This is a genomic window from Pseudomonas sp. CCNWLW23 (genome assembly GCF_037095675.1).
GTDB classification, from domain to species: domain Bacteria; phylum Pseudomonadota; class Gammaproteobacteria; order Pseudomonadales; family Pseudomonadaceae; genus Aquipseudomonas; species Aquipseudomonas atacamensis.
The window spans coordinates 1-57671 of the sequence record NZ_JBAWKM010000011.1; the positions used below are offsets into that span (position 1 = coordinate 1).

The following is a 57671-nucleotide window of genomic DNA, read 5'->3' on the forward strand; positions in this document are numbered from 1 at the left end:
GGCGCGCCTCGGCGACCCAGTCATGGGCTGCCAAGGCCTGCTCAAGCATCGGCAGCGAGATGCGTTTTTCTTCCAGTTTGACGATGCGGTCCAGTCGCCCCAGCAGTTCGAAGCGACCATCGGCGGCAATGCGCGCGGCATCGGCGCTGTGTTCGACATGGCCGGCGGGCAGGTAAGGCGAGGCGATCAGCAGGGCGCCGTCGCTGTCCTCGCTCAGTTCGACGCCGGCAAACGGTTGCCACAACGACTCGCCCTGACGCCAGGCGATGCCGCCGGTTTCCGAGCTGCCGAGGATTTCCGTCGGCCATTGCTGTAAGCGCTGTTGCAGGCTTTGCGCCGCTTCCGGCGGTAACGCGCCCCCGGAGGAAAACACCCGGCGCACCGCGCTCAGGGCCGGCCAGTCGAGGTTGTCGCCCATGCGCTTGAGCAGCGCCGGGCTGGCGACCCAGGCGAAGGCCGGGTATTCGCGGCTGGCGCGTTGCAAGTCTTCGGAAAAGGCCAGTTGCCGGCGCACGAACGGACGCCCGGCGCACAATGGCCACAACACGCGAAACAGCAGGCCATAGATGTGTTGCGTGGCGACACTGCCGATGATGCAGGCTTCGCCGAGGTCTGCGCCCCATAGCTGTTCCAGCGCTTCGACCTCGTTGGCCAATTGGCGCAGGGTCTTGTCGATGCGCTTGGGTTCGCCGCTGGAGCCGGAAGTGCACAGGCTCAGTCGGCATTGATCGAGATCCAGTTGTGCTCCGGGCAGTTCGGGCTGAGTGAAGTCGTCCAAGTGGGCGTCGCCGGATTGATCGGTCAGCCATAGATCGACTTCCTGCGACCAGCGCTGACGCGTCTGCGCTTGCAGATCCGCCGGCAGCAACACGCTGACGCCGGCACGCCACGCGCCGAACAGGGCGATGGCGAGGTCGGCGGCATCCTCCAGATGCACGGCCAGCCTTTTCACGCCTCGGCTTTGCAGACCCGCGGCGACGCTCAAGGCCTGCGCTCGCAGTTGCGTGTGATCGAGTGCCGGCGCCTGGCAGATCGCGCGTGCCGGCAGTGCCTTGAGCAACAGCTGCTCAAGTTTTATCCAATTCATGTACGGCCTCTTACCCGTTGTCGTATCAGCCATTCAATGGCAAACATCAGGCCGATCAATCCATAGGAGATCAGGCCGGTGTACAACATCCACCAATCCAGCGGCGCCCACAGGGTGAGGAGGGCGGCGCACAAACCGTTGCAGAAGAAGAACACGCTCCAGGCCAGCGTGACCTTGCGTGTGTAGCGAATGGCAACCTCCGGCAGTTCCGGCTCGCGCAAGCGCGCCAGACGCTCGACCATTGGCGGGCCGTATTTCAGGCTGGCGCCGAACAGCACCAGCATGAATGCGCTGATCAGCACCGGGTACCAGCGCAGCAGCTGCGGGCTGTCGAACACCGCCAGCAGCAGGCAGAACACCATCGCCACGCACGCCATCCACAGGCTGCCGGGCTTGCGTTCGCCGGTCAGAGCGCGCGCCAGCCACAGGCTGCCCAGCAGCAGTGCAAATTGCCACGGGGCGAAATGCTCCATGCCGAAATACACCGCAAAGGGGTACAGCAGACCGGCCAGCAGCAGGCCCAGGCCGATCAGTCGGCTCATGCGGCCGGTTGAACCAGACGGAACACCGCCTCGACCACGTCACCGACGGTGCGCACCGATTTGAATTCTTCGGCGGCGATTTTCTTGCCGGTCTGGCGTTTGATGTGATCGATCAGGTCAACCGCATCGATGCTGTCGATTTCAAGATCCTGATACAGATTGGCGTCCATGCTTACGCGGGCCGGATCCAGCTCGAACAGCTCGACCAGGGCATCGCGCAGGGTGTTGAAGATATCGTCACGAGTTTGCATGGTCCGGTCTCAAGCTGCCTGTTTTGCCGTGACGAATGCCGCAAGGCTGGCCACGTTGGTGAAATGGTTGCGGGTGTCTTTGGCATCGGCGTCGATCTTGATGCCGTATTTTTTCTGGATCGCCAGGCCCAGTTCCAGCGCGTCCACGGAGTCCAGGCCGAGGCCTTCGCCGAACAATGTCTGCTCGTCGCCGATGTCCTCGGGGCTGATGTCTTCGAGGCCCAAGGCGTCGATGATCAGCAGTTTGATGTCACGCACCAGGCTAGCGGTGTTCTGATCGCTCATCTGCGGCGAGCTCCTTAATAAAATAGTCATGCAAATAATCGTTGAGCTTGCGCGAGGCCTGCGGTGCGGGGCCTTGCGCGGCGAAGGTCTGTGGGTCTATATCGGCCCCCACGCGAAAACTGAAGTGCACGCGGCGATGGGGGATGCGATACCACGGCTCGGCTTTGGTCAGGGTGGTCGGGCTGACCTTGATGATCACCGGGGTAACGATTTTCGCACCGCGCAGGGCAATTGCCGCCGCGCCCCGATGAAAGGCCGGCGCCTGCCCCGGCTGAGTGCGGGTGCCTTCGGGGAAGATGATCAGAGTCTGGCCGTCCTGCAACGACTGCGCGGCTGCGTCGAGCATGTCCATGCTGCCGTCGTTGCTGATGTACTCGGTGCGGCGCAGCGGCCCACGAGTGAACGGGTTTTCCCAAAGGGTTTTCTTCACTACGCAATTGGCGTGGCGCACCAGACCGATGAGAAACACCACATCGATCAGCGACGGGTGGTTGGCGATGATCATCTGCCCCGGTCGGCCGAGGCGCTCGGCACCCTCGATGTTGTAAGTGAGCACGCCGGTGCGGGCCATGAAACGCACGAAAAACCAGAACAAGCGACTGACCGTACGCCGCGCGCGCAGGCGATGGACCAGCGCGTCACCGGGCAGGCAGCCGAGCAGCGGAAATACCAGCAGGCGCAGACACAGCCCGCCGAGCCCGAACAAGGCGAAGCTCGCAGCAGTGGCCAGCAGCCGCCAGTAGTAGGCGTCGCGGTGTTTGGCCGTCACGGGTTGCGATGCCAGGTCCATACACGATTTTTCCACGCATGTTGGCAGTCAGGTTGCTGGCCGAGCAGGGTTCGCAGCAGGTTGAGCGCGTGCGGCCAGTGCGCCTTGGACCGGGTTTCGGTGCTGCTGTTCAGGGTCAGCCGCCAGTCGGTACCGGGCGTGAGCAATAAACCCAGCGCGTAAGGGAATGGCACGTCATCGACCCACTGCGAATACGCCTCGGGCGGTTGCTCTTCGGTGATCACCAGCAGCACGGCCGGGGCGCCTTCTTCGAGCAGTGCGGCTGCTTCAAGCATGCCGTGTTCAAGGCCATCGCCAGCCGCCGCGAGGGCGGTCATTTCGCTGGTTTCACCGCGCATGATCGACCACAAACCGATGATCGCGTTATGCACTGAAAGGCTGAATTGGGTCGGCGACAAGGGCTGTTCGGTGGCCAGATCGCGGAGGATTTCAAACGTGCGTGGGGTTTCGCCGTGCCGCGAGACGAACACCAGCGGCAGATGGTCCCGGCCTTCGGCCAGCGGCCAGCCAACGCTGAAGGCCATCCGCGCCAGGCGGCTGAGGCGACGGCGTTGCATGGCCGGCAGAAACGACACATCGGGCGCGGCATCACTGCTCTGCAGCACGACCGGTTGTCGGCTCCAGGCCTGCCAGGCGTCCACGCTGTCGAGCCCCGGGGCCCACGCGCGCCATTGGGCGATGTTGAAGTTGATCACGGACATTCATCCCGCCCCTGCGGGCTTTCGTTGACGCGTTGAGTCGCCAGCGCCGCAGCAGGCTTGGCTTGGCGCAGGGCGCCGGGTGGCGCGCATTATCCCGGTGCGACGGGTGTGTAGCAAATGTTGGTTACATTTTGCCCAACAAAATGTACCGAGCGGTTCGCTGCATGGCTATCACTTGGCCATTATCCAGATTTGACGCGGCGTGTCTGTCAGGTGTCTCTGCGATGGCTGGCGGTTTTTTCCATGCCTGGGCGTCGGTTTTTACACCTGACGACGTAGTCCATGTCCGTGAAGGTAGCGAAGCGCGGTCACCGCCAACTACACTCGGTCATTCTTTGATACACGGAGGTTTGGTCATGCGGCGCGTGGTGTTCAATCAGAAAGGTGGCGTGGGCAAATCCAGCATCGCCTGCAATCTGGCGGCGGTCAGCGCCAGCGAGGGTTATCGCACGTTGTTGGTAGACCTCGATGCCCAGGCCAATTCCACTCAGTATCTGACCGGTCTCACCGGCGACGATATCCCGATGGGTATCGCTGACTTCTTCAAACAGACGCTGTCCTCCGGGCCGTTCTCGAAAAAGAATCAGGCGGACATCTATGAAACGCCGTTCGACAACCTGCACATCATTACCGCCACCGCCGAACTGGCCGACCTGCAGCCCAAGCTCGAGGCGAAACACAAGATCAACAAGCTGCGCAAGTTGCTGGACGAATTGTCCGAGGACTACGACCGAATCTATCTCGACACCCCGCCAGCACTGAATTTCTACGCGGTATCGGCGCTGATTGCCGCGGATCGAGTATTGATCCCCTTCGACTGCGACAGCTTTTCACGTCAGGCCCTGTACGGACTGATCGCCGAGATCGAAGAGTTGAAGGATGACCACAACGAAGGGTTGGAAGTCGAAGGCATCGTGGTCAATCAGTTCCAGGCGCGGGCCAGCCTGCCGCAGCAGATGCTCGATGAGTTGATCGCCGAAGGCTTGCCGGTATTACCGGTGTATCTGAGCAGTTCGGTGCGCATGCGCGAGTCGCACCAAGCGAGCATGCCGCTGATCCACCTCGATCCACGGCACAAGCTGACCCAGCAGTTTGTGGAACTGCACAATCTGCTGGAAGACCACTGATTCCCCGACTCACACGCAAATCTCCTGTGGGAGCGAGCCTGCTCGCGAAGAGGCCGGCACATTCAACATCGGCGCTGAATGATCGACCGCCTTCGCGAGCAGGCTCGCTCCCACAGGGTGGTCTGTGTTGGGTCAGATGCCTTGGCTACGCAGCCACGCCATCAACTGCGGCAATGGAAACGCACCGCTCTGCCGCGCCACTTCCTTGCCGTTTTTAAACAGAATCAGACTCGGAATCGAGCGAATCCCCAACTGCGCCGACAACTGCTGATTCGCTTCGCTGTCGAGCTTGGCCAGCCGACACTTGCCCGCCAGCTGCGCCGCAGCCTGTTCGAACACCGGCGCAAACGACTTGCACGGCCCGCACCAGTCCGCCCAGACATCCACCAGTAACGGCAGATCGCCCTTGATCTGACTGGCGTAATCGCCTTGCTTGAGTTCGAAAGGCTTGCTCAACAGCACCGCAGATTTGCAGCGTCCGCACTTGGGTTGATCGGCGAGACGCTCGGCTGGAATGCGGTTGACGCCGTTGCAGGAGGGGCAGGGGATGAGGAGTGGGGTGGTCATGATTGGTTCTCTGATAGGCAGTCTATAGAACTGATTTGGAGTCGATCTGCCAACTTATCAATGTCGCAACTGCTCACATTTTTCTCAAAACCGTTCCGGGATCGATGGCTGGTCTGAAGACCAATTCGGCGTTTTACGCTTGTCGTGAGGAGATCGCTTTGTCTTTATCTGCGTGCTACTTTTGTTGCACTAATCCAGGAATCGATGATTCCTATGCATCAAATCGGAGCGACATAATGTCCGTAACTTCCAAGATACGCCGCCAAGGCGGCGCTGCCGTCATTACGATTCCGCCCACGCTTTTAAAGTTGTTGCATCTGGAGATTGGCGCACAGCTAGAGCTGAATGTGGTCGATGGCGAACTGATTGCTCGTCCAGCCGTAGCCGCTACGCGTAAGCGTTATAGTTTGTCAGAGCTACTCGAAGGCGCAGAAGAATTGCAGAAACTTAACGCCCAGACTAGCGAGACCCTTGAAGGTGATTCTGTCGGCCGGGAGCTGGGTTGATGGTGCGCCGACAGCCCCCTCAGCGGGGTGACGTTTACTGGATTGATCCAAACCCAGTGGCGGGGCGGGAGATGATGAACAGACATCGCTTTGTGGTGATCACGCCCAGAGAGATCAACGCATTGGGCGTGAGCATGACGGTGCCTGTTACTAGCGGTGGGAATTTCAGCCGGAATATGGGTTTGGCGGTCGCCATTACTGGCCACGAAACCAATGGTGTAGCGGTGTGTAATCAGGTTCGCAGTTTTGACATAGAACAACGGGTACGAGACGGCACGGCCAAATTCATCGAGCGACTGGATGACGTGACAATGTCTGACATCGTCGACCGTGTAATCAGTGCAATCGACCCGCTAAGCTGAAGCGCCTACGAAGAACAACTGATCTCCAAATGCTTTCCCCACTCCGGTGGCCGCTCGGCGTAACCCTCCATCCCCGGCTGCTCCTCAAACGGTTTGCTCAGCACCGCATGCAGCCGGCGCACCTCGTAATAATCGCCTTGCTCAGCCGCATCAATCGCTTTTTGCGCAAGGTAATTGCGCAGGATGTACAGCGGATTGACCGCATGCATCCGTGCGCGGCGTTGTGCCTGATCGGCATTGCCGTCGCGGCCGACCCGGGCGACGTAGCGTTCGCCCCAGGCATCGAAACCTTTGATATCGACAAAATCGTCGCGCAGGCGGGCGATGGCCTGTTCGGCTGACTCTTCACCGAGGCGGCGGAAGAACAGCGTGTAGTCGACGCCGCTGTTCTGCATCAGTTGCAGCAGGTTTTCCAGCAGTTGCTGATCGTCGTCCTCGGCGGTGGTGAAGCCGAAGCGGCGGCGCATCAGGTCGAGGTAGTGCGCCTGGAACAGCGGCAGGTACAAGCCGAGGGTTTCGCGCAGGGCCTCGACGCTGATGAACGGCGTCAGTGCCTGGGCGAGCGCGCTGAGGTTCCACTGGCCCACCGGCACCTGATTGCTGAACGAGTAGCGGCCCTGATCATCGGAGTGATTGCAGATGAAATTTGCGTCGAAATCGTCGAGGAAGGCGAACGGGCCGAAGTCGAAGGTGATGCCGAGGATCGACATGTTGTCGGTATTCATTACGCCGTGGCAGAAGCCATAAGCCTGCCACTTGGCGATCAGCTCGGCGTTGCGTTCGACGATTTCGCGAAACATCGCCAGATACGGTTCCGGTTGCTCCAGGCATTCGGGGAAGTGCATCGCCAGCACATGCTCGCCAAGCTGTTTCTGCTGCTCGGGGCGCTTGGTGTAGTAGAAGTATTCGAAATGGCCGAAGCGGATATGGCTCGGCGCCAGACGCAGCACCATCGCCGCGCGTTCCTGCTTTTCCCGCCAGACCGGCGTGTCGGAGCCAATCACGCAGGCGGCCCGCGAAGATGGAATGTTCAGCGCGTACAGCGCTTCGGAAGCGAGAAACTCGCGAATCGATGAGCGCAGCACCGCGCGACCATCGCCCATGCGCGAAAACGGCGTTTGCCCGGCGCCCTTGAGGTGCAGGTCCCAGTGTTCACCGGCGTTGTTGTACACCTCGCCCAGCAGCAGACCGCGCCCGTCACCCAGTTGCGGGGTATAACCGCCGAACTGATGGCCGGAATACACCATCGCCCGTGGCTCGGCGTCGGCCCACAGCTTGTGGCCGCCAAACAGTTGCGCGAATTCTTCGGTTTCGGCGCTGGCCGCATCGAGATCGAGCAAGGCCAGAGCGGCCGGGCTGGCGACCACCAGACGCGGATTGTCGATCGGTTCGGGCAGCACGTGCGCGGAGAACGCGTCGCCCAGGCGGGCAAAGCGGTTGTCGAAAGTCAGTTCGTCGAGGGCTTTCACGGGCCGGCTCCAGCAGAATGTCCAAGCATTCTGCTGGGACCATGTCGGTTAGTCGAGTTTGCTCGGTGGCGGTTCCGGCAACGGTTTCTGCCCGTCGACGATCGGCACGATGGTTTTGTTCTCGGGTTCCACAGGCACCATCTTGTATTCCTGGCCGTGCAGGTTCTTCAGATAAACCTCCATCTGCCGGAACGAGATGTTGATGTGCTGCTTCTTGAACTCGCGATTGATGAAGCGGTTGACCTCATCCAGCACCGGGTTGCGGTCACCGAGATCGCGCACATGCATGCGCAGTTCGTGGTCGAGGGTGCTTTCGCCGAAGTTGAGGAAGTACACGTGTGGCTCAGGTTCTTTGAGCACACGCGGGTTCTCCCGGGCCGCTTTGAGCAGCAGTTCCTTGACCAGGTCCAGATCCGAACCGTAATCGACGCCGAGTTTCAGCGTGACGCGGGTGATGGTGTCGGTCAGCGACCAGTTGATCAGTTGCCCGGTGATGAACGTCTTGTTCGGGACAATGATGTCCTTGCGGTCGAAGTCGGTGATGGTCGTGGCGCGGATGCGGATCTTGCTCACCGTGCCCGAGAGGTTGCCGATGGTGATGGTGTCGCCGATTCGCACCGGGCGTTCGAAGAGGATCATGATGCCGGAGATGAAGTTGGCGAAGATCTCCTGCATACCGAAACCGAGGCCTACCGACAGCGCCGCCACCAGCCATTGCAACTTGTCCCAACTGACGCCGAGGGTCGACAGGGTGGTGACAAAACCAACGCCGGCAATCACGTAGGACAGCAGCGTCGTTGTTGCATAAGCGCTGCCCTGGGCCAGGTTGAGCTTGGACAGTACGAACACTTCGAGTAGACCTGGCAAGTTGCGCGCCAGCGCGAAGGTGATGCCGATGATGATCAGCGCGCCGAGCATGTCGCCGATGCTGATCGGCACCATGCTCATGTTGGCGCCAGTGCCGCTGGTGTATTCGTAGAGGGTGATGTTGTCCAGATACGAGAACACCGAAATCAGGTCCGACCAGACCCAGTACAGCGCCGCGATGAAACCGCCGAGCAGGGCCAGACGGATCAGGCGCAGGGACTGTTCGTTGACCTTTTCGATGTCCAGGGTCGGCTCTTCGATCACCGCTTCGCCGTCGCCGGCCTCTTTTGCCGCCTGCCGTTTGGCCAGCGCGCGCTGGTAAGCCAGACGCCGCGCGGCAACGCTCAGACCACGCACGAAGGTGGCCTCGATCACCAGCCAGAACATCAGCAGGTACAGGGTATTGATCAAGCGGTCGCTGAGTTTCAGCGCGGTGTAGTAGTAGCCGAAGCACACCGCGACAAACAGGGCGATCGGCAGCAGGGTGAACATCACTCCGACGGCTTTGCGGAACAGCGAAGCGTTCTGGTGCGTCGGGCTGCTGATCAGCAGGCGACTGAGCAGCCACGCCATCAAGGCGTAGCAGGTCAGCACCACCGGCATGCCGAGCACGTCATCAGCCAGCGCCGCTGGTTGCAACTCGGCGACGGCCACCACGGCCACCAGCGCCATGACCACAAGGCCCAATCGACGCACCCAGCCCTGAAGGAACTCGACCTGCGGTTTTTCCCAGCGGAAGTGCAATTCCGCCACGCCACCCGGCGCAAGAATCCGGTACGCGGTGTAGAACACCAGCCAGGCCTGGCCCATCTGCAACAGCGCCGCGCCCATGTTGGCGTTCTGCCCGCGCGCGTCGATCTGCAGGGCCAGACCGCACAGCGCCAGACCCAGCGCCACCGGCATTGCCAACAGAATGTTGATCAGAATCGCCTGCGGCGTGTGCCACTGGCTGTCGCGCTTGAAGTGGCCGATGTCCTGGTGAACCTTGTTGAGTCTTCCGTATAGGGCCTTGCGTCGCCACAACAGGGCGCCGATCAGCAGCGCCAATGGCAGGAACAGCAATGGCCGCTGGGTCAGGCCGTCAGCCAGTTCGCTCAGGCTCGACGCCCAGGGCAGGGTGTTGACCTGCCGCTCCAGGCGCTCGGGCACGCCGCGCATCCATTCCACATCCAGCGGTTTGTTGCTGGGGATCCAGAACATCTGTTCGTCGAGGGTCGCGCGCAGGCTTTGCGCGGTGCTCAGCAATTGTTTCTGGTTGAGCTGCAGGGTGATCGATTCGTTGAGCATCGCGCTCAACTCGCGGTTCAGCCGCTCGAGCAGATCAGCGCGGGTGTTGGCCAGATCGAGCAGGCTTTTGCGCAGTTGCGGGGTGACCTGCTCCGGCGGCTGCGTGGCCAGCAAGTTGTCGACGTAGGTCGCCGGGTTGCTCAGCAGCTCCCGCTGCTGGCTGACATCGAACTGATACAGGCGAATATCGGCAATCTGGTCGGCAAGGTCGCGGTCAACTTTCAGGTGCGGCAGCGCCTGTTTCTGTTTATAGAGAATTTTCGACAGCAGCAGGCTGCCCTTGAGCACGTTGATTTGCTCGTCCAGCGCCGAATCGCTTTGGGTCAGGGTGTCGAGTTGCTGTTTGGTCTGCAGGTTCTGCTGCGTGACTTCGTTGAGACGGTCGGTGCTCTTGAGCAAATAGTCGGAAAGCTTGAGGTTGGTCGCGCTCTCGCTTGCCAGCAGGCTGCTGCCGCCTGCCTTCTGCGCCTCGATCGATTGCTGGGTAACGGTTTCCTGCGACTGCGCCAGACGCTTCTGGTTGATCAGGGTTTGCAGTTCCTGGATCTCGCGGTCGAGGCGGTCGGATTTCTCCGAAAGCAAGTCGTGCTGGGCATTGCCCAGATCCTGCAACTGGGTGTTGCCGGCCAGTTCCTGGCGGCGCAGCGGAATCAGCGCATTGAGTGCGGCCAGTTCGGCGTTCAACTGGTCGCGCTGTTCGGCGGTGACCGTTTTGCCGGTGTCCTTGCCGGATTTGAGGATGGTGTTGATCTGCTGGATGCGCGTCTGGCTGGCGGAAATCTCCGCCTGAGCGCGCTCGGGGCGAGTCTGCGCGGTGATGATCAGGCTGTTGGCTTCGGCCAGGGCTTTTTGCAGATCGCTCTGCTGGGTCGAGCGATCGGTAAGGATCTGCTCCAGTTGCTGAATCGACTCCTTCGGAAAACGCTGCGCGACCGGCACCGGTGCGGTGGCCTTGAGGCGGCTGAGTTCGCGGGTATTTTCAATCGTCTGCTTCGGCGCGTTGGCCAGCTGACGCTTGAGATCGATCAGTTTCTGCTCGTAATCACGCTGGTTGTTCAGCTGATTGAGGGTGTTCTGCAGCACGGTCTGCAGGGTCTTCTTGTCGGCGTCCGGCAGTTTACTGTCGGCCAGCTTGTCGAGGCTGGCCTGCACGGCATCGCTGGACGGTGGTTCGGCAGCATGCAGCGGGCCGACGACGAGACTGAGGCCCAGCAGGGCCGCGGCGAAAAAGGAGCGCAGGGTAGGCATAGAGACCGGTCAAGCAAGTGAGAGTGGGAGCAGTTTAGAGGAAGAGTCCGGGGCCCGGGCGACTTCCTTCGGGGAATCTGACGCCCACTTTGCCGATCTTGTTCCCGTCCATGACCGCCACCGTCCAGTGGGTGTTGTTCCACTCCACCTGGTCGCCGACGATGGGAGCACCCCCGACTTTTTGCGCAATGAACCCGCCCAGGGTCATGTCCGGATCGATGCCTTCGGCCGGCAAGCCATACAGCGCTGCAACCGCTTTAAGCTGGGCGTCTCCTTCGAGCACGAAGTCGCCGAAGAAACGCAGATCGAGGCCGCGTTGCGGTGCCTGGCTGAACAGTTTGCCGAGGGCCGGCAAGTTGTGTTCATGGCCAATAACACACAGCAAATCATCGACTTCCAGCACCGTACTACCCGACGGATGGAGCAGTTGCTGGCCACGAAACAGCGCCGCGATGCGTGTGCCTTCGGGCATTTTCAGCTCACGCAGGGGCGAGCCGATGCACCATTTCTCCGCGCCGAGCTTGTAAACGAACAGTTCCCACTCGCTGGTGACGTGCACTTCCAGTGCCGCCCGGGAAATCGGCGCGGGTTCCGGCGGCACCGTCACCTTGAGCAGCTTGGCCACCCACGGCAGGCTCGTGCCCTGCACCAGCAGCGACACCAACACGATGAAGAACGCCAGATTGAAATACAACTGCGCTTGCGGCAGCCCGGCCATCAGCGGGAATACCGCGAGAATGATCGGCACCGCGCCGCGCAGGCCGACCCAGGAAATAAAGGCTTTTTCGCGACCGTGGAAGGCCTTGAACGGCAGCAGGCCGACCATCACCGACAGCGGCCGCGCGAAGAGAATCATCCACAGCGCCAGACCGAGGGCGGGCAGAGCGATCGGCAGCAGATCGTGGGGCGTGACCAGCAGGCCCAGCACCAGGAACATGCCGATCTGCGCCAGCCAGGCCATGCCGTCGAGCATATGCAGAATGCCGTGGCGGCTGCGCACCGGGCGGTTGCCGATCACCAGACCGCACAGATAGACGGCGAGGAAGCCGCTGCCATGCAAGGCGTTGGTCAGCGCGAACACCACCAGACCGCCAGCAATGATGAGGATCGGATAGAGTCCAGCGGCGAGATTGATGCGATTGACCAGTTGCAGCATCACCCAGCCGCCGCCCAGACCGATCACGCCACCGATGCCGAACTCGCGGATCAGGTGGGTCAGCAGGCTCCAGTGCAGGCCGGTCTGGCCGCTGGCGAGCATGTCGATCAGGGTGACGGTGAGAAACACCGCCATCGGGTCGTTGCTGCCGGATTCGATTTCCAGACTGGCGCTGACCCGTTCGTTGAGGCCTTTACCGCCGAGCAGCGAGAACACCGCAGCGGCGTCGGTCGAGCCGACGATGGCGCCGATCAGCAGGCCCTGAATCAGATTGAGGTCGAACAGCCACGCAGCGGCCATGCCGGTCAGCCCGGTGGTAATCAACACCCCGACCGTGGCCAGCGACAGCGCCGGCCACAAGGCCACGCGGAAACTCGACACCCGCGTACGCAAGCCGCCGTCGAGCAGGATCACTGCCAGGGCGAGGTTGCCGACCAGATAGGCCGTCGGGTAGTTATCGAAAATGATCCCGCCACCATCGACTCCGGCCGCCATGCCGACCGCGAGAATGATGACCAGAATCGGAATGCCGAGACGTGAAGAAAGAGAACTGACAAGAATGCTTGCGCCTACCAGCAACGCGCCGATCAAGAACAGGCTGTTGATGGTCGTCGCATTCAAAGGCAGTACTCCAGAAGCGTAAAGACGAGGCACAAACTGACCATGCAGTCTGCGTGCCAGCGATTCTAACCTGTTGAAATGTGATGCTGTCAAAAAGCTTTTTTGCAAAATCACCCTGGAAATGCGGCGAATGATGACTGTGGCGAGGGGATTCATCCCCGTTCGGCGGCGCAGCCGTCGTAAAACCGCTGTACGCGGATCCTTAAAGGGAACCGCATACGCTGCTTTTGGGGCGGCTTCGCCACCCAACGGGGATAAATCCCCTCACCACAGGGGAAGCTCCAGCGAGGTGTGTTACAGGCTGAACCGCCCAACCATGTTGTTCAGATCCAGCGCCAAGCGCGACAGCTCATTGCTCGCTGCGCTGGTCTGATTCGCGCCGGTCGCGGACTGCACCGACAGATCGCGGATGTTGACCAGATTGCGATCTACTTCCCGCGCCACCTGCGCCTGCTCTTCGGCTGCGCTGGCGATGACCAGGTTGCGCTCGTTGATTTCGACGATGGCGCTGTTGATCGTGTCCAGCGACATCCCGGCGCCACGGGCGATATTCAAGGTCGATTCGGCGCGCTCGGTGCTGTTGCGCATCGAATCCACGGCGTGTTCGGTGCCGCTCTGGATGCTGCCGATCATCCGCTCGATTTCGCTGGTCGACTGCTGGGTGCGATGGGCCAGGGCGCGCACTTCGTCCGCCACCACGGCAAAACCACGACCGGCCTCACCGGCACGGGCTGCTTCGATCGCTGCGTTCAATGCCAGCAGGTTGGTCTGGTCGGCGAGGCCACGAATCACGTCAAGCACCTTGCCGATGTCGCGGGATTCATTGGCCAGGTCGCCGATCAGCGACGCGGTGCTCTGCACATCGGCGCTCATGCGTTCGATGGCGCTGACGGTTTCCTGCACCAGATCACGGCCGTCGCCCGCCGAGGTGGTGGCGTTTTTCGAGGCTTCCGAAGTGCTGACCGCGTTGCGCGCGACCTCTTCGACAGCGCTGGTCATCTCATTGACCGCAGTGGCGGCCTGCTCGATTTCGTTGTTCTGCTGGGTCAGGCCGCGAGCACTTTCATCGGTGACGCTGTTCAGCTCTTCCGCAGCGGACGCAAGCTGTGTGGCCGAGCCGGAGATGCGCTGCAGTGTATCGCGCAGCTTCGACTGCATCTTCGCCATCGCCGCCAGCAGGCGCCCGGCTTCATCTTCGCCATCGACATGGATCGGCTGGGTGAGGTTGCCTTCGGCGATGGTTTCCGCCGCCTCGAGTGCCTTGGAAATCGGCTTGGTAATGCTCACGGTCAGCAGCCAGGCGAACAGCAGGGTCAGGCCGCTGGCGATCACCAGCAAGGTCACCACCAGATTGAACGACAGCGAGTACTGATCCTTCGCGCCCTGATCAGTCTCGGCGATCTGCTGGGTGTTGATCTCCAGCAAGCGCGCCAGCGCGGTGTTCACCGCTTCCGAATTGCTCAGCAAATCGCTGTTAAGCATCTGTTGCAACTCGGCGATCTGGTTGTTGCGCGACAGGGTTTTCATGCGTTCTTCAAGCTGACGGTACTGCGCCAGCAACTGCACGTACTGATCGTACGCCGAGCGCTCCTCCGGGCTGGAGATCAGCGGCTCATAGGCGCGTTGCGCATCGGCGATCTGGCGGTTGCGCATGTCGAACAGTTCGATGGTTTTCTGCTGCACGTCGGGTTCGCGATTGATCAGCAAACGATAGGACAGCACGCGCAGGCGCAGGGTCAGTTGGGTGAATTCGTCGAGGGCCTTGATCGATGGCACGCTGGCGGTAGCGATGTCTTCGCCGGCCGCGCGGATCTTGCTCATCTGGTTCAGCGCAAACACGCCGAGGATCAACATCAGGCCGCCGATCAGGGCGAAGCCGGTGAACGCCCGTGGGGCGATATTCATATTGCGAAGGGACATGGGCGGATACCGAAAAGGGCCGCATCCATGCGGGCTGAGACTGCTGTATGGGTGACTTATCGGTCATACGACTAAAGTCTTGAGGTGGTGTGCGTATTTGTCGCAGACAGGCTTGAGCGACGAAGTGCAGGAACCAGATCGACCAATCACAGTCTTTTAAACTCGCGAGAACGCTTGCCCGCCAGGAAAATCAAGGCCTTGCGCCGGTTTAACCCTGGCATCCGTGGTGACTTTTCTTTATCGTACGCGCCCTTTGAAAAACGCTTGGAAGATCAAAATGTTGGAAGCATCCCTCAGCCAATTGGAACAGCTCGTCAGCGACCTGGTGCAACAGAACCAGACCCTGCTGCAGACCAACCAGACCCTGTCCACGGAACTGGCCCAGGCCAAGGATGAAAACGAAAACCTGCAACTGAACCTGATGGAGCAGGAAGAAAAACACGGCGCCACCGCCGCGCGCATTCAGGCGCTGGTTGATCGCGTCAATGCCGGTCCTGTCAGCGCATGAACCACGGCACAGCAGGGGTAAAAGTCATCTCCATTCTCGGCGAGGACTATTCGATCAAGGCACCGGCCGGGGAAGAACAGACCCTGCTGGACGCGGCGATGATGCTCAAGGCAGCGCTGGAAGACACCAAGCGCAAATACCCGACGCTGATCGGCGACCGTTTGCTGGTGCTGGCGGCGATGAATCTGTGCTCGCAGCAGATCGAAATGAAAAAGCAGCACAAAGAAGAACTCGAGCGTTATCAAGAGCAAGTCAGCGCCACGGTCGAGACGATTGCCAAGACCATCAATCAGGTTTGACGGGTCGCCAGAATCTCGTCGCCCCTCAACGGAGCGCTCTGTTCAGGGGCGCTTCAGGCGATGACCAGTTCGCAGCGATATCGACCGCCAGACTCGAAAATGTTTTTTGCAGTTATGGTGCGTTTGCGTCCGTTGAAATCAAACGTTTCGTCCTTGCTGGCAGCCCAAAGCATAACGTCATGGGAGATAGGTTGCTCAGACACCAGCGTTTCATCTTTCAAAGACACTTCAATTTTGTAGTCGGGATCGCTGGCGGCGAAGTGTTTTGCGGTCACTACCGCGTCGTTTTGACCTCGTCGTAGCGTATCGCCGATTTTTATGTGCAACAGCATGAGGTCAAGAGATTCGCTTTCTGTCGACTTTAGCTCGTCCATATCCGTATCCGTTGTGTGGTTTACCATATGAAGGTTCAAGGATACGCGGCCATTGCTTCGGCGGAACCTGTCAGGTTTTACAGGTGACAGGACAAGCGTTTTGTGGGTGTGCAGCAAAGCAACTGGATATGATCAGGCTGAACTGATGCGTGATCAGGTCCCTGCGCAGGCAAGCCACTCGCACCGGGATCACGCCCAGAGACCCTGTGGGAACGGACTTGCCTGCGAAGAGGGAATAAGCCGCTACGCACGATCGAGATCAGAACCACTCCTCCCGCATCCCCAGACACGTATCATCCCGCGCCTCCAGCAAGTCCAGCTCATGCTGGCAACCCGGCACTTCCCATGTCAGGAAATACCGTGCCGCCTGCAACTTGCCCTTATAGAAGTCGACATCCGCCGAATTGCCTTTGGCCAGGCCTTCCTCGGCGCGGATCGCCTGCTCCAGCCAGCGCCAGCCGATCACTGCGTGACCGAACACTTTCAGGTACAGCGCCGAGTTCGCCAGGCCGCTGTTGATCTTGCCTTGGGCCAGATCGGTGAGCAGGCCGATGGTCACGGTTTGCAAGCGGGCCACGAGTTTTTCCAGCGGTTCGCGCAGGGTGGTCAACGAATCGTATGCAGTGGCACGTTCGGCCGTGTTGGCGATCAATCGAATCAGCTGCTTGAGACCGGCGCCACCGTTCTGCGCCAGCTTGCGCCCGAGCAGATCCAGCGACTGGATGCCGTGGGTGCCTTCGTGGATCGGATTCAAGCGGTTGTCACGGTAGTACTGCTCCACCGGGTACTCACGGGTGTAGCCGTGGCCGCCAAGAATCTGGATCGCCAGTTCGTTGGCTTTGAGGCAGAACTCCGAAGGCCAGGATTTGACGATTGGCGTCAGCAGGTCCAACAGCTCATGAGCCTGTTTGCGTTCGGCTTCGGTTTCCAGCGTGGTGGTGTCATCGAACAAACGCGCGGCATACAGGCCGAGGTCAAACGCACCTTCGACGTAGGATTTCTGCGTCAGCAGCATGCGTCTGACGTCCGCGTGCTGAATGATCGGCACCGGCGCCGTGGTCGGATCCTTGCTGTCCGGCACCCGGCCCTGCGGCCGCTCACGCGCATATTCCAGCGAATACAGGTAACCGGCATAGCCGAGCATCACCGCGCCCATGCCGACGCCGATCCGCGCTTCGTTCATCATCTGGAACATGTAGCTCAAGCCATGGTGTGGCTTGCCTACCAGATAGCCGACGCACTCGCCGTTATCGCCGAAGTTCAGCGCCGTCGATGTGGTGCCGCGCCAGCCCATCTTGTGGAACAAACCGGCGAGCAGCACGTCGTTGCGCTGGCCGAGGCTGCCGTCGTCGTTGACCAGAAACTTCGGCACGATAAACAGCGAAATACCTTTCACCCCCGGTGGGGCGTCGGGCAGTTTGGCCAGAACCATGTGCACGATGTTTTCCGACAGCGGATGGTCGCCACCGGAAATGAAAATCTTGTTGCCCTTCAGGCGATAGGTGCCGTCGGATGCAGGCTCGGCGCGGGTACGAATGTCCGACAGTGACGAACCGGCATGGGGCTCGGTCAGGGCCATGGTGCCGAAGAAACGTCCGTCGATCATCGGTTGCAGGAAGCGCTGTTTCTGCTCTTCGCTGCCGAAGCTCTCGATCAGGTTGGCCGCGCCCATGGTCAGGAACGGGTATGAGGTCGACGCTGCGTTGGCAGACTGAAAGTGCGCGAAGCAGGCTTGCGACAGCAGGGTCGGCAATTGCATGCCGCCGGCCTCGAAGCTGCGTGCGGCGTTGAGGAAGCCGGCCTCGAGAAAGGCATCCACCGCCGGTTTCACTTCGGGAATCAGAATGGCCTGGCCATCTTCATAGCGCGGCTCGTTTTCATCGCCCTTGCGGTTGTGCGGGGCGAAATACTTTTCGGCGATGTTGCGCGCGGTGCCGATGGCGGCGTCGAAGGTCTCGCGATTGTGCTCGGCAAAGCGCTCGCGCCGGGTCAGGCCCTCGGCATCGAGGACTTCGTACAGCTCGAAAGCCAGATTGCGGGAACTGAGCAGCGTCTCGGACATGGCGGCCTACCTGGAAATTGGGGTTGGGCCGAGTCTAGGCGTGCTGATAAAGACTGAACAGGATGATTGATAAGCGTGATGTTGGAGCCGCGCGCGGACTTAACAGGCGCCGAAAACAACTGTGGGAGCGAGCCTGCTCGCGAAAGCGGAGGGTCAGGCAACATTGATGTCGACTGAAACGCCGTTTTCGCGAGCAGGCTCGCTCCCACAGAGTATTGCGTACCAGGCGACCATTGCGGTCGCCTGGATTTACAGCGGTTTAACCGATCGTCATCAAGCTGGCATTACCCCCCGCCGCAGCGGTGTTGACGCTCAATGCCCGCTCGATCACCAGACGCTCCAGGGCAATGTTGGTCTCGCCCTGGGACAGGCCCTGAACGCCAACGATTGCACCGCCACGCTGGGCGATCTGCTGGCAGACGCCGCGCAACTGGTCGGAGTGGCCGTGATGCAGCACGGCATCGAACACCACTTCGTCCTTGTTCCAGTCGGCAACGCGCTTGATCCGCGCCTGCACTTCCTTCGGCAGGCGGGCGAATAGCGCCTTGGTCAGTTCGGTTTCCGGCCACACCGCCGAACCGCCCACCGCCAGCACCGCCGCCAGTTGCGTCAGCAGATCACCTTCAACTTCCGCCAGGCACAGCACGTGTTCGCGCGGCAGGATCGCGTAGCTGTTTTTCTCGCCGGTCGGGCCAGCCAGCACCCGGGTGATGCCGCTCTGCGATTGCGCAGCGTATTGCACGCACAGGGTGCTCAGATCGGCAAACTTGTTGTTGTCGGCCCAGGCTTTCAGCGCGTTCAACGATTGGCTCATGGCATCGCGCAAGCGCACGTCCGGGGCGACGATGGCATCACCGCGGGCGAAGGATTGTTCGATGGCGTCGGCAGGACGCGTCGACAGCAGGCGGTACAGATACAGCGGGCCGCCGGCTTTCGGGCCAGTACCCGACAGGCCTTCGCCGCCGAATGGCTGCACGCCGACCACGGCACCGACGATGTTGCGGTTGACGTAGACGTTACCGGCGTTGACGTTGTCGATCACCTTGGCGATGGTCTCGTCGATGCGCGTGTGCACGCCCAGCGTCAGGCCGTAACCGGAGGCGTTGATCTGGCCGATCAGTTGGTCCAGCTCCTTGCGCTTGTAGCGCACCACGTGCAGTACCGGGCCGAAGATTTCGCGTTGCAGTTCGTCGAAGCTTTCCAGCTCGATCAGGGTCGGCATGACGAAGGTGCCGCGCTTGACCTCTTCACTGACGGCAATCGCAACCTGGTAAACATTGCGACCTTTGTCGCGCATGCCTTGGATGTGTTTGTCGATGCCGGCCTTGGCTTCGGCATCGATCACCGGGCCGATGTCCACGGACAGACGCTCGGGGTTGCCGAGACGGCTTTCGGCCATGGCACCTTTGAGCATTTCGATGACGCGATCGGCGGAATCTTCCTGCAGGCACAGCACGCGCAGTGCCGAGCAGCGCTGACCGGCGCTGTCGAAGGCCGACGACACTACGTCGATCACCACTTGTTCGGTCAGTGCCGAGGAATCGACGATCATCGCGTTCTGGCCACCGGTTTCGGCGATCAGCGGAATCGGGCGGCCCTGGCTGTCGAGACGGCCGGCGATGTTGCGTTGCAGCAAGCGCGCGACTTCGGTGGAGCCGGTGAACATCACGCCTTTGACGCGTTCGTCACCGACCAGACCGGCGCCGACGGTTTCACCACGGCCCGGCAGCAGTTGCAGCACGCCTTCCGGGATGCCGGCTTCGAGCATCAGGCGCACAGCCTGAGCCGCTACCAGCGGAGTCTGCTCAGCCGGTTTGGCCAGTACCGGGTTACCGGCGGCCAATGCCGCAGCGACCTGGCCGCTGAAGATTGCCAGCGGGAAGTTCCACGGGCTGATGCACACCACCGGACCGAGTGGGCGGTGGGCGTCGTTGCTGAAATCGTTGCGCGCCTGCACTGCGTAGTAACGCAGGAAGTCGACGGCTTCGCGGACTTCGGCGATGGCGTTGGTGTAGGTCTTGCCGGCTTCGCGAGCCAGCAGGCCCATCAGCGGCTGGATCTCGCCTTCCATCAAGTCAGCGGCACGTTCCAGAATTGCCGCACGTTCGGCCGGCGGGGTGGCCTGCCAGATCGGCGCGGCGTTCAGCGCGCATTGAATGGCGTTGTCGACGTCTTCGACGGTAGCTTCTTGAACGTGACCGACCACATCGCGGTGATCGGACGGGTTCAGCACCGCGACCGGCGTTTCGTTGCTGGAGGCGCAACCGAGCATCGGCGCGGCTTTCCAGTCGTTGTGTGCAGTGGCGAGCAGGGCGCAGGACAGCGAGGCCAGACGATGTTCGTTAGCCATGTCGATGCCGCTGGAGTTGGCGCGCTCGGCACCGTACAGGTCACGCGGCAGCGGAATGCGCGGGTGCGGCAGGCCAAAACCGCCTTCCACGGTGGCCATCTGCTCGATCTGTGCCACCGGATCGGCCACCAGTTCCTGAATCGAAATCGACTGGTCGGCGATGCGGTTGACGAACGAAGTGTTCGCGCCGTTTTCCAGCAAGCGACGTACGAGGTAAGCCAGCAGGGTTTCGTGGGTGCCGACCGGTGCGTACACGCGGCACGGACGGTTCAGCTTGCCCTCGGAAACCTTGCCTACAACCTGTTCGTAGAGCGGTTCGCCCATGCCGTGCAGGCACTGGAACTCGTACTGGCCCGGGTAATAGTTCTGACCGGCGATGTGGTAGATCGCCGACAGGGTGTGGGCGTTGTGCGTGGCGAATTGCGGGTAGATGACTTCCGGCACCGACAGCAGTTTGCGTGCGCAAGCAATGTAGGAAACGTCGGTGTACACCTTGCGGGTGTAGACCGGATAGCCTTCCAGACCCTCGACCTGGGCGCGTTTGATTTCGCTGTCCCAGTACGCGCCTTTCACCAGACGGATCATCAGGCGATGACGGCTGCGGCGGGCCAGATCGATCACGTAATCGATCACGTACGGGCAACGCTTCTGGTAAGCCTGGATAACGAAACCGATACCGTTCCAGCCAGTCAGCTGCGGCTCAAAGCACAGGCGCTCAAGCAGGTCCAGCGACAGCTCGAGGCGGTCGGCTTCTTCGGCGTCGATGTTCAGGCCGATGTCGTATTGCTTGGCCAGCAGGGTCAGCGACAGCAGGCGCGGGTACAGCTCGTCCATCACCCGCTCGTACTGCGCACGGCTGTAGCGCGGGTGCAGTGCCGAGAGCTTGATGGAAATGCCCGGGCCTTCATAAATCCCACGGCCGTGTGACGCTTTGCCGATCGAGTGGATCGCTTGTTCGTACGACGCCAGGTATTTCTGCGCGTCGACTTCGGTGAGTGCCGCTTCACCGAGCATGTCGTAGGAGTAACGGAAGCCCTTGGCTTCGAACTTGCTCGCATTGGCCAGCGCTTCGGCGATGGTTTCGCCGGTCACGAACTGCTCGCCCATCAGGCGCATGGCCATGTCGACGCCCTTGCGGATCATCGGCTCGCCGCTCTTGCCGATGATGCGGCTCAGCGACGAGGTCAGGCCGGCTTCGTTGTGGGTGGAGACCAGTTTGCCAGTCAGCAGCAGGCCCCAGGTCGCAGCGTTGACGAACAGCGAAGGGCTGTTGCCCAGGTGCGGATGCCAGTTGCCGGTGCTGATCTTGTCGCGGATCAGCGCATCGCGGGTGCCTTTGTCCGGGATGCGCAGCAGCGCTTCGGCCAGGCACATCAGCGCCACGCCTTCCTGGGACGACAGGGAGAATTCCTGCAACAGACCCTGAACAATGCCCGCACGACCGCCGGCACTTTTCTGGTTACGCAGTTTTTCGGCGATGGTCGCGGCGAGTTTGTTGGTGGCTTCGGCCATTGGGGCTGGCAGGCGCGCCTGCTCGATCAGCATCGGCACCACTTCCGGCTCAGGGCGGCGGTAGGCTGCGGTGATCGAAGCACGCAGAACCGATTGCGGCAGGATGCTTTCAGCGAATTCGAGGAAGCATTGGTGAGCGTGATCGGTCTGCACTTCGCCTGCGTCATCGGCGTCTTTGGCGGTCAAACCGTTCAACTCGGTCAGGGTTGCACCACCCTCGAGTTTTTCCAGGTAATTGAAAATTGCCTGCTTGATCAGCCAGTGCGGCGTGCGATCAATCGAGGTTGCGGCAGCCTTCAGGCGCTCGCGGGTCGGGTCATCGAGTTTGACCCCAAGGGTGGTGGTAGCCATATTTTTATCCTCATGGTTGCCACAGTTGCGTGGCATCAGCTGGCCGCAAGATTAGCCGTGCGTTGAATGAGGTGCAACCGGGTGCAACCCTTTTTTTGCCGGAATAATACGCAGCTCGTCAGGAAATAATTTCTGGTACGAAAGTGCTGCTCCTGCTTGGTGCTTTTGCTTCTAGCAAAGAGCCATGACTGCCACAAAAGGGAGCAAAAACGGGGCGATCGTCGATTAATCCGACTGGGTGCAACTAATTCTCGCGAAACTGGTTGCACCTTATTTGCTTTGTTGCATAGCATTCGCCGCCAAGGTGCAACCGGGAATAACCCGGTGCATCGGCTGATGGCTTTCCTGGGGAAACATCAGTCTTAAATGCGCGGGATCCCGGATCGTCTGCCAAACGTCGTCGTTTGCGAGCGGTTCACCACCGCCGCTACATAAAAACAAAGCCAGGGCGTAACTCAATGAGCGTAAGCAATCCAACCCTGATCACGTTCGTGATCTACATCGCAGCAATGGTGCTGATCGGCTTGATGGCCTATCGCTCCACCAACAACCTTTCCGACTATATTCTCGGTGGTCGCAGCCTCGGCAGCGTCGTCACCGCGCTGTCTGCCGGTGCCTCCGACATGAGCGGCTGGTTGCTGATGGGCCTGCCGGGCGCCATCTACATGTCCGGTCTGTCCGAAAGCTGGATCGCCATCGGCCTGATCGTCGGTGCCTACCTGAACTGGCTGTTTGTCGCCGGCCGTCTGCGTGTGCAGACCGAGCACAACGGCGATGCCCTGACTCTGCCGGATTACTTTTCCAGCCGTTTCGAAGATAAAAGCGGCTTGCTGCGGATTATCTCGGCGATCGTGATTCTGGTGTTCTTTACCATCTACTGCGCTTCCGGCATCGTCGCCGGTGCCCGCCTGTTCGAAAGCACGTTCGGCATGACCTACGAAACGGCGCTGTGGGCCGGTGCTGCGGCGACGATTGCCTACACCTTCATCGGCGGTTTCCTCGCGGTGAGCTGGACCGACACCGTCCAAGCCACGCTGATGATCTTCGCGCTGATCCTTACGCCGATCATCGTCCTGCTGGCCACTGGCGGCGTTGACACCACGTTCCTCGCCATCGAAGCGCAAGATCCTAGCAACTTCGACATGCTCAAAGGCACCACCTTCATCGGCATCATCTCGCTGATGGGTTGGGGTCTGGGCTACTTCGGCCAGCCGCACATCCTCGCGCGTTTCATGGCGGCGGATTCGGTGAAGTCGATCGCCAAGGCACGTCGCATTTCCATGGCCTGGATGATCCTGTGCCTGGGCGGCACCGTTGCGGTGGGCTTCTTCGGTATCGCTTACTTCTCGGCGCACCCGGAAGTCGCCGGTCCTGTGACCGAGAACCCGGAGCGCGTGTTCATCGAACTGGCGAAAATCCTCTTCAACCCATGGGTTGCCGGTGTACTGCTGTCGGCCATTCTGGCTGCGGTGATGAGCACCCTGAGCTGCCAGTTGCTGGTGTGCTCGAGCGCCCTGACCGAAGACTTCTATAAAGCCTTCCTGCGCAAATCCGCTTCGCAACTGGAGCTGGTCTGGGTCGGTCGTGCCATGGTGCTGCTGGTAGCCCTGATTGCTATCGCGCTGGCTGCCAACCCGGAAAACCGCGTACTGGGCCTGGTGTCCTACGCCTGGGCCGGTTTCGGTGCTGCATTCGGTCCGGTGGTGCTGATTTCGGTGGTCTGGAAAGACATGACCCGCAACGGCGCACTGGCCGGTATTCTGGTCGGCGCGATCACCGTGGTGGTCTGGAAGCATTTCGAACTGCTGGGTCTGTACGAAATCATTCCGGGCTTCATCTTCGCCAGCCTGGCCATCTACTTTGTCAGCAAGGCGGGTGAGCCGACTCGCGGCATGGTTGAGCGTTTCGAGGCAGCGGAAAAAGACTTCCATCTGAACAAGTGATGGACTGAGCTTCGGCTCACCTGAAAACGGCCCGTTTCCTACAGGAAGCGGGCCGTTTTTTTGTGCCTGTGATTTCTCGAATCCTGTGGAAATCCATTGTGGGAGCGAGCCTGCTCGCGAATGCGATTGATCATTCAATGAATGTGTCGACTGACATGCCGCTTTCGCGAGCAGGCTCGCTCCCACAGGGTGGGTGGCAGGTTTGATTGAATTGTCTGTAGTCGAACGGCCGAATTAACAAGGTCCTTTCAGCAACCCACGTAGGGCAAATCTGAATTTCCCGTCACCTGCTCGGCACCCCTTGCCCCTCATGCAGAATCGCCCGCCCTCACACTGCAGAGAGACATCGGATGTTCGCGCCTGCCAATCAACCGCGTTTCACGTTGACCCTCGAAGGCGCCCGGCATGACCTCAAAGTCCTTGAGTTCACGGGCAGGGAAGCCATCAGCCAACCCTATCGCTTCGAGCTGGAACTGGTCAGCGAGCGGCCGGACCTGGATCTGGAAAGCCTGCTGCATGGTCAGGCGTTTCTGAGTTTCGATGCTCAGGGTTGCGGTATTCATGGTCAGATTTATCAGATCGGGCAGGGCGATTCCGGGAAACGTCTGACACGCTATCACCTCAGCCTTGTCCCGCGTCTGACGTATCTGGGGCATCGCGTCAACCAGCGTGTTTTTCAGCATCAGAGCGTGCCGCAAATTGTCACGCAGATCCTCAAAGACCATTCGATCCTGCGCGATGCCTTTGAATTTCGCCTGGGCAGCGAATATCCGGAGCGCGAATACTGCGTGCAATACGCCGAAAGCGATCTGGCCTTTATCCAGCGCCTGTGTGCCGAAGTCGGCATTCATTACCATTTTCAACACAGCCCCGAAGGCCATCTGCTGGTATTCGGCGACGACCAGACCGTGTTCCCCAAGCTGCCCGAGCCGACGCTGTATTTGCCGGGCAGCGGCATGTCGGCGGGGGCGCCGGCGATTCAACGTTTCAATGTGCGCGTGGAAACCCGCACCAGCGTCGTCACTCGGCGCGACTACAACTTCGAAAAACCACGGCTGTCTCTGGAAAGTCGCAGTGACGGCGAGCAGCGTCCGGTGCTGGAGGACTATCTCTTCCCCGGCCAATTCAGTGATCGTGAAACCGGCAAACAGCTGACTCGGCGAGCGCTGGAACGGCACGTCGCCGATTACCGTCAGGCCGAAGGCAGCAGCGACGAGTCTTCATTGGTCTGCGGCCATTTCCTGCAACTCACCGAGCATCCGCGCAGCGACTGGAATGATCTGTGGTTGCTCACCTGTGTCGAGCATCGCGGCCGTCAGCCGCAGGTGCTTGAGGAGTCGGTGACCAGCGATGGCGAATCCTTCCAGGGCTACCGCAATACTTTCGTCGCCACGCCGTGGGACGTGGTCTTTCGTCCGGCACTGTGCCCGGAAAAACCGCGCATGTCGGGTTACCAACCTGCCGTGGTCACCGGCCCGAAAGACCTGGAAATCCATTGCGATGAATATGGCCGGGTCAAAGTGCAACTGGCCTGGGACCGCGATGGCGAATTGAACGAGCACTCCAGTTGCTGGCTGCGCGTCGCGACCGGTTGGGCTCACGATCACTACGGTAGCGTATTGATTCCGCGAGTCGGCATGGAAGTGCTGGTCGGCTTCATTGATGGCGATGCCGACAAGCCGCTGGTCATGGGGTGTCTGCCCAATGCGGCGACCCCGGTGCCGCTGGATCTGCCGGCAGACAAGACCCGAAGCGTGTTCCGCAGCCAGAGCAGCCCCGGAGGTGGCGGTTATAACGAACTGCGCATCGAGGATAAAAAAGGCGCCGAGGAAATCTACCTGCGTGCCCAGCGCAACTGGACCCAGCATGTGCTCAACGACCAGCAGCTGCAGGTCGATAATCAGCGCAGTGTGGTGGTCACCGGCACCGCCCGGCATGAACTCAAGGCCGACGAACAGCGCATCACCCACGGCCAGCGCCAGACCGAAGTCAGGCAGGATGATCATTTGTCCGTGCTCGGCGACCGGCAGGTGCGGGTGAACAGCCAGGCCACCAGCGCCTCGGCGCAGATCCATATCAGCGCAGGCCAGCAAGTGGTCATTGATGGCGGCGCGAGCGCGACGATTCAGGCCGGCGGACAGTGGATCAACATCGGCCCCGGCGGAATTTTCAGCAGTGTGCCGATTGTTGTGGGTGGCGCGCCAATGGCGGCAACGAGTGCGGCACCGGTGGTGCCGGGCTTGCCAGAGAAACTGGCCGCTGCGCCGGCGGCGGTTCTCACCGCCGCACAGATCATGAGTCTCAAAGGTGATGCGCCTTTCTGCGAAGAGTGTGAGCGGTGCAAGGACGGTGTCTGTGCAGCCTGAACAATTGACGCCCGAACAATGGCTGGCGCGGCAACCGCTGCATGCGTCGGAACAACTGTTCGCCATTTTCAGCCGCGCCAGCGATGCCGATGCTTTCAAAGCCTGGCAGGGCACGGCGAATCCGGTCTGGGCCAGGACGATTTATGCCGAGTGGGACGCGGTGATGCCCTATGTGGGAATTGTCGCTGCGGACAGTGAGTTTTTACGTTGGGTGGCGGAAACAGAATCCCGGGATTGGGGATGGTTGGCGGTGTCTTCGGCAGATCTGGATGTGCTGGTCGAACATTTCCGCAGCCTGACTCAAGTGCTGATGCCGGACAGTAAAGCGGTGTTTTTTCGCTTTTGGGATGGTCGGTTTCTGCTGCCTCTTTTGCACTCTGACGAGCTCAATTCCGCGCAATTACTGCCAGTCGTTTCGCGAGCCTTGATCAATGGCCAAGCCATTGAAACCGGGGGCCGTGCGCTGGTTTCGGGGCGGGTCTTTCCGTGGTGGAGCGTGCCGCAATCGCTGTTGGCGCAGACTGATGCAAGCGTACGCATCGCCAATGCTTTGCAATGGCTGAGCGAGGAGCAACCGGCCGTGTTCGAGGCGTTTCCCGAGGCTGTTTCGCGCTGCAAGGTCGGGCAGTTTTTCAAATTATCGATGTCGGAAGATTCGTCACGATCGGCGCTTCTGGAGTTTTTGCTGGCAGAGGCAGAGTGAAATTTCGGGGCAAACGCTTCGGATGTTTCCTTCGAATCGCGGCGGCTTTCATGAACTGGTGCGTGGTGGGTTGCAGGGATAGTCTTTTCGTTGTCACTGCGAGAGTGGTGGCAGGGTGAAGGATTCCCGCATTCATGACGTTACAGTTCGTTGGCTTTTTGCGGCACTTGGTTCAAGTCCGTAAGATCGTTCGCGGCGGCTGTGCGTGGGGCACGCTTCGGCGTGGCCGAGGTCCATGATTGCTCGGTTCCTACTCCCGCGCACAGCTGCCACCCTAACCCGTAGGAAGGTGTGATGGCGGCTCACGTTTATCAATCATGGGACCCGGAAAATGACCAATATGCATACTGATTCACCCTACGAAAAAATCACCCCTCACCCCGACAACCGCTTCATGGCCCTTACCGGCAATTGCAGCGACATGCCCAGCCTGTTCGTCGACACCCATGTGCCCCTCGACATCCTCATGGACGCCGCCAACTATCGCATCCGCGCCGTGGTCCAGGTCCTGGAAAACATGTGCATGCGCGGCTCGATCGAATGCGACTCCGTGATCCTCAGCGACTTCGCCTTGCTGTGCGCCATCCCATTGCGCGATGGCTGTGATGTGCTCGATGTCATCGGCAAGCGCCTGCGCAGCTTGCCCGCCTGAAGATCAGAAGATCGCAGCCTCCGGCAGAGTGAGCGCCTATCCCATGTAGGAGCCGCCGAAGGCTGCGATCTTTTGATTGATTGAAATCGGGGGGGCAGTCAGAGATGTAGGCATCTTGGGTTTTGATAAAGCGGTTGAACGCTTCGGAGTTGTAGATCTTCAGGCACGCAAGGAACACCACTTTTTCATTTGAGTGTTTGCTGCGTGAAGGTGTCTGCTGGTAAGCCGCCGATATGTAGCTCAGTGTTTCTTTATAGGGATCGTGCAGCACTTGCAGCGTTCTTCATCTTGCAGGATGGAATGTAGGCCGTTGCCCATGACTGAATAGGCATTGGCGGACAGCGCAATGTCTTTTTCCAGCGCTGAGCGTTCGTTGAATGGCTTCAGAATGCAGTGGCTCAGCCCGTAGTTCTTTAGTGTCTGGCGTGCCTGTTCAATGTGAGTTTCGTCGGCAAGGGCGAGGTATGGACTTAGAAGGCTGAGTGAACAGATGATGAGATACCGCATGAGTTTTTGACTTCCTGTCGTTCATGGTTAGCCAGTTTAACGCCATAAAAGCAAAGCCCCTCACCCTAGCCCTCTCCCAGAGGGAGAGGGGACTGACCGAGTTGTCTGGGTGATGTACGCCGACCTGCGACTTCAGTGGTGAACTTCGCTTGGCCAAGCCTGGATGGTGGTGTTCTTTTTGGGGACTGGTCGTGTGACGACTTGCGACTTGGGCGCTTATCTACGCTTGGCCAAGCCTGAGATCACGTCGATCATTCAGGTCGATGTAACTCGCAAGATCACCACCATCAGTCCCCTCTCCCTCCGGGAGAGGGCTAGAGTGAGGGCAGGCTTTGGTCCACTCGGCTGCGAACCCCTGACTTGCCGCCCGGTAAAAGGTAAACTTTGCGGCCCTCGCAGGAGCAGCCATGAATTATCGTCACGCCTTCCATGCCGGCAATCACGCCGATGTGTTCAAACACCTGACCTTGACCCGCCTCATAGCCCTGATGTCGCGCAAGGAGCAGCCGTTTGCCTATCTCGACACGCACGCCGGCATCGGTCTGTATGACTTGCAGGGCGATCAGGCCAATCGCACCGGCGAGTACCTGGAAGGCATTGCGCGGTTGTGGGATCAGCCGGACCTGCCGGCGCTGACCGCTGATTACATGAAGGTGCTGCACGAGATGAACCCGGATGGCCAGTTGCGCTATTACCCAGGTTCGCCGGAGCTGGCACGGCGTCTGACGCGGCCGCAGGATCGGGTGATGCTCAACGAGAAGCACCCGGAAGACGGTGTGTTGCTCAAGGACAACATGGCCGGCGATCGTCGGGTAAAAGTGCATCTGGGCGAGGGTTGGCATGTGGCGCGGGCGATGTTGCCGGTGCAGGAAAAGCGCGCGGTGATGCTGATCGATCCGCCGTTCGAGCAACTCGACGAGATGCAGCGTTGCGCGGCGTCGATGAAAGAAGCCATCGGCCGCATGCGCCAGACCGTGGCAGCGATCTGGTATCCGGTGAAGGATCAGCGTGCGTTGCGGCGTTTCTATCAGGACTTGGCAGGCACCGGTGCGCCGAAGTTGCTGCGTGTGGAGCTGCTGGTGCATCCGCTGGATACGCCGAACAGCCTGAACGGTTCCGGGCTGGCGATCGCCAATCCGCCGTGGGGGCTGGAGGAAGAACTGCGGGAGCTGCTGCCGTGGTTGTCGAAGAAGCTTGGGCAGACCCAGGGTGGCTGGCAGATGGATTGGTTGATTGCCGAGAGTTGATCGCCGAGCGATCGTTCCCACGCTCCGCGTGGGAATGCCTCAATGGACGCTCTGCGTCCGCTGTCAGGACGCGGAGCGTCCCGGGCTGCATTCCCACGCAGAGCGTGGGAACGATCAGTCGGGCTAGTTGCCCGCAAGGCTCGCAGGCATGCACACGCCGGTGCCGCCAATCCCGCAGTAACCTTCAGGGTTTTTCGCCAGATACTGCTGGTGATAGGCCTCTGCAAAGTACACGGGCGGGGCTTGGTCGATCTCGGTGCTGATTTCACCCAGACCGGCCTTGGCCAGTTCCGCCTGATACACGTCTTTGCTTTTCAGTGCCGCATCCAGTTGCTCCGGGGTGGTCGCGTAGATCACCGAGCGGTACTGAGTGCCGATGTCGTTGCCCTGACGCATGCCCTGAGTCGGGTTGTGCAGTTCCCAGAACATCGCCAGCAGTTCCTCGTAACTGACCTGGGCCTTGTCATACACCACCAATACCACTTCGGCGTGGCCGGTCAGGCCCGAGCAGACTTCTTCGTACGTCGGATTCGGCGTGAAGCCGCCGGCGTAACCGACGACTGTGCTGACCACGCCTTCGCGCTGCCAGAAACGTCGTTCCGCGCCCCAGAAGCAACCCAGACCGAAAATCGCGAAGTCGACGTCCTGAAAGAATGGACCGAGCAGCGGGGTGTCTTCGAAGACGAAGTGTTTTTCCGGCAGGGTCATCGGGGTTTCGCGGCCGGGCAGGGCTTGTTCTTTGGTTGGAAGCACGTTTTTGTTCACCAGAATTTCCGAGCGCAGAACCATGAGCGTTCCTCTCAGTCAGGTTGGAGGTAAAAAGTCAGACCGCCAGTGTGCCGAATGATGCCGGAATTCGCACTATCAAAACTGTGGGAGCGAGCCTGCTCGCGAAAGCGGGGTGTCAGGCGACGAAGATGTCGACGGTTTTATCGCCTTCGCGAGCAGGCTCGCTCCCACAAGGGATCTTCATAGAAGCCGGCGTTAGAGACAGAGCGGCCCACGCGGATAGCGCTTGAGCGCTTTGGTCAGTTCATCACCCGGAATCGGTCGGTCGAACAGATAACCCTGACCGACGTCGCAACGATGCCGGCGCAGGAACGCCAGTTGCTCGGCGGTTTCGATGCCTTCGGCGACAACTTTGAGTTTCAGGTTGTGGGCCATGGCGATCACGGCGGAGGTGATTTCCATGTCGTCCTGGTTGTCGGGGATTTCATGGATGAAGCTGCGATCGATCTTGATGATGTCGATCGGGAATTTCTTCAGATAGCTCAGCGACGAGTACCCGGTGCCGAAGTCATCCATGGCCAGGGTCAGCCCCAGGCGTTTGAGCTGGTCGAGCTGCAAATGCGTGTCTTCGGTGGCTTCCAGCAGCAGGCCTTCGGTCAGCTCCAGTTCGAGCAGATTGGCCGGCAGCGCTTCTTCCCTGAGGATGTTGGCGATCGAGGCGACCAGATCCGGATCGGAGAACTGTTTCGGTGACAGATTGATTGCCACTTGCAGGTTGCCAAGGCCCGCAGCGGTCAAGGATTTGCTCATGCGGCAGGCCTGACGCGCGATCCATTTGCCGATCGGAATGATCAGGCCGGTTTCCTCGGCGACGCTGATGAACTGGTCCGGGCGAATCATGCCGCGTTCCGGATGGTTCCAGCGCAACAGCGCTTCCATGCCCAGCAGACGACCGCTGCGCAGGCACAGCTTGGGCTGGTAGAACACGTCCAGTTCGTTCTGCGTGAGGGCGCGGCGCAGGTTGTTCTCGACGAACAGTTTGTAACTGGCTTCGGCGTTCAGCGCTTCAGTGAACACCTGCAATTGGTGTTTACCGTTGGCCTTGGCCTTGTGCAGCGCCAGGCCGGCGTTGCGCATCAGGGTCTGCGGGTCGCGCCCGTGCAGCGGCGCGCAAGCGAGGCCGACGGAGCCGGTGACGCTGATCAACTGATTGTCGACGAACATCGGCTTGTCGAGGGTCATCAGCAACTGACTGGCGATCTGCTGCCCGGCTTCAAGGTCGGTGTCGTCGAGCAACACGGCGAATTCGTTACTGGCAAAACGCGCCAGGCTGCCACTCGGGCTGAGGCTGTTGCGCAGGCGCCGGGCGAGGCTGATCAACAGTTTGTCGCCGGTCTGGTGGCCGAGGCTGTCGTTGATCCGCTTGAAGTTGTCGATGTCCACCAGCAACAGGCTGATCGGCGTATCGCTGTCGCGGGCGAAGCGCTCATCGAGATTGCGGATGAATGCCGGACGGTTGCCGAGGTTGGTCAGGTTGTCGGTGTAGGCCAGGCGCTCGATACGTTGCTGCGCGAGTTTGGTCTGGGTGATGTCTTCGTAGATGCCGATGTAATGCGTCAGCTCACGGTTATCGCCATAGACCTTGGAAATCGACAGCTGGCCCCAGTACGGTTCGAGGTTCTTGCGGCGGCTTTTGAATTCGCCCTGCCAGCTGTTGCTCTGGGCCAGCGCCGAGGGCGCGTCGAACAGCAGTTCGCTGAGGTTTTCCAGCGCCGGCAATTCCGACAGGCGCTGACCGTGGACTTCCTCGGTGGTGTACTGGGTGATCGCAGTGAAGCTCGGGTTGACGTACTCGACCACGCCGTCACAGTTGACCAGCAAGAAGGCGTTGGCGCTTTGCTCGACCGCGCGCTGAAACAGGTGCAGGGCGCTGGTGGCGGTGCGCCGGTTGTGATTGTTGATTACTTGTGCGAACTGGTCGGCCAGCTCACCGGCAAAGGCGATTTCGTCGGACTGCCAGGCGCGGGTGACGCCGGTCTGTTCCAGGCACAACACGCCGACTACCTGGCCGTCGACGCGAATGCTGGCATCGAGCATGGCGTTGACGTCACGCGGACGCATCGCCTCGGCCATCTCGCGGGTGCGCGGGTCGTGCATGGCGTTGTGCGCATCGATGGCGCGGCTGCTGTGCAGCGCTTCCATGTAATCGGGGAAGCCGCTGATATCGATCGGCTCCGGCAGCAGGTATTCCTGAGTTGCGCGGTGGTAGGCGGAGATCGGCAGCAAGCGCTGGCCTTCGAGGTTCCACAGGCTGGCGCAGTCGATTTCGTAGATATCGCAGGCGCAGCGGGTGATCAGCTCGGCGGCTTCCTGCAGCGAGTTGTGCGTGCTGTAGCGCTGGCGTGCGAGCAGCAGAATCAGATCCTGCTGGGCACGCACGCGTTCCAGATGCTGCAGTTGTTCCTGCTGGGCACGCTGGTTCAGCTCAAGGGCGATTTGCAGGCGCGAGTTCTGGGTTTCCAGATCCACCGAAGGCAGCGCCTGGGTTTCGTCGAACACCTCGTCGACGGCCAGCAGGTAGCCGCGCAGCAAATGCCGGTTGTGCTGTTTGTAGGCTTCGCCCAGCTCGAGCATGTTCAACGCGCCGGCGGCGGTGTGCAGGGTGTAGCGCACCACGTAATGCGCGCTTTTGCTCAGTTGCTGCTGGATCGCGTCATGCAGTTGATAGCGCGCTTCGGGCTCCATCAGGCTGGCGTAGGGCGAGCCGACCAGTGCGCAGAGCTCGACGGCCGGCTGGCCGAACTGGCGTTCGCAGTTGGGATCAAGGAACAGCATCGCCCAACTGGCTTCATTCAAGCGCTCGAAACGCAGCATGCCGAGCCGCGAGGGCACAGGCAACTGCGTCACTACCTCGGCCGCCATACGGCTGGCAGCATCGGGCTGGCTCTTCATGAAGGAAACTCGCTTGGAAATATGCTGAATGCGCCGGGCTCTCGCCCTCTTGTCTGTTGGCTGCGGCAAGGTTGCATCATTGCGGCACCGACTGACAAGAGAGATGAAGGCCAAGTGCTATAAGAATATGTCGGCTGCAGTGAACATTTCTCCAGTACACAACTGAAATGAGCAGAAGATCGCAGCTTCACGCAGCCCCAACAGGGTAATGCGCCTTGTGTAGGAGCTGCCGAAGGCTGCGATCTTTTGGTGTTTTAACGCAATTTCATACTGATCGACTGCAACTTCTTGCCATCGCGGTCATGGTAATTGACCAATATCTGATCAGCCTCAACGACCACATGCGCAAAATTGTCCTGACTCACCACGGCACTGGTGAGCTCGTGCCGATAATCCCCGGCTGCCGTGCGCACCAGCGGTTGATCGAGGATAAACGTTGAAGCCTTGGCATACGGCAGCAATTTGCTGTTGTGCAACGGCGAGGACACGATGGTGTGCACCTCGAAATCGGTGTCCTTGCTGTGACTCAAGCGACTGGTCAGCGAGCCATGGACGTCGCCGGAGACGAACACCACGTTCTTGATCCGGTGAGTGCGGATGGTTTCCAGCAGGCGCAGACGCTGCTCGGGAAAAGCTTTCCAGGCATCGTCACCGTTGAACTTGCGATCGGGATAGAACATCACGCTGGTCACCACGAATTTCACTCGTGCCGGGCTATGGATCAGCCATTGCAGCAGGGCCTGTTCCTGCTCGATGTCGAGAATGCGCCGGTCATCCTTCGACAAGTTGCGTCGGGTGCGACTGTCGGTGACGAACCAGGCGATATCGCTGTCGCCGAACTGATACCAATAATGCTTCAAGGTATTCCGGTCTATCTGGCCCTCGCTGTTATATGCGTAAACCGGGCTGTGGCTGGCTTGATAAAGTTCATAAGCGGCCATGGCGTTGCGATACAAGTCCTTGTCCGCATCTTTTGCATTGGCGGGCCAGTTATCTTCTATTTCATGATCGTCGAGCATCATGTAAGTCGATGTATTGGACATCAATCGTTGAATATTCGGTTGCGAGAATGCCGTTCGATACTTCTTCAGAATGTCTTTGGCTTCGCGATCCGGTGCAATGATATTCAAATCATCTACATACACTTGATCGCCGGTCATGATCACCGCGCTGACGGGTAGATGACTGCTCTCGACAAGTTGATTGATCGAGCCAAAGATGCGATCGCCCAGTTGCGGCAACGAAGCAATCCCCGCGGTGATCCGCAGATAACGGCAAGATCCGACGATAAAGCCCCGGGGCTGGCTGGCTTGCGCGGTGCGGGTACGAAAGCGGTAGAGCTGTCGCGGCCATTGCAGTGGAAACTCCACCACTGTGTCGATGGTGTGTACCGGATTCATCGGGCTTAACCAGCCGGCTTGATATTCGTATTCACAATCGGCGTCCAGATCCTGTAATACCAGTACGCCCGACATGTCGTTGGCTGGATGCAAAAGTGCAAATACGCTGTTGGACCATTTTTCCGTTCCGGCCTTGCGCGCGCGAACTCCGGCAAATACGCGTTTTTTGTCCTGTTGTTCGCCGCGCATGAAAATGCGAACTTCGTTAGTTGTGGCGTGGCCCACGATGGGGCCGATAGTCGGTTTGAACATGATCGATTCCGTTCGAGATTTTAATAAGATGAATTAAATAAGCGGAGCGCATTGAAGCAACTTTCCTGAGCAGAGGTTAGTTGGCCGGCGGCAGAAAATATTGGCGTTAAGTGGACCAGACCTGTGGCCGATGTCAGCGCAGGTTGTAGGAAAGAGACGCGATCCGGTTTATTTCAGGCAAAAAAAAGCCCCGTCAATTGACGGGGTTGAGGTACGAGCGTGTGGCGCTCGAAAGGGTGCAGCAAGCGGCCCTCCGTCGCCGGAGGGCCGTTTGGGTTACAGCAGGATGGTGCGGATGTCGCCCAACAGGCTGCCCAGACGCTGAGTGAAGCGTGCAGCAGCAGCGCCGTTGATCACGCGGTGATCGTAGGACAGCGACAGTGGCAGCATCAGCTTCGGCTGGAAGGCTTTGCCGTCCCAGACTGGCTGGATGGTTGCCTTGGAAACACCGAGGATCGCCACTTCCGGCGCGTTGACGATCGGCGTGAAGCCGGTGCCGCCAATGTGGCCGAGGCTGGAAATGGTGAAGCAGGCGCCCTGCATCTCGTCCGAGGACAGCTTCTTGGTGCGGGCTTTTTCAGCCAGCGAAGCCGCTTCGGCTGCCAGTTGCAGCAGGCTCTTCTGGTCGACGTTCTTGATCACCGGCACCAGCAGGCCATCCGGAGTGTCGACGGCGAAGCCGATGTTCACGTATTTCTTGCGGATGATCGCCTTGCCACTTGGTGCCAGCGAACTGTTGAAGTCCGGCAGCTCCTTGAGCAGGTGCGCGCAGGTCTTGAGCAGCAGCGGCAGGATGGTCAGCTTGACGCCAGCCTTCTCGGCCACGGCTTTCTGCGCAACACGGAAGGCTTCCAGCTCGGTGATGTCCGCCGAGTCGAATTGCGTCACGTGTGGCACGTTCAGCCAGCTGCGGTGCAGGTTGGCAGCGCCGACCTGCATCAGGCGGGTCATCGGCACTTCTTCGATTTCGCCGAAACGGCTGAAATCGACCACCGGGATCGGCGGGATGCCCGCGCCACCGGTAGCGCCGCCAGCAGCGGCCGGTGCTTCCTTGGCCTTCTGCATCATCGCCTTGACGTAAACCTGCACGTCTTCCTTGAGGATGCGACCGTGCGGACCGCTGGCGCCAACGGCGCTCAGCTCGACGCCGAACTCACGAGCCAGTTGACGCACGGCAGGGCCGGCGTGAACTTTGGCGCCCGGTTTCGCTGGTGTAGCAGCCGGCGCTGCGGCTGGAGCGGTGGCAGCAGGTGCAGCGGCAGCCGGAGCAGCAGGTGCCGGAGCGCTCGGTGCAGCAGCCGCAGCCGGGGCAGCAGCCGGGGCCGCGCCTTTGACTTTGAGCTTGAGGATCAGGTCGCCGGTGCCGACTTCGTCATCGAGCTTGATCGAAACGCTTTCGACCACGCCAGCGGCAGGCGATGGAATTTCCATGCTCGCCTTGTCGGATTCCAGGGTGATCAGCGACTGGTCGGCTTCGACAGTGTCGCCGGCCTTGACCAGCACTTCGATGATCTTCGCCTTGCCGGCCGAACCGATGTCCGGGACGTGGATGTCCTGAACGCTGTCGGCAACCGGTGCAGCCGGAGCAGCAGCCGGGGCTGGCGCAGCGGCAGCAGCAGGCGCAGCAGCCTGAGCCGGAGCGGCCGCAGCCGGGGCCGCAGCACCCGCCACTTCCAGATCCAGAATCAGATCGCCAGTGCCGACTTCGTCGTTGAGCTTGACGCTGATGGCTTTGACCACGCCAGCGGCAGGCGACGGGATTTCCATGCTGGCCTTGTCGGATTCCAGAGTGATCAGCGATTGATCAGCTTCGACGCTGTCGCCGACCTTGACCTGAATCTCGATGATCTGCGCCTTGCCCGACGAACCGATGTCCGGCACGTGCACTTGCTGTACCGAAGCGGCAGCAGGGGCAGCGGCAGGCGCGGCAGCAGCAGGTGCCGCAGCCGGTTTCTCTTCGGCTTTCGCAGCAGGTGCGGCGGCAGGTGCAGGGGCCGCTTCAGCGGCGCCCTCGACTTCCAGCTCGAGCAGTTCGTCGCCTTCTTTCAGACGGTCGCCCAGCTTCACTTTCAGGCTCTTGATGACGCCGGCTTTCGGGGCCGGCACTTCCATGCTGGCCTTGTCCGATTCCAGGGTCAGGATGCTCTGGTCGGCTTCGATGCGGTCGCCGACCTTCACAAACAGTTCAATTACTTCACCTTCACCGCTGCCGATGTCAGGTACGCGAATGAGTTCGCTCACAAAATGTCTCCTCAGCAGTCCAGTGGGTTGCGTTTTTCCGGGTCGATGCCGAACTTGGCGATGGCTTCAGCCACCACCTTAGGTTCGATATCACCACGGTCAGCCAGTGCTTCCAGGGCTGCCAACACCACGAAATGACGGTCGACTTCGAAGAAATGACGCAGTTTCTTGCGGCTGTCGCTGCGGCCGAAACCGTCGGTGCCCAGGACTTTGAATTCCTTGGACGGTACCCACTGACGGATCTGCTCGGCGAACAGCTTCATGTAGTCGGTAGAAGCAATGACCGGACCTTTACGGCCGTTCAGGCACTCTTCGACGTAGCTCAGCTTAGGCTTCTGGCCAGGCTTGAGACGGTTGCTGCGCTCTACAGCGAGGCCGTCGCGACGCAGTTCGTTGAAGCTGGTAACGCTCCACACGTCAGCGCCGATGTTGAACTCTTCACGCAGGATCTTCGCCGCTTCACGCACTTCACGCAGGATGGTGCCGGAGCCCATCAGCTGAACGTGGTGCGCCGCATCGCGAGTGTCTTCCTCGAGCAGGTACATGCCTTTCTTGATGCCTTCTTCGGCACCGGCCGGCATGGCTGGCTGCTGGTACGACTCGTTCATCACGGTGATGTAGTAGAAGATGTCCTGTTGCTCTTCGGTCATCTTCTTCATGCCGTCCTGAATGATCACCGCCAGCTCGTAGCCGTAGGTCGGATCGTAGGTGCGGCAGTTCGGGATGGTCGCGGCCAGCAAGTGGCTGTGACCGTCTTCGTGCTGCAGACCTTCACCGTTCAGGGTGGTACGGCCAGCGGTGCCGCCGATCAGGAAGCCACGGGTACGGCTGTCGCCAGCGGCCCAGGCCAGGTCGCCGATACGCTGGAAGCCGAACATCGAGTAGAAGATGTAGAACGGCAGCATCGGCTGGTTGTGGCTGGAGTACGAAGTACCGGCAGCGATGAACGAGCTCATGGCGCCTGCTTCGTTGATGCCTTCTTCAAGGATCTGACCTTTCTGGTCTTCCTTGTAGAACATCACCTGGTCTTTATCGACTGGCTCGTAGAGCTGGCCGACGGAGGAGTAGATGCCCAACTGACGGAACATGCCTTCCATACCGAAGGTACGGGCTTCGTCCGGGATGATCGGGACGATGCGCGGGCCGATTTCCTTGTCCTTGACCAGTTGCGCGAGGATCCGCACGAAAGCCATGGTGGTGGAAATTTCACGGTCGCCCGAGCCATCGAGGATGGCTTTGAGAGTGTCCAGATCCGGCGTCGGTACGCTGAAGCTCTGCGCGCGGCGCTGTGGCACGAAACCGCCCAGTGCGGCACGGCGCTCGGCGAGATAGCGGGCTTCGGCGCTGTTTGGCTCTGGCTTGAAGAACGGCAGGTTCTCCAGCTCTTCGTCCTTGACCGGGATGTCGAAGCGGTCGCGGAACAACTTCAGGCTGTCGACGTCGACTTTCTTGGTGTTGTGCGCAGTGTTTTTCGCTTCGCCGGCACCGGTGCCATAACCCTTGATGGTCTTGGCGAGGATGACGGTCGGTTGTTCCTTGTGGTTGACCGCTTCGTGGTACGCCGCGTAGACCTTGTACGGGTCGTGGCCGCCACGGTTGAGTTTCCAGATCTCGTCGTCGGACAGATCGGCAACCATTGCCTTGAGTTCAGGCGTGTTGAAGAAGTGCTCGCGAACGAACGCGCCGTCTTTGGCTTTGTAGTTCTGGTACTCGCCGTCGATGACTTCGTCCATGCGACGTTGCAGGATGCCGTCGACGTCTTTGGCCAGCAGCGGGTCCCAGAAACGGCCCCAGATGACTTTGGTCACGTTCCACTGAGCGCCGCGGAACACGCCTTCGAGTTCCTGGATGATCTTGCCGTTGCCGCGAACCGGGCCGTCGAGGCGCTGCAGGTTGCAGTTGATGACGAAGATCAGGTTGTCCAGCTTCTCGCGGCCGGCCAGGGAGATCGCGCCCAGGGATTCCGGCTCGTCGCACTCGCCGTCGCCCAGGAAGCACCAGACTTTCTGTTTACCCGGCTGGATGAAACCGCGGTGCTCCAGGTACTTCATGAAGCGCGCCTGGTAGATCGCCTGGATCGGACCCAGACCCATCGATACGGTCGGGAACTGCCAGAAGTCAGGCATCAGCCAAGGGTGCGGATAGGACGACAGGCCTTGACCATCGACTTCCTGACGGAAGTTGTTCATCTGGTCTTCGGTGATGCGGCCTTCCATGAATGCACGGGCGTAAACGCCTGGCGAGGTGTGGCCCTGGAAGTAGATCAGGTCGCCGCCGTGTTCGTCGGTCGGGGCCTGGAAGAAATAGTTGAAGCCGATGTCATACAGGGTCGCACTGGAAGCGAAGCTGGAGATGTGACCACCCAGGTCCGAATCTCGCAGGTTCGTGCGCATTACCATGGCCATCGCGTTCCAGCGTACCAGCGAGCGAATGCGGCGTTCCATGAACAGGTCGCCAGGCATGCGTGCTTCGTGGGTAACGGGGATCGTGTTGCGGTAAGGCGTGGTGATCGCGTAAGGGAGCTGCGAGCCGCTGCGGGTCGCCAGTTCGCCCATACGGGTCATCAGATAGTGAGCACGGTCTTCGCCTTCTTTGTCGAGAACCGATTCCAGGGCGTCCAGCCATTCCTGGGTTTCGACGGGATCGAGGTCTTGCATGGCTTGCTCCAGGGCGGAAAGGCTTCCAGAATCGGTTGCCTGAGTTTGCGACTGGCCTTGTGGGCAGACGATTTAAAATTCTTGGATTGCCGACAGGTTGTTCCGGCGGCGTGTAGTTTTACTACAAATCTTCCGGCATTTCAGCCTTTCGAATGTATAGACGAGTAGTAAAACTACAGATGAAAGGCTTGTGGCCTCCGACTGCGTTGTGAGAATAATCGTTAAGGCGGGTCGATTTCCATCCGAATAAGGTGAAAGTTTGATGCTGGATGCCAAAGAAGAAGAAATTTCAGCTATTTCTAACTTTTGTTCGACAGTCCTTCACGTAGCGGGTTTTCATCATTCACTACAAGCGGCCCTCAATACGCCGATCAAGGATAGACCATGACCCTGCCCGTGCTTGCCGAACTGCCCGCCATTCTCCTGCCGTTGGTCAGCCGATCCGAGCAGTCGTTCCGTACGTCCGTCGCCGCCCTTGAAGACGATCACGGCCTGTCGAACTGGACGTCGGAGCGCTGCGCGCAATTCGCCCGCGTCAGCGCCGCCAGCGAATTTGTCATTGAACAGAGCATTCGTGACCCTTTGATGTTGTTGTCGCTGGTCGCGTCCGGCGAACTTGATCGAGCGTTTGCGCCCGGCGAGCTGTGCGCACAGATTGCCGCCGCTGTGAACAGCGCGCAGAGCGAAGACGAACTCGGCCGCGCCTTGCGTCGCCAGCGCGCACGCCATCAGGTGCGGATCATCTGGCGCGACCTGACCCGCCAGGCCGATCTGGTGCAGACCTGCCGCGACCTCTCGGACATGGCCGACGCCACCATCGATCAGGCTTATCAATGGCTGTACAGCCGCCATTGCGAGCAATTCGGCACGCCGACCGGGCGGCGCAGCGGTGAGCCGCAGCAGATGGTCATCCTCGGCATGGGCAAGCTCGGCGCGGTCGAGCTGAATCTGTCTTCCGACATCGACCTGATCTTCGCCTACCCCGAAGGCGGCGAAACCGTCGGCGTGAAACGCTCGCTGGATAATCAGGAATTCTTCATCCGCCTCGGCCAGCGTCTGATCAAGGCGCTGGATCCCATGACGGTCGACGGCTTCGTCTTCCGCGTCGACATGCGCCTGCGTCCATACGGATCGTCTGGTGCGCTGGTGCTCAGCTTCAACGCGCTGGAGCAGTATTACCAGGATCAGGGCCGCGACTGGGAACGCTACGCGATGATCAAGGCGCGGGTGGTGGCTGGCGATCAGGTTGCCGGCGCGCAGTTGCTCGACATGCTGCGGCCGTTCGTTTATCGGCGCTATCTGGACTTCTCGGCAATCGAAGCGCTGCGCACCATGAAGCAGTTGATCCAGCAGGAAGTGCGGCGCAAGGGTATGGCCGACAACATCAAGCTCGGCTCCGGCGGCATTCGTGAAGTCGAGTTTATCGCGCAGGCCTTTCAACTGATCCACGGTGGCCGCGACCTGAGCCTGCAACAGCGTCCTTTATTAAAGGTGCTGAGCACGCTGGAAGGGCAAGGCTATCTGCCGCCGGCGGTGGTCAGTGAGTTACGCGAGGGTTACGAGTTTCTGCGTTACACCGAACATGCCATTCAAGCGATTGCCGACCGTCAGACGCAGATGCTGCCGGACAGCGCTCAGGATCAGGCGCGGATCGCCTTCATGCTGGGCTTCGCCGATTGGTCGGCGTTCCACGAACAACTGATGTACTGGCGCGGGCGCGTGGCCTGGCATTTCGCCCAAGTGATCGCTGATCCCGACGAAGAAGAGGGCGGCGAAAGCGAAGTGGTGGTCGGTGGTGAATGGCTGCCGCTGTGGGAGGAAGAACAGGACGAAGAGGCCGCGTGCCGGCAGTTGCAGGAGGGCGGTTTCGTCGATGCCGGCAAAGCCCTGAAGGCGCTGGCCGGTTTGCGCGGCAGTCCGCAATTGCGCGCGATGCAGCGGCTGGGGCGCGAGCGTCTCGATGCTTTTATTCCGCGACTGCTTGCGCAAGCGGTGGAGCACGACAATCCCGATCTGGTGCTCGAGCGCGTGCTGCCACTGGTGGAAGCGGTGGCGCGGCGTTCGGCGTATCTGGTTTTGCTCACGGAAAACCCCGGTGCGCTGCGTCGCCTGCTGACCTTGTGTGCGGCGAGCCCGTGGATTGCCGAGCAGATCACGCGCTTCCCGTTGCTGCTCGACGAATTGCTCAACGAAGGTCGGCTGTTCAAGCCGCCGCTGGCGCCGGAACTGGCGGCCGAGTTGCGCGAACGCCTGACGCGAATTCCCGAAGACGACCTCGAGCAGCAAATGGAAGCCCTGCGCCATTTCAAACTGGCGCACCGCTTGCGCGTCGCCGCCTCGGAAATCGCCGGCAGCCTGCCGTTGATGAAAGTCAGCGATTACCTGACCTGGCTGGCCGAGGCGATTCTCGAACAAGTGCTGGCCTTGGCCTGGCGGCAGACCGTGGCCAAGTACGGCACGCCGCTGCGCACCGACGGTACGCTGTGCGATCCCGGCTTCATCATTGTCGGTTATGGCAAAGTCGGCGGTATCGAATTGGGGCATGGTTCCGATCTGGATCTGGTGTTCATCCATGACGGTGATCCGCAGGCGGAAACCGACGGGCCGAAATCCATCGACGGTGCGCAGTTCTTCACGCGTTTGGGGCAGCGGATCATTCATTTGCTCACGGCGCAGACCAACTCCGGCCAGCTGTATGAAGTGGATATGCGCCTGCGTCCTTCCGGCGCTTCCGGGTTGCTGGTGAGTTCCCTCGGCGCGTTCGCCCGCTATCAGGAAAACGAAGCCTGGACCTGGGAGCATCAGGCCTTGGTGCGCGCGCGGGTGCTGGTGGGCAGTCAGGATGTTGGCCAGGCCTTCGAGAAAGTACGCGCGCAGGTATTGGGCAAACCACGGGATCTGGCCAAACTGCAACAGGAAGTCAGCGAGATGCGCGCGAAGATGCGCGACAACCTCGGTACCCGCAGCACCGCGGCCGGCACGGCGGCGAATGCGTTCGACGCGGGCGTGCCGTTTGACCTCAAGCAGGACGCCGGAGGTATCGTCGATATTGAATTTATGGTGCAATACGCGGCCCTGGCGTGGTCGCACAGCCATCCACCGCTGCTGCGCTGGACCGATAACATCCGCATTCTGGAAGAGCTGGAACACGAAGGGCTGATGCCCGCCGAAGATGCCAGTCTGTTGCGTGAGGCCTACAAGGCCTACCGCTCCGCCGCCCACCGGCAGGCCTTGCAGAAGGACGCCGGGGTGATACCGGGCGACCAGTTTGCCGACGAACGCCGGCAGGTTTTGCGGATATGGCAAGAGATGGGGCTAAGCTGAAAGCGGTTTATGCAGCACCCAATACCCTGTGGGAGCGAGCTTGCTCGCGAAGGCGGAGTGTCAGACGACACCGATGTCGGATGTGATGGCCCCTTCGCGAGCAAGCTCGCTCCCACATTGATCTGCGCTGAGCGCAGTGATGTGAACAGATGCAAAACAATGTAGGAGTGAGCCTGCTCGCGATAGTGGAGTGACAGTCGACAGTCATGTTGAAGGAAATGACCCATCGCCAGCAGCGCCGCTTCCACAATGATTATCGAGGCGGGGAGGCGTAAATGCCTCCCCGGTTCGTTTTTGGAAACCACATGAATATTCTGATCGTTGGGCCCAGTTGGGTCGGTGACATGGTGATGGCGCAGACACTGTTTCAGTGTCTCAAGCAACGCCACCCGCAATGCGCAATCGACGTGCTGGCGCCTGAATGGAGCCGGCCGATCCTCGAGCGCATGCCCGAAGTGCGCAAGGCCTTGAGCTTCCCGCTCGGCCACGGCGCGCTGGAACTGGCGACGCGCCGACGCATCGGCAAGTCCCTGCGCGGTCAGTACGATCAGGCGATCCTGCTGCCCAACTCGCTGAAATCGGCACTGGTGCCGTTTTTTGCCGGCATTCCGAAACGCACTGGCTGGCGTGGCGAGTTCCGCTATGGCCTGCTCAACGACGTGCGCACTCTCGACAAAGAACGCTACCCGCTTATGATCGAGCGCTTCATGGCGCTGGCCTATGGAGCGAACGCCGAGCTGCCGAAGCCGTACCCGCGCCCGACTCTGCAAATCGACCCGGTGACCCGCGAAGCGGCACTGGCCAAATTCGGCCTGACCCTTGATCGCCCGGTCCTGGCCCTGTGCCCCGGCGCCGAGTTCGGCGAATCCAAGCGCTGGCCGTCCGAGCACTACGCCAAGGTCGCCGAAGCGCGCATCCGCGAAGGCTGGCAGGTATGGCTGTTCGGCTCGAAAAACGATCACGCGGTCGGCGAAGATATCCGCGCACGTTTGATCCCGGGCCTGCGTGAAGAATCGGTCAACCTCAGCGGCGGCACCTCGCTGGCCGAGGCCATTGACCTGCTCTCATGCGCCGATTCCGTTGTGTCCAATGACTCCGGCCTGATGCACGTCGCTGCGGCATTGAATCGTCCGCTGGTCGCGGTGTACGGCTCGACCTCGCCGGGCTTCACCCCGCCGCTGGCCGAGCAGGTCGAGATCGTGCGCCTGGGCATCGAATGCAGCCCGTGCTTCGATCGAACTTGCCGGTTCGGCCATTACAACTGCCTGCGCCAGCTGATGCCGGACGCGGTCAACGATGCCTTGCAGAAGTTGCAGGGCTCCGTGGTCGAGGTTCATTAACTTGCGGGTATTGCTGATCAAGACTTCATCGCTGGGCGACGTGATTCACGCGTTGCCAGCGCTGACCGACGCCGCACGGGCGATCCCGGGCATCAAGTTCGACTGGGTGGTGGAAGAGGGTTTCGCCGAGATTCCGAGCTGGCACCCGGCGGTCGATAAAGTGATTCCGGTGGCGATCCGCCGCTGGCGCAAGAATTTGTGGAAAACCCTCACCAGCGGCGAGTGGAAACGCTTCAAGCAAAGCGTGCGCGCCAATAAATACGATCTGGTGATCGACGCTCAAGGCCTGCTGAAAAGTGCCTGGCTGACCCGCTACGTCAAAGCCCCGGTGGCCGGCCTCGATAAAACCTCCGCGCGCGAGCCGATGGCTGCGCGCTTCTACGATCGTAAACTCGCTGTCGCCCGAGGCCAGCACGCCGTCGAGCGCGTGCGCCAGTTATTCGCCATCGCTCTGGGTTACGACTTGCCCAAAGGACTCGGCGATTACGGCCTCAACGTCGAGCGCCTGGTCGAGTTGCCACGCAGGAACGCTTACGTGGTGTTCCTCCACGGCACCACTTGGGATACCAAGCACTGGCCGGAAATCTACTGGCGCGAGCTGACCGAGCGGGTCGGCTACCTCGGCGTTGGCGTGAAGCTGCCGTGGGGCAACCCGCAGGAAAAGGCCCGCGCCGAACGCATCGCTGCCGGCTTCAAACACGCCGAAGTGCTGCCGAAGCTTAATCTGGCCGGCGTCGGCAAAGTCCTCGCCGGCGCGCAAGCCTGCGTGGCGGTGGACACCGGGCTCGGCCATCTGGCCGCTGCGCTGGATGTACCGACGATTTCGTTGTTCGGCCCGACCAACCCGGGCCTCACCGGCGCCTACGGCAAGCTGCAGATTCATCTGGCCAGCGACTTCCCGTGCGCGCCCTGCATGCAGAAAAAATGTACCTATCAACCGACCGAGCAGGATGCCCGTCAGTTTGACCTGATACGCGAGCAGCCTTTGTGCTTCACGCGTGTGAACCCCGAGCGTGTCGCCAGCCGACTGAGCACGTTGTTAATGGCTGAGGAGTTGCGCTGATGCAATTGGCATTTGTCCTGTACAAATATTTCCCGTTCGGTGGCTTGCAGCGCGACTTCATGCGCATCGCCCTCGAATGCCAGAAACGCGGCCATCAGATTCGCGTCTACACGCTGATCTGGGAAGGCGACGTGCCGCCGGGTTTCGAAGTGCTGGTGGCGCCGGTCAAAGCGTTCTTCAATCACCGTCGCAACGAAAAGCTCAGCGCGTGGATGGTCGCGGATCTGGCCAAGCGTCCGGTCGATCGCCTGATCGGCTTCAACAAAATGCCGGGCCTGGACGTCTACTACGCCGCCGACGGCTGCTTCGAAGATAAGGCACAGAACCTGCGCAACTCGCTGTATCGCCGCTGGGGTCGCTATCGCCACTTCGCCGAGTACGAGCGCGCGGTGTTCGCCAAGGACGCGAAGACCGAAGTGCTGATGATTTCCGAAGTGCAGCAGCCGCTGTTCATCAAGTATTACGACACGCCGCTCGAGCGCTTCCACTTGCTGCCGCCGGGCATTGCGCAGGATCGTCGGCGGCCAGCGAATGCCGACGAGATTCGCACCGGTTTCCGCGCTGAATTCGATCTCAAGGACGACGAGTTGCTGCTGGTGCAGATCGGCTCCGGCTTCAAGACCAAGGGTGTCGATCGCAGCCTCAAGGCGCTGGCCGCCCTGCCGGCCGAATTGCGCAAACGCACCCGGCTGTTTGTAATCGGCCAGGATGACCCCAAATTATTCCAGATGCAGAGTGCGACGCTGGGCCTGGGCGACAATGTGACCTTCCTCAAAGGGCGCAGCGATATCCCGCGCTTCCTGCTCGGTGCCGATCTGTTGATCCACCCGGCCTACAACGAAAACACCGGCACCGTGCTGCTTGAAGCGCTGGTGGCCGGTTTGCCGGTGCTGGTCAGTGCGGTCTGCGGTTACGCCCATTACATCGCCGAAGCCGATGCCGGGCGAGTGCTCGACGAGCCGTTCGAGCAGGCGCAGCTGACGCAATACCTGACCGAGATGTTGAGCAACGACGCTGCACGGGCGGCCTGGAGCCGTAACGGTCTGGCCTTCGCCGAGACGGCCGACCTCTACAGCATGCCGCAGCACGCGGCGGATGTGATTCTGGCGGAGCACGCTTAATGAAGTTGATGCTGGCTGAACCGTTCAAAAGCCTTTGGGCCGGACGCGACCCGTTCGCCGAAGTCGAAGGCTTGCAGGGTGAGGTGTACCGCGAGCTGGAAGCGCGCCGGACATTGCGCACGGAAGTCGACGGCCATGGTTTTTTCGTCAAGATCCACCGTGGCATCGGTTGGGGCGAAATCTTCAAGAATCTGCTGACTGCCAAGCTGCCGGTGCTCGGCGCCGGGCAAGAGTGGAAGGCCATCCAGCGCCTTCAGGAAGTCGGCGTGCCGACCATGACCGCCGTCGCCTACGGCGAGAAGGGCCGCAACCCGGCGGATCAGCATTCGTTCATCGTCACCGAAGAGCTGGCGCCGACCATCAGCCTCGAAGACTTCAGCATTGACTGGGTCAAGCAGCCGCCGGAGCCAACACTCAAGCGCGCATTGATTGCCGAAGTCGCGCGGATGACCGGGATGATGCACCGCGCCGGGGTCAATCACCGCGACTGCTACATCTGCCATTTCCTGTTGCACACCGACAAACCGGTCACGCCGCAGGATTTCAAACTCTCGGTGATCGATCTGCACCGAGCCCAGACCCGCGCAAAGATCACTCAGCGCTGGCGCAACAAGGATCTGGCGGCGCTGTACTTCTCCGCGCTGGACATCGGCCTGACCCGCCGCGACAAACTGCGTTTCCTCAAGGGCTACTTCCAGCAACCGCTGCGGCAGATTCTGGCAGAAGAGGCGCCACTGCTGAGCTGGCTGCAAGGCAAGGCCGACAAGCTCTACGCGCGCAAACAGCGTTACGGGGATGCGCTCTGATGGCGGGCTGGACACTGGAGCCGCAGTACAGCGACCTCGCCGAAGATTTCGGCAGCCTCGAAGCTGTGTTTGCCTTGCAGGGCGAACGCCTGACCCGCGATCCGCTGTCGGAAGTCGTTCGGGTGCAGCGCGAAGGGGTCAATTACTACGTCAAACGCTACGTCGGCGCCGGTAAGGGCCTGCGCCGTTACCTCGGCAAGCCGCGGGTAAAAATGGAATGGCAGAACCTCAAGCGCTTCGCCAAGTGGGGCATCCCCACGGCCGAGGTGGTGGCCTGGGGCCTGGAGCGGCGCGGCGCGGCCTACGATCGGGGCGCGATGATCACCCGTGAGCTGCCCAATACCGAAGACCTCTCGGCGCTGGCCGAGCGCAAGGATCCCCGGCTCAAGGATCGCGCCTGGGTCGACGGTGTCAGCCAGCAATTGGCCGGTTACACCCGGACCATGCACGACCATCGGTTTACGCATAACGATTTGAAATGGCGCAACCTGCTGATCGACGATCAGGCGCGCATCTTCCTCATCGACTGCCCCAACGGCGAATTCTGGCGCGGCTTCTGGCTCAAGTACCGGATCACCAAGGACCTCGCCTGTCTCGACAAACTGGCCAAATATCACCTGTCCAACACCCAACGCCTGCGCTTCTACAAGCAGTATCGCCAGTGTGATCGGCTCGATGTCGCCGACAAGAAACGGATTCGCCACGTGGTGAGATTTTTTGAGGGGCGCGAATGACTGATTTTCTTGCCGAACAGGACCGCGCACTGCTGGAGCGCCACGGTCTCGGCAATTTCGACGCACTGTGGGCAAAACAGCTTGAAGCTGTGGATGAGCCCAACACTGCCGGTGGCGGCTGGAGCAGCGTGTTCCGCCTGGATCTTGACGGCCAGGGCTATTACCTCAAGCGACAGAGCAATTACCTGACGCGGACCTTGCAGGCGCCGTTTGGCGAGCCAAGCTTTGCCCGCGAATTTCGCAACATCAGCCGTTACCGCAAGTTGGGCATACCGGCATTGCAGGCAGCCTTTTTCGGTGAGCGCAAGGTCGCCGGGGAAGTGCGCGCCATTCTGCTCACCCGCGCCCTGGATGGCTGGAGCGACCTGGATTCGTTGCTGGCGCGCTGGACGCAGCTCAGTGCCGCGCAGCATTCGGCCGTTCTCACCGCTTGCGGGCTGTTGGCGCGGCGGCTGCACGGCGCGCGTCAGGTGCATGGCTGTTTCTATCCCAAACATATTTTTCTGCGCGCCACCGGCGACGGCTATGAGGCGCAACTGATCGATCTGGAGAAAACCCGGCCGTTGCTGTTCGGCATGCGTGATCGGGTCAAGGATCTGGAGCCGTTGCAACGCCGAGCGCCGCAGTGGAGCGAGGCCGACTTGCGCCAATTGCTTGCGGCTTATCTCGACCAGCCGACTGACAGCTCGTTGCTCGACAGCTGGCTGACCCGACTGACAGCGCGGCGCAGCCACAAGGAGACCCGCTGATGCAATTGTCCGAGCTGGCCCGCTCCGGGCGCGCACCCACACTGCCATTGACCGTTACCCTGGCGGACGCCGCCGGTGCGGCGGATTTACAGTTGCTGAGCTTGCTGCGGGTGTTGCCCGGGCAGCGTTACGTTGGCGCAGGTGTCTGGCGCGGTCGGCCGGTGCTGGCCAAGTTATTGGTCGGCAGCAAAGCTGCGCGGCATTTTCAGCGTGAGCTGCAAGGCGTGCGCTTGCTCGCTGCGCAGGGCATGACCACGCCGCTGTTATTGGCCGATGGGCTGAAGGACGGCGAGGGTGGCTGGCTGCTGTTCGAATTTCTTGAGGGTTCCGAGAGCCTCGGTGATGCCTGGGCCGAGGTCGAGTCTCTGCCGGCGCTGGCCGATGAGCAGGCCGCTGTTCTGGCCGAAGCACTGGATGCTATCGGTCGGCTGCACGGCAAAGGGCTCTGGCAGGAAGACTTGCATCTGGACAATCTGCTGCGCCACGGCGGTCAGTTGTACCTGATCGATGGCGCCGGCGTTCGTGCGGAAACGGCGGGGCAGCCCTTGTCCCGGCAGAAAGTGCTGGAAAATCTCGGCGTGTTTTTCGCCCAGTTGCCAAAATCACTCGAACCGTTCACCGAAGAACTGCTGGTGTATTACCTGCTGAGCAACAGCGAGCATGCGTTGCCGCTGGAGGCTCTGCAGAAACAGATCGACAAGGTGCGCAACTGGCGACTCAGGGATTACCTGATCAAGGTTGGCCGCGACTGCACGTTGTTCGCCGTGCAGCGCGGCGCATTTGCCCTGCGCGCCGTTCGCCGTGAAGAAGAAGCGGCCATGCTGCCGGTGCTTGAGCAGGCTGACGCCTTGCTTGATCAGGGGCACCTGTACAAGACCGGCGGCGCGGCCAGCGTCGGCAAAGTCGAGATAGCCGGGCGGGCTCTGGTTATCAAGCGCTACAACATCAAGAATTTCGCCCATTGGCTCAAACGCTTCTGGCGCCCGAGTCGGGCCTGGCATTCCTGGCGTGAGGGCAATCGCCTGGCGTTCCTTGGCATCGCCACGCCGAAACCGCTGGCGGTACTGGAGAAGCGCTTCTTGTGGCTGCGCCGCAGTGCCTATCTGGTCACCGAATACCTGCCCGGGCCGGACATTATCGAGCGCTTTGCGCCGTACGTGGAAAATGGCCAGGCGCCGGAAGCCGAGTTGCTGGCGCTTGATCAACTGTTTGCCCGATTGATCGCCGAGCGCATCAGTCATGGCGACTTCAAAGGCCACAACCTGTTCTGGCAGACGGATCGCTGGGCGCTGATCGACCTCGACTCGATGTGTCAGCACGCCTCGGTTGGCAGTTTCGCCCCGGCCTACGCCCGCGATCGCGCGCGGTTCATGCGCAACTGGCCTGAAAGTAGCGCGTTGTATCGGGTCATTGATGAGCGGCTGCCGAAAGGAGTCTCCAGCGCGGGGTGATTCCTTCTCACGAGCAGACTGGTTCTTGCAAAGGACCCGGTCCACTGCGAAACGGAGTCTGTGGGCAGTAGCGGACAAAATACAGCGATCTGCCCTACAACTTCTCCAGAAGCCATGAACTGTGCCCTGCTCGGGCTCGATGCTAATTTGCCTGACAATCTCGGAGGGCGAATCTTGAGCACGAAAAAAATTCTGATGCTGGGCGTAATTTCTGTGGTGCTCTCAGGCTGTGGCAGTGTCTCGACCGTTTTACAGGGCGACGCCGATGCTGCCCGTGACCTGCGCAAAAAGAAGACCTACTGCCAATCGATTCCGCGCATCTACAGTGGCCTGGCCTTCGATTTTTGCACGCTGAATGCGCCGCCTGATCCTACGGGAATGCTGGCGCCGTTTGTTTTGTTCGATCTTCCGCTGTCCGCCGTGTTCGATACGCTTTCGCTGCCTTACACGGTATATCGGCAGATTACCGATTCAAATCTGAGTATTTACTGGCGCAGAGACGGCTATTGAGTCGTTGAACCTGTTGATTCGGACCAATCGTGCAGGTGGCAATTCGCACAAGGTAATTCCCGTCATGTTTACGCTATAATCCCGCCCTTTAGCTGCCGCTCGCCCTGTGCGAGGGCACATCAATTTTCAAGGCGCATCGCGCCTGCATGCAGACTAAAGAGGCTAGACCCCTGTGGCATTGACGATTCTTGGCCTGTCCGGCGCCCTTAGCCATGATCCTTCCGCAGCCTTGTACATCGACGGCAAGCTGGTCGCGGCGGCTGAGGAAGAGCGCTTCGTACGCGATAAACATGCAAAGAACCGCATGCCCTACGAATCGGCGAAATTCTGCCTCGAGCAAGCCGGCATCAAACCTTCCGACGTTGACGTGGTGGCGATTCCATTCGCCCCGATCAGCCTGTTCGGCAAGGCCCGCTGGCACTACGCCAAGCGCTACTGGTACGCCCCGGATCGTGCTCTTGATGCGATCCTGATGGGCAACCGCCGCTACAAGCGCTATCGCAACAAGATCGTCTGGTGCCTCGAGCAACTGGGCTTCGATCCGAAGAAAATCAAGATCGAGCCGGTCGAACATCACTTGGCTCACGCCTCCAGCGCCTATCACTGCTCGGGTTTCAAAGAGAAAACCGCGATTCTCGGCATCGACGGCAAGGGTGAATACGCCACGACCTTCTTCGGTTACGGCGAAAACGGCAAGATCCACAAGATCAAGGAATTCTTCGACCCGGATTCCCTCGGTGGTTTGTACGGTGCGATCACTGAATTCCTCGGTTTCGAGATGCTCGACGGCGAGTTCAAGGTCATGGGCATGGCGCCGTACGGCGATGCCAGCAAGTACGATTTCTCGCGTCTGGCCTCGTTCGAGAATGGCGAACTGGTGATCAACACCGACTACGCCAACGTGATCGGCCTGCGTCGCTATAAAGAGAAGGGCAAGGGTTTCTACTTCTCGCCGAAGCTGATCGAGTGGCTGGGTCCGAAGCGCGAAGGCGACATCGCTGATGAGCCTTACATCCACTACGCCGCGAGCATGCAAGCGCTGTTCGAGAAGCTGGCGTTGCAGATGATCGACCACTACCTGGGCGACGTGCTCAAGGAAACCGGCAAACTGGCTTTCGCTGGTGGCTGTGCGTTGAACGTCAAGCTGAACCAGAAAATCATCGCTCGCGACGACATCAAAGAGCTGTTCGTACAGCCTGCGTCCGGCGATGCCGGCACCGCAGTCGGCGCTGCCGCTTACGTGTCGCACGCCCGTGGCGTACCGGTCGAGAAGATGGAGCACGTCTACCTCGGCCCGTCCTACAGCAACGAAGACGTCATTGCTGCGTGTGCCCGCCACGAGAACAAGCCGACCTGGCGCAAGCTCGACAACATGCCGGAGCAGATCGCCCAGATCATGGTCGATGGCAACCCGGTCGCCTGGTTCCAAGGCCGCATGGAGTTCGGTCCGCGCGCATTGGGTGGTCGTTCGATCATCGGGTGCCCGAGCGTGGCCGGTGTCGCCGACCGCATCAACCACCAGATCAAGTTCCGCGAGCGCTGGAGGCCTTTCTGCCCGTCGATGCTCGACACCGTCGCGCCGCAGATGATCAAGATCGACCACCCAGCGCCGTTCATGACCTTCACCTTCGAAGTCGCCGAAGAATGGAAAACCCGCGTGCCGGAAGTTGTCCATGAAGACGGTACTTCCCGGGCCCAAGTGCTCAAGCGCGAATACAACCCGCGCTACTACGACATGATGAAGGCGCTGGAAAACCTCACCGGTAACGGCGTGTCGCTGAACACTTCGCTCAACCGTCGTGGCGAGCCGATGATCTGCTCGCCGACCGACGCGCTGAACATGTTTTTCGGCTCTGACCTGCAATATCTGATCATGGAAGACATTCTGGTGGTCAAAGAGGGCGCGAACGCTTATGACTCGCTCGGCTGAACGCCATGTGTTGCAGTTCTGTCACGGCTATGACGGGCCGTTCCTGGACTGCGCACGGCAGTACGCCAGCCTGTTCGCCGGCACCGGCTATCGGGTGACCACGGTGTTTCTGACCGGGGCCGCCGATAGCGAGGTGGCCGCAGCGTGCGCTTCCGATGAAGTGTTGTTCATGGAGTACAGTTCCAAGGCCATTCGGGGCCTGAAACTGGGGGCTATCGGCGATCTGCGCAAGATCGTCGCCTCACGCAATTTCAGTCTTTGCATCGCCCATCGCTTCAAGCCGATCTATATCGCCTTGCTCGGCACCTCGCTGCCAGTGATTGGTGTGCACCACGCATTCGGCGATTACCAGCGTGGCACGCGCAAGCTCTTCGCACATATTTTCCGCAAGCGCCTGAGCCTGCTCGGAGTGTCGGATGCGGTGCGCGACGACATGCGGCGCTGCCTGCCGAAATGGCCGGCAAGCCGAATCCAGACGTTGTACAACCGCATCGATGTGCCTGCACTGCAAGCCCGTCAGGTACCTTCCGAAGAAGCGCGGCAGATCCTCGGGCTGTCGCCGCATGCCTGGATCGTCGGCAACGTCGGCCGCCTGCACCCGGACAAGGATCAGGCCACGTTGCTGCGCGGGTTTGCCCAGGCGCTGCCAGGCCTGCCGGACAACAGTCAGCTGGCCATTCTCGGCAGCGGTCGTCTGGAGCAGGATCTCAAGGCGCTGGCGCGCGAGCTGGGGATTGCCGATCGAGTGCTGTTTCTCGGTCAGGTGCCTGATGCGCGCAACTACTTTCGCGCCTTCGATGTATTTGCCCTGAGCTCCGATCACGAGCCGTTCGGCATGGTGCTGCTGGAGGCCATGGCTGCCGGCGTGCCGCTGCTGGCCACCGCGTGCGGCGGGGCGAAGGAGGTGGTCGAGGGGGTGGGCATTCTGTTTCCACTCGGCGATGCCGAACATCTGGCTCAAGGGCTGCAACACCTGGCCGCGATGGATGAGCCGCAGCGTCGTCAATGTGCACAGATGATGCTCGAGCGACTGCATGAGCATTTCTCCGACCGTGCAGTGCGCGAGACCTTCTGGCGCCTGCCGCCAGTTACCGATCTGGCAACGAGGGGCTGATGCTCAACCGATTTCAAGGCTGGCGCGAACGTGGCTGGTCGCCCGTTGACGCCTCGACCTACGCCACTGCCTGGCAGCGTTATGGCGGCAGTGTCGCGACACATCCGCTGGTCATCGAGCGCCTGGCGAACCTGGCCGGGATCCCGGTGCGTTATCTGGCCTGGCAGCCGCAGGGCGAGGTTAAAGCCGCCATCGCTACCTGGGGGCGCGACCTGGCTCTGTCCAAGGACGTGCTCAAACGCAACGGCAAGAAAGGCCTGTTCGACCTGGGCAATGCCGAGCTGATTCTGCCTGCCGCCGTCGATGCTCAGGCACCGCTGCGTCATCGGGCGCGCTATCTGTCGGCACTCAACGAAGGCCGTTTCAGTGGCCTGAAGTTGCAGGCTGAGCAACTGGCCATGGCCCGCACGCCGGAAGAGTTGTCGAAAAAGTTTCGCTACAACCAGCGTCGAGAGTTGCGTCTGCTGGAAGAAGCGGGCGGTGTGGTGCGAGCGGTCAGCGAGTTTTCCAGCGTTGAGCTGGCCGCGATGTACTGCGATCTGTTTCAGCGCCGCTGGGGCTTTCCGGCGACCGGCGCGGCGCGCATGGCCGAGGTCATCGAGTTGCTGCGCGAGTTGCTGATCGGCTCGGTCATTTTCCTCAACGATGCGCCGATTGCGATTCAATTGGTCTACCGCGTTGAGGCGGCAGAATGGATCAGTGTCGAATACGTGAATGGCGGCGTGGATCCCGAAACCCGCGAGTTCAGCCCCGGCAGCGTGCTGAGCTTTCTCAATACGCAAAGCGCTTGGGAAGACGCACGGGCACTCGGCAAGCCGCTGCGTTTTTCATTCGGGCGCGCTGACCGTGAGTACAAGGACCGCTGGTGCAACCCTGTGCCGGTGTTCACCGTATGAGCCAGACCATGAGCCGCAAACAGCAATTGCTCAAGCGCCATCGACGCAACAAGCGCGTGGCTATGTTGGTCGCGCTGGCCGCCATCATCGCGCTGAGCGTGCTGGTCGTCTGGTGGCTGGCGCCGGTGTTGCTGATTGGCGGCTGGATCGCCCATGAAGCGTGGTTTGCCGATCATCTGTTCTACGCGCCCGGTGACGATTACCAATACAGCTTCCCGCCCTATACGCCGCAGCCGAAGGTTCATCTGCACGGCGAGCAGTTGCGTCTGGATGAAGGTGTGATGCTGGCCGATGACGCTACGCTGATCCTGGCGGTGCAGGTCAGAAGCACATGGCTGGGGCGCTTTCTCGATCCTTGTATCGCGTTGTCGGGCGGCGCCAATCCTGACGTGCAAACCTTTGAGCGCGGTGTCGGCGGCCTGCGCTACCTCAACCTCAGCGGTCAGGCGCAAGCATTGTCCGAAGGAGTATTGCGTCTGCGCGGCCGTTTCTGTCGAGTGTCGGGCGAGCCTGTGCTGTGGGCGCTGGAACACGCTGATTATCGTCGCCAGCGGGTCATGGTCATTGCCCCTCACGCGGATGATGCGGAGCTGGCGGCGTTCGGCTTGTACAGTCAGGCCGATGAAGCCTGGATCGTTACCCTGACTGCTGGTGAAATCGAGGCCGAACACTATCAGCAGATGGGCATGAGCAAGGTCGAAGCCGCGCGGCTGAAGGGACGTTTGCGCGCCTGGGACAGCCTCACCGTGCCGCAATGGGCCGGTGTCCCCCAGGAACGCTGCGTGCAGTTCGGGTATTTCTGCCTGCAACTGGCCGCGATGCGTGACAGGCCGGATCTACCTGTGGGCTCGCGCGAAGCGGACTTGAGCGATACCCGCCTGTTCCGTCAATTCAATCCATTTGTGCTCCCGGGGGACGCCGATGGCGCGCCGACCTGGAACAATCTGCTGGCCGATCTGCGCGAAACGATGCTGCGCGCTCGTCCGGACGTCATCGTGCTGCCGCATCCGGCGCTCGACCCGCATCCTGACCACATCTGCGCGCAGCAGGCTGTGCTTGAAGTGTTGAAAGGTCTGGACTGGCAGCCGACACTGCTCGGTTATGCCAACCACCTGCACGATAACGACCGGTGGCCGATGGGTAATAGTGGTGATGGCGTGGCTCTGCCGCCAGCCTTTGATGCTGGCGTGCCGGTGCAGCCTGTATGTCTGGCGTTGTCCGCAGAGCAGCAGCGTGACAAAGCCATGGCCCTGGGCATGATGCATGACTTGCAGCCGCCTGCGCCGTTCAAGCGTCGCTTGCGTCGCAGCTTGCAGCGATTGCTGGCTGGACGCTCCGGTTCGCCTTATGGCGAAAACGAATTTTTCCGCAAGGCGGTTCGGCGACATGAACTGTTCTGGCGTTTGTAACGACACAGGCGCCCGCGCAAGACTTTCTTGCGGGCGGGCATGTTCAGGTTTGCTCGGGTTGCTGTTGCGGCAAGGAAGACAATGAAAGTTCTATTTCTGGTGCAGAAAGATCAACGGGCCATTCTCGATCGGTTGTACGAGGGTGTCGCCGCCCATTGTGAGTGCGATCTGCGCTGGTTGAGCGGTGACGAGCAGCGCAATCTGCGTCGATACTTTCGCCGCGAAGTAGACGTTTCCCGCTATGACCGCATCGTGTTTTTCCTGCGCTTCAAGCAGGAGATCCGGCAGGTCGGATTTATTCGCACCATCCCCAATCTGGTGATTCTGGAGCACGACGCCTATCAGAATTACATCCCCTGCAAGTACACCGGCAAGTTCAGTGCGCACTATCGGCGTTTGCCGTGGGCACGCGTGATCAGTTCCGGTTTCGTGGTGGCCGAGCGCCTGCGCTCGGAGGGCTTCGACGCCGTGTTCGTGCCCAAGGGCTACGATCAGACGCAATTGCAGGACCTGGGGCGCGAGCGGGATATCGAACTTGCCTTCGTCGGCAGTACCAACAGTGTGGCCTATAGCGGCCGCAAGGCACTGCTGGATGAATTGGGCCAGGTCGAGCCGCTGCTGGTGACGCGGACCAAGTCCGGGGCTGAATACCTGGAAACGCTCAACCGTATCCGCTTTTTTGTCAGCGCGGACGTGGGCATGGGCGAGTTCATGATCAAGAACTTCGAAGCCATGGCTTGCGGCTGCGTCCTGCTGGCCTATGATCAAGGCGCCGCCGAAGCTGCGGCGCTGGGTTTGCAGGACATGCACAACGTGGTGTTCTATCAGACGATCGCGCAGTTGCAGGAAAAGCTGGCCACGCTGCGCGAGGATCCGCAACTGGCGCAACGCATCGCTGACAACGGTCGCGAACTGGCGGTGGAGCAGTTCAGCTTCGCGCGGATCGGTCAGCGCATCGTTGAAGAACTTGAGCCACCGCTGCGTGAGCGGGCGCCGCTGAGTCTGCTGGAAACAATCCGCCTGAAAGTGGGCATTTGACAAGTGTCATATAGCCAGTGATATTGCTGGCGACTTCTGATTAACGAGATTTCGGTGCAATTTTCCAAAGAAAGCCAGATTACATTGGTGGTTACCAGCTGCGGTCGACTCGATCTGCTCAAGGCCACTCTCGATAGCTTCGACCGGTACAACACGGCACCCATTCGTGAAGTGTTCATCACCGAAGATGCCGGCGACGAAGGCGTTGCCGGGATTCTGCCTGCTCACTGGAAAGAGCATTGCACGGTCTTCGTCAATCGTCCGAAGCTGGGCCAGTTGGCATCGATCGACCTGG

At 60.5% G+C, this 57671-nt stretch carries 46 protein-coding genes and 1 pseudogene (1 of these 47 running past the window's edge); 26 read left to right on the plus strand and 21 right to left on the minus strand.

The genetic code is table 11. The features are described 5' to 3' along the window. From V8J63_RS15210 to V8J63_RS15235, 6 genes are all read right to left on the minus strand, one after another. Positions 1 to 1087: AMP-binding protein (locus V8J63_RS15210; RefSeq protein WP_336464276.1), on the minus strand; the 1087-nt coding region annotated here is incomplete at its 3' end. Further along, positions 1084 to 1629, minus strand: coding sequence for a membrane protein (locus V8J63_RS15215; protein ID WP_016772027.1), 546 nt, complete (start codon positions 1627 to 1629; stop codon positions 1084 to 1086). The genes V8J63_RS15210 and V8J63_RS15215, both read right to left, overlap by 4 nt. After that, the gene (locus tag V8J63_RS15220; RefSeq protein WP_016772026.1) at positions 1626 to 1880 is read right to left on the minus strand and encodes an acyl carrier protein; all 255 of its coding nucleotides are present in this window, start codon (positions 1878 to 1880) and stop codon (positions 1626 to 1628) included. The genes V8J63_RS15215 and V8J63_RS15220 overlap by 4 nt, the downstream gene beginning before the upstream one ends. Before the next feature lie 9 nt (positions 1881 to 1889). After that, a complete protein-coding gene (locus V8J63_RS15225) occupies positions 1890 to 2165 on the minus strand; it encodes a phosphopantetheine-binding protein (protein ID WP_016772025.1) in 276 nt (91 codons plus the stop codon). Next, positions 2143 to 2955: a lysophospholipid acyltransferase family protein gene (locus V8J63_RS15230; protein WP_110602643.1), complete on the minus strand. Its 813-nt coding sequence runs from the start codon at positions 2953 to 2955 to the stop codon at positions 2143 to 2145. The genes V8J63_RS15225 and V8J63_RS15230 overlap by 23 nt, the downstream gene beginning before the upstream one ends. Beyond that, a complete protein-coding gene (locus tag V8J63_RS15235; protein WP_125917460.1) occupies positions 2931 to 3656 on the minus strand; it encodes a beta-ketoacyl synthase chain length factor in 726 nt (241 codons plus the stop codon). The genes V8J63_RS15230 and V8J63_RS15235 overlap by 25 nt, the downstream gene beginning before the upstream one ends. A gap of 356 nt (positions 3657 to 4012) precedes the next feature. On the opposite strand from V8J63_RS15235, the gene V8J63_RS15240 reads away from it, so the two are divergent. Further along, positions 4013 to 4783 carry a ParA family protein gene (locus V8J63_RS15240; protein WP_024011296.1) on the plus strand — a complete coding sequence of 257 codons (771 nt, stop codon included), beginning with the start codon at positions 4013 to 4015 and terminating at the stop codon, positions 4781 to 4783. A gap of 132 nt (positions 4784 to 4915) precedes the next feature. On the opposite strand, the gene trxC is transcribed toward V8J63_RS15240, so the two are convergent. Beyond that, entirely contained in the window at positions 4916 to 5350 is a 435-nt protein-coding gene (gene trxC / locus V8J63_RS15245; protein ID WP_130887664.1) for a thioredoxin TrxC, read from the minus strand. Between the two features lie 236 nt (positions 5351 to 5586). Here trxC and V8J63_RS15250 point away from each other — a divergent pair, with 236 nt between their 5' ends. Both V8J63_RS15250 and V8J63_RS15255 read left to right on the plus strand, forming a co-directional pair. Then, complete coding sequence (locus V8J63_RS15250) at positions 5587 to 5856, plus strand: AbrB/MazE/SpoVT family DNA-binding domain-containing protein (protein ID WP_336464277.1); 270 nt, start codon at positions 5587 to 5589, stop codon at positions 5854 to 5856. Further along, on the plus strand, positions 5856 to 6218 hold the full coding sequence (locus V8J63_RS15255; protein WP_041477600.1) for a type II toxin-antitoxin system PemK/MazF family toxin: 363 nt from the start codon (positions 5856 to 5858) through the stop codon (positions 6216 to 6218). Before V8J63_RS15250 ends, V8J63_RS15255 begins: the two co-directional genes overlap by 1 nt. A 5-nt stretch (positions 6219 to 6223) precedes the next feature. On the opposite strand, the gene selO is transcribed toward V8J63_RS15255, so the two are convergent. From selO to V8J63_RS27820, 5 genes and pseudogenes are all read right to left on the minus strand, one after another. After that, the gene (gene selO / locus V8J63_RS15260; RefSeq protein ID WP_336464278.1) at positions 6224 to 7687 is read right to left on the minus strand and encodes a protein adenylyltransferase SelO; all 1464 of its coding nucleotides are present in this window, start codon (positions 7685 to 7687) and stop codon (positions 6224 to 6226) included. Between the two features lie 48 nt (positions 7688 to 7735). Next, positions 7736 to 11089 carry a mechanosensitive channel MscK gene (gene mscK, locus V8J63_RS15265; protein WP_076565278.1) on the minus strand — a complete coding sequence of 1118 codons (3354 nt, stop codon included), beginning with the start codon at positions 11087 to 11089 and terminating at the stop codon, positions 7736 to 7738. A 34-nt stretch (positions 11090 to 11123) separates the two neighbouring features. After that, positions 11124 to 12866, minus strand: coding sequence for a potassium/proton antiporter (locus tag V8J63_RS15270; RefSeq protein WP_336464279.1), 1743 nt, complete (start codon positions 12864 to 12866; stop codon positions 11124 to 11126). A 294-nt stretch (positions 12867 to 13160) separates the two neighbouring features. Further along, a complete protein-coding gene (locus V8J63_RS27815; RefSeq protein WP_370695130.1) occupies positions 13161 to 14033 on the minus strand; it encodes a methyl-accepting chemotaxis protein in 873 nt (290 codons plus the stop codon). 30 nt (positions 14034 to 14063) lie between these two features. Beyond that, a pseudogene (locus V8J63_RS27820) lies at positions 14064 to 14786 on the minus strand (MCP four helix bundle domain-containing protein); the annotation flags it as partial. 277 nt (positions 14787 to 15063) lie between these two features. On the opposite strand from V8J63_RS27820, the gene V8J63_RS15280 reads away from it, so the two are divergent. Then, entirely contained in the window at positions 15064 to 15294 is a 231-nt protein-coding gene (locus V8J63_RS15280; RefSeq protein ID WP_016772015.1) for a hypothetical protein, read from the plus strand. Continuing rightward, on the plus strand, positions 15291 to 15593 hold the full coding sequence (locus V8J63_RS15285) for a cell division protein ZapA (RefSeq protein WP_130887668.1): 303 nt from the start codon (positions 15291 to 15293) through the stop codon (positions 15591 to 15593). Before V8J63_RS15280 ends, V8J63_RS15285 begins: the two co-directional genes overlap by 4 nt. 53 nt (positions 15594 to 15646) lie before the next feature. Here the strand turns inward: V8J63_RS15285 and V8J63_RS15290 are convergent, their stop codons facing one another. The 3 genes from V8J63_RS15290 to putA all read right to left on the minus strand — a co-directional run bounded on the left by V8J63_RS15290 (position 15647) and on the right by putA (position 22242). Further along, the gene (locus V8J63_RS15290) at positions 15647 to 15967 is read right to left on the minus strand and encodes a hypothetical protein (RefSeq protein WP_130887669.1); all 321 of its coding nucleotides are present in this window, start codon (positions 15965 to 15967) and stop codon (positions 15647 to 15649) included. A 259-nt stretch (positions 15968 to 16226) separates the two neighbouring features. Beyond that, a complete protein-coding gene (locus V8J63_RS15295; RefSeq protein ID WP_336464281.1) occupies positions 16227 to 18029 on the minus strand; it encodes an acyl-CoA dehydrogenase in 1803 nt (600 codons plus the stop codon). Positions 18030 to 18288: 259 nt separating this feature from the next. Further along, on the minus strand, positions 18289 to 22242 hold the full coding sequence (gene putA / locus V8J63_RS15300; protein ID WP_336464282.1) for a trifunctional transcriptional regulator/proline dehydrogenase/L-glutamate gamma-semialdehyde dehydrogenase: 3954 nt from the start codon (positions 22240 to 22242) through the stop codon (positions 18289 to 18291). Between the two features lie 458 nt (positions 22243 to 22700). On the opposite strand from putA, the gene putP reads away from it, so the two are divergent. The 4 genes from putP to V8J63_RS15320 all read left to right on the plus strand — a co-directional run bounded on the left by putP (position 22701) and on the right by V8J63_RS15320 (position 27906). Next, a complete protein-coding gene (gene putP / locus V8J63_RS15305; protein ID WP_016772011.1) occupies positions 22701 to 24185 on the plus strand; it encodes a sodium/proline symporter PutP in 1485 nt (494 codons plus the stop codon). A 350-nt stretch (positions 24186 to 24535) separates the two neighbouring features. Continuing rightward, a complete protein-coding gene (gene tssI / locus V8J63_RS15310; protein WP_336464283.1) occupies positions 24536 to 26551 on the plus strand; it encodes a type VI secretion system Vgr family protein in 2016 nt (671 codons plus the stop codon). Next, positions 26541 to 27254 (plus strand): DUF4123 domain-containing protein, encoded by a 714-nt coding sequence (locus tag V8J63_RS15315; protein WP_336354022.1) that lies wholly within the window; start codon positions 26541 to 26543, stop codon positions 27252 to 27254. The genes tssI and V8J63_RS15315 overlap by 11 nt, the downstream gene beginning before the upstream one ends. Positions 27255 to 27585: 331 nt before the next feature. Beyond that, a complete protein-coding gene (locus V8J63_RS15320; RefSeq protein WP_016772008.1) occupies positions 27586 to 27906 on the plus strand; it encodes a hypothetical protein in 321 nt (106 codons plus the stop codon). Positions 27907 to 28146: 240 nt separating this feature from the next. Here the strand turns inward: V8J63_RS15320 and V8J63_RS15325 are convergent, their stop codons facing one another. Next, entirely contained in the window at positions 28147 to 28413 is a 267-nt protein-coding gene (locus tag V8J63_RS15325; RefSeq protein ID WP_241663637.1) for a hypothetical protein, read from the minus strand. A 407-nt stretch (positions 28414 to 28820) separates the two neighbouring features. On the opposite strand from V8J63_RS15325, the gene V8J63_RS15330 reads away from it, so the two are divergent. After that, on the plus strand, positions 28821 to 29660 hold the full coding sequence (locus V8J63_RS15330) for a 23S rRNA (adenine(2030)-N(6))-methyltransferase RlmJ (protein ID WP_016772007.1): 840 nt from the start codon (positions 28821 to 28823) through the stop codon (positions 29658 to 29660). A gap of 123 nt (positions 29661 to 29783) precedes the next feature. Here V8J63_RS15330 and msrA read toward each other — a convergent pair whose 3' ends face one another. From msrA to aceE, 5 genes are all read right to left on the minus strand, one after another. Further along, positions 29784 to 30449: a peptide-methionine (S)-S-oxide reductase MsrA gene (gene msrA / locus V8J63_RS15335; protein WP_110644864.1), complete on the minus strand. Its 666-nt coding sequence runs from the start codon at positions 30447 to 30449 to the stop codon at positions 29784 to 29786. Positions 30450 to 30644: 195 nt separating this feature from the next. Next, a complete protein-coding gene (locus tag V8J63_RS15340; RefSeq protein WP_336353998.1) occupies positions 30645 to 33341 on the minus strand; it encodes a putative bifunctional diguanylate cyclase/phosphodiesterase in 2697 nt (898 codons plus the stop codon). Between the two features lie 254 nt (positions 33342 to 33595). Beyond that, entirely contained in the window at positions 33596 to 34993 is a 1398-nt protein-coding gene (locus V8J63_RS15345) for an alkaline phosphatase D family protein (protein WP_336353997.1), read from the minus strand. A gap of 276 nt (positions 34994 to 35269) precedes the next feature. Then, a complete protein-coding gene (gene aceF / locus V8J63_RS15350) occupies positions 35270 to 37234 on the minus strand; it encodes a dihydrolipoyllysine-residue acetyltransferase (protein WP_125926301.1) in 1965 nt (654 codons plus the stop codon). Between the two features lie 11 nt (positions 37235 to 37245). Further along, on the minus strand, positions 37246 to 39891 hold the full coding sequence (gene aceE, locus V8J63_RS15355) for a pyruvate dehydrogenase (acetyl-transferring), homodimeric type (protein WP_024011316.1): 2646 nt from the start codon (positions 39889 to 39891) through the stop codon (positions 37246 to 37248). Between the two features lie 262 nt (positions 39892 to 40153). Here aceE and V8J63_RS15360 point away from each other — a divergent pair, with 262 nt between their 5' ends. From V8J63_RS15360 to V8J63_RS15435, 16 genes are all read left to right on the plus strand, one after another. After that, positions 40154 to 40279 (plus strand): hypothetical protein, encoded by a 126-nt coding sequence (locus V8J63_RS15360; protein WP_256205860.1) that lies wholly within the window; start codon positions 40154 to 40156, stop codon positions 40277 to 40279. Beyond that, positions 40276 to 43215 (plus strand): bifunctional [glutamate--ammonia ligase]-adenylyl-L-tyrosine phosphorylase/[glutamate--ammonia-ligase] adenylyltransferase, encoded by a 2940-nt coding sequence (gene glnE, locus V8J63_RS15365; RefSeq protein ID WP_336353995.1) that lies wholly within the window; start codon positions 40276 to 40278, stop codon positions 43213 to 43215. Before V8J63_RS15360 ends, glnE begins: the two co-directional genes overlap by 4 nt. 305 nt (positions 43216 to 43520) lie before the next feature. Continuing rightward, positions 43521 to 44555, plus strand: a complete 1035-nt coding sequence (waaF, locus tag V8J63_RS15370; RefSeq protein WP_197892396.1) for a lipopolysaccharide heptosyltransferase II — start codon at positions 43521 to 43523, stop codon at positions 44553 to 44555. A 1-nt stretch (position 44556) separates the two neighbouring features. Further along, on the plus strand, positions 44557 to 45618 hold the full coding sequence (gene rfaC, locus V8J63_RS15375) for a lipopolysaccharide heptosyltransferase RfaC (protein WP_336353993.1): 1062 nt from the start codon (positions 44557 to 44559) through the stop codon (positions 45616 to 45618). After that, positions 45618 to 46739 carry a glycosyltransferase family 4 protein gene (locus V8J63_RS15380; protein ID WP_197892400.1) on the plus strand — a complete coding sequence of 374 codons (1122 nt, stop codon included), beginning with the start codon at positions 45618 to 45620 and terminating at the stop codon, positions 46737 to 46739. Before rfaC ends, V8J63_RS15380 begins: the two co-directional genes overlap by 1 nt. Beyond that, entirely contained in the window at positions 46739 to 47545 is an 807-nt protein-coding gene (gene rfaP, locus V8J63_RS15385) for a lipopolysaccharide core heptose(I) kinase RfaP (protein WP_125926297.1), read from the plus strand. Before V8J63_RS15380 ends, rfaP begins: the two co-directional genes overlap by 1 nt. Then, a complete protein-coding gene (locus V8J63_RS15390) occupies positions 47545 to 48279 on the plus strand; it encodes a lipopolysaccharide kinase InaA family protein (RefSeq protein WP_024011322.1) in 735 nt (244 codons plus the stop codon). Before rfaP ends, V8J63_RS15390 begins: the two co-directional genes overlap by 1 nt. Then, positions 48276 to 49028, plus strand: coding sequence for a lipopolysaccharide kinase InaA family protein (locus tag V8J63_RS15395; protein WP_024011323.1), 753 nt, complete (start codon positions 48276 to 48278; stop codon positions 49026 to 49028). Before V8J63_RS15390 ends, V8J63_RS15395 begins: the two co-directional genes overlap by 4 nt. After that, positions 49028 to 50479 carry a lipopolysaccharide kinase InaA family protein gene (locus V8J63_RS15400; RefSeq protein WP_125926296.1) on the plus strand — a complete coding sequence of 484 codons (1452 nt, stop codon included), beginning with the start codon at positions 49028 to 49030 and terminating at the stop codon, positions 50477 to 50479. The genes V8J63_RS15395 and V8J63_RS15400 overlap by 1 nt, the downstream gene beginning before the upstream one ends. Positions 50480 to 50674: 195 nt before the next feature. After that, positions 50675 to 50989: a YceK/YidQ family lipoprotein gene (locus V8J63_RS15405; protein WP_442963529.1), complete on the plus strand. Its 315-nt coding sequence runs from the start codon at positions 50675 to 50677 to the stop codon at positions 50987 to 50989. 172 nt (positions 50990 to 51161) lie between these two features. After that, positions 51162 to 52919: a carbamoyltransferase family protein gene (locus V8J63_RS15410; protein ID WP_024011327.1), complete on the plus strand. Its 1758-nt coding sequence runs from the start codon at positions 51162 to 51164 to the stop codon at positions 52917 to 52919. Continuing rightward, complete coding sequence (locus V8J63_RS15415; RefSeq protein ID WP_125926294.1) at positions 52903 to 54033, plus strand: glycosyltransferase; 1131 nt, start codon at positions 52903 to 52905, stop codon at positions 54031 to 54033. Before V8J63_RS15410 ends, V8J63_RS15415 begins: the two co-directional genes overlap by 17 nt. Then, positions 54033 to 54929, plus strand: coding sequence for an antimicrobial resistance protein Mig-14 (locus V8J63_RS15420; protein ID WP_130888132.1), 897 nt, complete (start codon positions 54033 to 54035; stop codon positions 54927 to 54929). The genes V8J63_RS15415 and V8J63_RS15420 overlap by 1 nt, the downstream gene beginning before the upstream one ends. Before the next feature lie 8 nt (positions 54930 to 54937). Beyond that, the gene (locus V8J63_RS15425) at positions 54938 to 56338 is read left to right on the plus strand and encodes a PIG-L family deacetylase (RefSeq protein WP_336464321.1); all 1401 of its coding nucleotides are present in this window, start codon (positions 54938 to 54940) and stop codon (positions 56336 to 56338) included. A gap of 81 nt (positions 56339 to 56419) precedes the next feature. After that, entirely contained in the window at positions 56420 to 57376 is a 957-nt protein-coding gene (locus V8J63_RS15430; protein WP_336464285.1) for a glycosyltransferase, read from the plus strand. A 54-nt stretch (positions 57377 to 57430) separates the two neighbouring features. Beyond that, on the plus strand, positions 57431 to 57671 hold the 5' portion of the coding sequence (locus V8J63_RS15435) for a glycosyltransferase family 2 protein (protein WP_130902891.1). The gene runs 521 nt beyond the window's last position; the window shows 241 of its 762 coding nt (coding positions 1-241); the start codon lies at positions 57431 to 57433; the stop codon falls past the right edge of the window.

Bases quoted from the DNA above. Each gene is read 5' to 3' on its own strand.
- V8J63_RS15215 (WP_016772027.1), bottom strand. From the start codon at position 1,629: ATGAGCCGACTGATCGGCCTGGGCCTGCTGCTGGCCGGTCTGCTGTAC.
- V8J63_RS15220 (WP_016772026.1), bottom strand. From the start codon at position 1,880: ATGCAAACTCGTGACGATATCTTCAACACCCTGCGCGATGCCCTGGTC.
- V8J63_RS15225 (WP_016772025.1), bottom strand. From the start codon at position 2,165: ATGAGCGATCAGAACACCGCTAGCCTGGTGCGTGACATCAAACTGCTG.
- V8J63_RS15230 (WP_110602643.1), bottom strand. From the start codon at position 2,955: ATGGACCTGGCATCGCAACCCGTGACGGCCAAACACCGCGACGCCTAC.
- V8J63_RS15235 (WP_125917460.1), bottom strand. From the start codon at position 3,656: ATGTCCGTGATCAACTTCAACATCGCCCAATGGCGCGCGTGGGCCCCG.
- V8J63_RS15240 (WP_024011296.1), top strand. From the start codon at position 4,013: ATGCGGCGCGTGGTGTTCAATCAGAAAGGTGGCGTGGGCAAATCCAGC.
- trxC (WP_130887664.1), bottom strand. From the start codon at position 5,350: ATGACCACCCCACTCCTCATCCCCTGCCCCTCCTGCAACGGCGTCAAC.
- V8J63_RS15250 (WP_336464277.1), top strand. From the start codon at position 5,587: ATGTCCGTAACTTCCAAGATACGCCGCCAAGGCGGCGCTGCCGTCATT.
- V8J63_RS15255 (WP_041477600.1), top strand. From the start codon at position 5,856: ATGGTGCGCCGACAGCCCCCTCAGCGGGGTGACGTTTACTGGATTGAT.
- mscK (WP_076565278.1), bottom strand. From the start codon at position 11,089: ATGCCTACCCTGCGCTCCTTTTTCGCCGCGGCCCTGCTGGGCCTCAGT.
- V8J63_RS27815 (WP_370695130.1), bottom strand. From the start codon at position 14,033: ATGGCGAAGATGCAGTCGAAGCTGCGCGATACACTGCAGCGCATCTCC.
- V8J63_RS15280 (WP_016772015.1), top strand. From the start codon at position 15,064: ATGTTGGAAGCATCCCTCAGCCAATTGGAACAGCTCGTCAGCGACCTG.
- V8J63_RS15285 (WP_130887668.1), top strand. From the start codon at position 15,291: ATGAACCACGGCACAGCAGGGGTAAAAGTCATCTCCATTCTCGGCGAG.
- V8J63_RS15290 (WP_130887669.1), bottom strand. From the start codon at position 15,967: ATGGACGAGCTAAAGTCGACAGAAAGCGAATCTCTTGACCTCATGCTG.
- V8J63_RS15295 (WP_336464281.1), bottom strand. From the start codon at position 18,029: ATGTCCGAGACGCTGCTCAGTTCCCGCAATCTGGCTTTCGAGCTGTAC.
- putA (WP_336464282.1), bottom strand. From the start codon at position 22,242: ATGGCTACCACCACCCTTGGGGTCAAACTCGATGACCCGACCCGCGAG.
- putP (WP_016772011.1), top strand. From the start codon at position 22,701: ATGAGCGTAAGCAATCCAACCCTGATCACGTTCGTGATCTACATCGCA.
- tssI (WP_336464283.1), top strand. From the start codon at position 24,536: ATGTTCGCGCCTGCCAATCAACCGCGTTTCACGTTGACCCTCGAAGGC.
- V8J63_RS15320 (WP_016772008.1), top strand. From the start codon at position 27,586: ATGACCAATATGCATACTGATTCACCCTACGAAAAAATCACCCCTCAC.
- V8J63_RS15325 (WP_241663637.1), bottom strand. From the start codon at position 28,413: ATGCGGTATCTCATCATCTGTTCACTCAGCCTTCTAAGTCCATACCTC.
- V8J63_RS15330 (WP_016772007.1), top strand. From the start codon at position 28,821: ATGAATTATCGTCACGCCTTCCATGCCGGCAATCACGCCGATGTGTTC.
- msrA (WP_110644864.1), bottom strand. From the start codon at position 30,449: ATGGTTCTGCGCTCGGAAATTCTGGTGAACAAAAACGTGCTTCCAACC.
- V8J63_RS15340 (WP_336353998.1), bottom strand. From the start codon at position 33,341: ATGAAGAGCCAGCCCGATGCTGCCAGCCGTATGGCGGCCGAGGTAGTG.
- V8J63_RS15345 (WP_336353997.1), bottom strand. From the start codon at position 34,993: ATGTTCAAACCGACTATCGGCCCCATCGTGGGCCACGCCACAACTAAC.
- aceE (WP_024011316.1), bottom strand. From the start codon at position 39,891: ATGCAAGACCTCGATCCCGTCGAAACCCAGGAATGGCTGGACGCCCTG.
- V8J63_RS15360 (WP_256205860.1), top strand. From the start codon at position 40,154: ATGCTGGATGCCAAAGAAGAAGAAATTTCAGCTATTTCTAACTTTTGT.
- glnE (WP_336353995.1), top strand. From the start codon at position 40,276: ATGACCCTGCCCGTGCTTGCCGAACTGCCCGCCATTCTCCTGCCGTTG.
- waaF (WP_197892396.1), top strand. From the start codon at position 43,521: ATGAATATTCTGATCGTTGGGCCCAGTTGGGTCGGTGACATGGTGATG.
- V8J63_RS15380 (WP_197892400.1), top strand. From the start codon at position 45,618: ATGCAATTGGCATTTGTCCTGTACAAATATTTCCCGTTCGGTGGCTTG.
- rfaP (WP_125926297.1), top strand. From the start codon at position 46,739: ATGAAGTTGATGCTGGCTGAACCGTTCAAAAGCCTTTGGGCCGGACGC.
- V8J63_RS15390 (WP_024011322.1), top strand. From the start codon at position 47,545: ATGGCGGGCTGGACACTGGAGCCGCAGTACAGCGACCTCGCCGAAGAT.
- V8J63_RS15395 (WP_024011323.1), top strand. From the start codon at position 48,276: ATGACTGATTTTCTTGCCGAACAGGACCGCGCACTGCTGGAGCGCCAC.
- V8J63_RS15400 (WP_125926296.1), top strand. From the start codon at position 49,028: ATGCAATTGTCCGAGCTGGCCCGCTCCGGGCGCGCACCCACACTGCCA.
- V8J63_RS15405 (WP_442963529.1), top strand. From the start codon at position 50,675: ATGCTGGGCGTAATTTCTGTGGTGCTCTCAGGCTGTGGCAGTGTCTCG.
- V8J63_RS15415 (WP_125926294.1), top strand. From the start codon at position 52,903: ATGACTCGCTCGGCTGAACGCCATGTGTTGCAGTTCTGTCACGGCTAT.
- V8J63_RS15420 (WP_130888132.1), top strand. From the start codon at position 54,033: ATGCTCAACCGATTTCAAGGCTGGCGCGAACGTGGCTGGTCGCCCGTT.
- V8J63_RS15425 (WP_336464321.1), top strand. From the start codon at position 54,938: ATGAGCCGCAAACAGCAATTGCTCAAGCGCCATCGACGCAACAAGCGC.
- V8J63_RS15430 (WP_336464285.1), top strand. From the start codon at position 56,420: ATGAAAGTTCTATTTCTGGTGCAGAAAGATCAACGGGCCATTCTCGAT.